A 45363-nucleotide genomic window follows, 5' to 3' on the forward strand; every position below is an offset into this window, starting at 1 on the left:
TCTTTTAGACCTTCCTGTAGCTTACTGACTTGCTCCGACGTTAAAAAGTTTTTAGCTGCTGGTGGCATAGTTGCTTTTAAACGACTTCCTCTTCTTATTATGCAACTTAAGTGCCGATTAGCTTACTACAAACTGCTGCGATTACATTACCGCAGCAGGTTGCAAGTACATTCAGTGAATTTGTTACCAAAACAAATTTACTTAGACCAGAGCCTGTTTAATGTTGTTGGCTCCCCAACCTACGCAGGTTAAGGGTTTTTATAGCTAACCCAAGCGTACTGCTTTCTGCTAAATATCGACTCAATCCCTTCTACTCCGCGCAAGCGCAATCAGAGTAGTGTCAAAGTATTGTAGCCGAGTCATGTTTCCACTGTTTTTATCTACGCTATAGACAGCATAAGGTGTTTCATACCTCATAGCTCCAAAGGCGAGGAGTTGACCTGTTGTAGTACAAACTAAGCTTTGTAAGCCATTATTCCATTTTCTATCATTAAATTTTAATTGTCCCAGTCTAATTGGTTTTTTTTGATTTGAGTCTAGCTGTACCAGAGTTGTATCACCATCCAATCCAAGTAAAGTCGTATAAAGTTTTCCGTCTGGGCACTGTGCTAGATTACCGCTCCGCTCATCTTGTGGAAATTTAAACTTATCAATAGAAGTTATCTCTGCCGTTTCAAGGTTAATATCTACCAATGTGATAGGTGGTGTACCGTTCTTTTTACCTACTAAACCGATGAGCCGCCCATCATTAGTGCCTAGCAAGCTCCCAAGCTGTTGATTCGGTTTAAGTCCTGAGACTATCAAAGTTTTTGCAGGTGTACCCAAAAATGTAATGTGAGTAGCCGTTGCCTGTCTTCTACTAGTCGTAATAGGAGTAACGGCTAAAACAAGTGTGCCATTACTTAAAGAAGTGAAACCACTCAATATCTGATTAGGCCCTAATAAAGGTGTACTTTTATCCCCAAGTACCTGAGCGTTTCCTGTAATTAAGGATTGCAAAACAAGTTCTACATTCATATCTTTGGGTACACCAATATCTGTGGATACACTGTTTGAGGCAGTATTATCTAGTTCAGTGGTGTTTACCTCTGGGATAGCTGTTTGGGAAGCGTTTATGATTGGGCCAGAACCTATACCTACAATATCTAAACTTGGTGTTTCCGCCAAGGATTTGTTGGCTAGATAGCTAAGTCCAGATACTACAGTTCCAGCAAGTACCAACTGGCCAAACTGTCGACGTGATACCTTGTAATTCATATTTTCCCTCTTAGAATTGATGACTTTTATTAAATAGCAGTGTGAACATAACCAGAAAAAGCTAAGAGGATATTTGAAAAGTTTTTAGTGATGGATCAAATCCTTTTAGATCCCCCTAAATTCCCCAATAAATTGGGGGACTTTGATCCGGTTTCCTCTTTTTAAGGGGAGCCAGAGAGGTTTTAGGGTCTCCCCAAGTGGAGCGACTGGCGTGGGTTAGGGGGGATCAACAAGTGCCTAAAATTACAACTAACTACTTTTCAAACAACCTCTAAGATACACGCCTCCAGGTTGCTACTGAGGGTGTTCCATTGTTGTCAGTAATAAAAATCATGTACCAGCCTGGTGGTGCGATGTTTCGATTGTTTGTTATCGTGACATTCAGAGAAGTAGCGTCTCTAAAATTAATTGGTACATCCACTAACCTTTGTTCAGCATCGCAGGAATGGGTAGTTGCCATTGGTCTAATCAGACTAACCCATTTAATATTCGCAGCCTGGGGTGTCTGAATTGTAAATTGTAGCCCGTAACTCAATGTTATTTGAGGAACGCTCTGAATAATTGGTCGTGGCCGAGACATATACGCAGGACTGTAAATTTCTAATCGCAGTTCATCGACCCTTCGTCTAGGGTTGCCCCCAGCTGTGACTACCCTACCATCTGGTAAGAGCAAGGCCACCGAGTGATATACACGGGGGACATTTTGTTTAGCTACCACTGTCCAAGTATTTGTAGCTGGATTGTAGATTTCTGCTGGCAGCATTGATTGTGTTGTGTCCTCATTTATTTTGCTACCATTACAAACAAAGACTGTGCGATCGGGCAACAAAACTGCGCTGTGATGCTTCCGGGCATAGTTTAAAGGCTTTGCTGCTACGTAAGTTGGGTTACTAGCTTTTAAATCTACAATATTTACCCTGTTTATTGCAGTATCACCGCCCCCACCGATAATCATGACCTTTTGATCTTGTGCAGGTGGTAAAAGAACACTGGCAGCTTGATCGCCGCCGAAACCTGGGTTTTGCAGCCCTGGCACTACTTTCTCTGTAATGGATTGTGTAAATGTCCCTGGCAGGGTTAATATCCTTGGTGTCACTCCAGTGCCACCCATCTGAGCACCTGAATAAAAGATGTCTCCATTACTTAGTAGAAACAAATGCAGGTATGCCGGTAAGGCACTAGTTGTTGGAAAAGCATTCCAACCATTTGGAAAGTTAACAGAATAAATTTCTGGTTGTCTATTGAGCTTGCCATCTTTATCCGGCCCAGACACTGCTAAGATCCGACCGCTGCCTAGTGTTAACACAGTAGGATACCAGCGCCCATTATTCATTGATGGTATCTTGACCCATTTTTCAGCAATGGGATCAAACATCAGAGCAGAGGGTGAACCATAAAATGGGTCATAGCGCAAAGTTCCACCTGCAACCAGCAACATACCATCAGGGCGGAAGGAGTGACCAGCGCAAAAAATGTCAATCGGTTGATTATTACTGTCCAATGGGGGTGCTTGACGGGTAAAGGTTCCCTTGTTTACATCCCAGACCACACTGTCATAGGGAGTATTTAACCGATTGGGATCATTACCTGAGCCACAAAAAAAGAATACTTTACCAGTACGGAGTAAGGCAGCATGTATAGGTAGGATTGGGGCACTGTAGGATAATACTTGCCATTTGTCTGTAGTAGTAGCCTGAGCTACAACAGTTCCTAAGTCCGTTTCCTGGAGAAGATCAGTCTTGTTATTAGATTGAGTCATTTAATTAAAAAATATCCCTACGTAAATGTTTACTTTTTATTCTTGCTTTCAGCCATTTGTTCCTCAGATTTATATCTATACTTTTTTAGGTCTGCTTAGTGTTAAGATGCGATGTTGTTATATGACAAATAATGTAAATTCAATTTTTCAATAGTAATTGCACGGTTATTTTTTATGTACTTAAGTATCCACTTTAACCATGTATTTGGTTTTTGAGATAAGACTAATTGATGTTGGTGTATCTGAAAACAATCCCTGACTACAAAATCAATGTTTTAGTAAAGTTTCACAAAGTTTCACTAGCAATATTCAAACTTTGTAAATCTTTAAATATTTTCTAAATACTGAATCAGTATTCTAGTATAATCGGTACTTACCAAGACTACCAGTGCCTGAACCTAATTTTAGCCGAATGTCTTTGAGAGCGTAGTAACTACTGTTGTAGCGCTTACTACTAGGAATTGAGGCGACGTAGCTGCTCATAGCCCCAGCCAGGGCAAACGCATCTAAATTACTCTTGATCACAACGAAGGTTAAGAACCAACGAAAAAATCAGGATTTCGAGCTTGATTATTTTTTAAGCCCCAAAGCGATCGCCTAAAACTTTCGCAATAAGCAAAACTTAATGACATTGATTTTAAATCTATTCTCAATAAAGTATGCTTATTGACATGATGCGGCCGCCCTGTAGCCCCAGCAATGTCGGAATAGGTGCTGCTAGATACAGGCTGAAATTTTAAGGTCGTCTGGAATACTCGATTTTTACTGTTATTTAACTGCGTGTACTTGTTTAGCAATTTAGAACGGCTTTTATGTGAGGCTTTTTTAATCAAATCTTTGACTACACCGTTTGTATTGCTAGATTCCAAACGGTATGAAAGTTCGTCGTTGGTTCCTTTAAAGTCACTCATCTTGTTCAGATAAGCATCCAAAAAATTACGGACAATATCTTGAGCGTCACTTGAACTAAGACCATTCTCTTTAGCTGCCAACAAAATAGAGACTGCCATCCGTTGCAAGTCCCAAACGTAGGGGCCAAGATAGCCTTCATCACAATCGGTAATGTCAAAAACGTTGTTGTCGTTGCTATCTCTCATCCCTCCAAGATTTTGCAGATGCATATCTCCCTCTAACCAGATGGCTGAGGTTGAAGAATTCACAAATCCTGAACTTGGCAAGGTCTGCATATCACGATAAAAAATGTGAGATGTTCCCCGATAAAAGGCGAAAGGACTAGCTTTCATTTTTTGCATTTTCGTTGCCAGTTCTTGAGGCAATTGAGCAGCAAAAGGATGATTGTATTGGTAAATTTCATCCTCTACCCAAGTTGAACGGAGAGTTGCAGATTGAACTGGAGATATAAACCCCAAAATCAAAATTAAGACAAATATAATTGTAAATATAGATATAGATATGAATTTGAGCATAACAGTCTCTTAAGGATAAAAAAATTGACTTTTGTTAGGCTTTTTGATAAAGGCAATCATCCAACAACAACTCTTTTAGCATCTGGAGCCATACTTAAGAAAGTGATCTAAAGCACAATGCAACAAGTATTAATAGTGAAGAATTCAAAAAGGTAAAATTATAAAGAACCGTCAGAATGTAATCATGTTAGCTATCCAAACAACTGTGGTTCTTGCCATGACGGCAGATGGAAAGATTAGTGCCGTAGATCCTAAAGCACCCCGTGATGCCGATCCAGATGATCAAGCCCATGTGGAGTATCAAGTTTCCCTTGCTGATTTAGTTTTGGTAGGAGCAGGGACGATCCGGGCTGAGGGGGTGACTTTTACAATTCGCAATCCTGAATTGTTGGCAGCGCGTGAAGTTCGGGGTCAGTCTCCCCAACCCATTACCTGCGTTGTCTCAGGTTCTCTTAACCTATCGCTGGACTTGCCTTTTTTAAGCCAGGACATTGAGCGATGGATTTTTACAACACGGACTGGTTTAGAACGCAGTTTTGATACAAAAACTTTGCAAAAACTGGCTGAATTAATTGATTTGGGAGATACAGACCTGGACTGGGATCGGGCTTACAGTCTAATGGCAGATAGAGATATTCATAAAATTGTTGTTTTGGGAGGCGGCTCTTTAACAGCTGCTCTAGTAAAGGCTGGGCGAATTGACGATTGGTGGTTGACAATTTGGCCGGTTATTTTTGGAGGAAAGCACGCTCCTAGCCCGGTAGAAGGAGAGGGTTTTCTTCCTAGTGCTGCTCCTCATCTTCAACTGGTCGAAACTCGTCAGATTGGAAGTGAGTTGTTTTTACACTATCGGACACTCAAGTGAAAATGCGCTGATAGATTAGGGATTTCCAAAAAATAAATTATCCAAATTATTTGTAGATTTGTAGGGGCGTATGTCTGTGCATTGGTGTCAACTTAAGTTAAAACTACTTTAAAATCCAATACGGTTCAGTTAAGAATAATTGTACGTTGGGTTGAACTTTAGTGTTACCCAACAAAGGCTTGAAAACGTTGGTTGTAATGACGCTCTTTAGGAAACGCTTCGCGTAGTTTGCTTCCCCGCAAAGAGATGCAGACTCACTCTAAGCGAAGCTATGAAAAGTAATCAGACAAAAATATTTACAGTCATTGCGAGCGTTCGCGGAGCGTCTCGTAAGAGTTGGACGCAAAGGACGCAAAGAGAAGAAAGAAATACTTAACCCAAGCGTATTGGTCAATGCGTTACTTCTTTACTAAAAAATATGCAGTAGCATATTCCGGCAATTGGCTGATATTCTGCCTAAATTCTTTTTGATTCTTAAAAATACCTGCCAAAAAATCGAGTTGATAAAGATTGGGTAAAAATGCCCCGCCTGTATCAGCCATAACCCCCATTTGCAGATGTTTACGACCACCTTTGGTATGCTCAATTACAATTACTTTACCTAAACCGATATTCAAAACATCTCCTGCGAAAGTGACTCCGGGTTTAATGGAGATTTTTGCATCTATTTTGTATCCATAGCCTTTAATGGCATCAACCTCTCTAAAATACCAATAACGCTTTTGTGCTGTTGCCTTCAATCCCCGAATATAAGACATTCCATTATTTCTATCTACATTAAAAAATCCTCTATAACCATCTGTAAAGTTAATTAGTATTGTTCCTTGCATTAAGGCTTCTTCTAAGCCGATTCTAGTTAGATAAGCAAGGCTTTTAACTTTTCCAAATTCTCTACCGCCTGGTTCAAAAATACCGGATAAAACATCTTGTTTTGTGTATTTAGTGTAGAATTTATCGTTATTAGAGTTATCTTTTAGGCTATAAATTGGGGTATTAAAAGTAGTGGTTTTCTTACGAGAACCAGAGTGAGTAAATACAGCATATTTTGTAATTCGTAATTGTTTTTGTTTCTTATCTTTTGGATTATAGGCAGTCCATTTGATAACTCGAAAATTGGAATTTATAAACTTAGGGTCTTGTAAACGAGTAGCTCGTTTATTAGCAATATCTTCCTTTAAGACAACAATCATGAAATCCAAAGTTTTAAGAACATCTGGCACAGTAACCCCTTGAGTAGTAAGCATTCCTGTACGCAGAATATCTGGGTCTTCTGAGGCGTAGTCTTGAAAGTATTTTCTAGTATTAACAAGAACCGTTAATAAATCTCTTTGATTGAAATTAACCTTACTACTTGGGAGTTTAGCTGGAGTAACAACTTGGCTACCATTAATGGTAAAATTATATTTTTTAAACTCATCAATAACCGGATAGGATGGAGATGCTGCTAACAAATTCTGGCTAGATGAAAAGGGGTATTGCTTTAGAATCTCATCAGATGTTTCTTGCGTGACAAAAAAACTTTCAACCTTCGAGGTAAGTGGATCAGAAAGGTTATTTGAGACAAAGGAAATTTGTGATTGAAGTAGGGCTAAATTATCTTGCTGAGTAAAAGTAAAAGATTGATCTTGTTGGGTTTGCTGTTTAGTTTTTAACTGAGTATATAGATGGCTACTGCTTAAACTGACAAAAAATAAAGCAGCACAACCTAATGTTAAACGGATTTTCTGATTAAATAAGATATTCATAATCTAAAGAATAAATTTTTATTGTCTCTTAGTATCTTCACTCCGTAACGCTGCGCGGAGCTTGCTTCGCTGTAAGGGTAGAATTTGGAATTTTTTAAGTTTCTATCACCTCACGCACTAATTGCGCCAACTTATCCGCACTATCAGGAACAGCGATCGCTTTTGCTTTTTGCCCCATTTTTGCTAATTCTTGCGGTGATTGCAGCAAATTCAACACATTACTTTGCAATATTTCACTCGTCAATTCTGATTGCTTCAACGTTAATGCCGCACCCGCTTTTGTAAATACGTCTGCATTGTAAGATTGATGGTCTTCTGCGGCAAAGGGGTAAGGAATCAGAATCGCTGGTACTCCACACACTGCTAATTCTGTCAAGCTACCTGCGCCAGAACGACTAATCGCAAGAGTTGCTCGTTGCAACAAGGCCGCCATATTGTTGTAAAAAGGTAAAGCTATGTACTGTGGATGTTTGAGACTATCTGCTTCTGGATCGCGATCGCCAGTTAAATGTACTACATAAGCACCAGCATCAAACCAAGCTTTTGCCGATTCGCGTACCAATTTATTTACTGCAACCGCGCCCTGGCTACCACCAAAGACGATAATTAAAGGAACACCATCAGGAATAGCTAAATCCAGAGGTGCATCAATTGCCCCATCGAGAAATTGCGCTCTTACCGGGGTACCAACACAGACATTTTTGGCACGGGGCAAATACTTAGCAGATACTTCAAATCCTAAAGCAACCGCACTACACCAAGGGCCAAAAAAGCGAGTTACTTTACCTGGTATTGCGTTAGATTCGTGGAAAACCACAGGTAAACCGAGGGAACGTGCCGCAATCACGGCTGGCCCGGCAATGTAACCCCCTGTGGTAAACACCCCTTGAAAATTTCCCTGTTTGAGAATTCGTCTAACTTCCACAATCGAAAGGGCAAGCCTACCCAAGATACGAATTGAGGAAAGTCCAAACCCTTGCTGAAACCCTTCAACTGCAATAGTATTCAAGGGATACTGTTTAGGGACAAGTTGAGTTTCTAGGCGATTGGGTACTCCCAGCCATTCTATTTGATAATCTGGAAGTTTTTGTGCCAGTGCGATCGCTGGAAACAAGTGACCACCAGTCCCACTGGCAGCTATTAATAATCGTATCGGTGCGTTTGCCATCAAACCTCTACCGTTTAGCGTCTAGCTTAACTAAGATAAAACAATTTCCTTACTTTCTCTCATCAAATCAGTAAATTCTTGCCAATGACTAATATTATTACCGCCTTAGTGAGACGACAACTCAGATTTCCAGCACATATCTGGCTGGTTTCGTTCCTACTGACTATTGGTTTAACAAGTGGTTGGCAACGTACTTCGGCGACGACACCACAACAATTAGTTCAAGTTGGTACACCCCAAAACGCACTAGCCAATCTGAAAAATCTGTTGACACAAGTTGATGCCGCCGCCAGCCGGGGAGATGTCAAAGGAGTGTTGCAATTTTATAGCCCCAATTTCACTCATGGGGATGGATTAAACCTCCAAACTCTGGAAAAGTCTTTAATTTCACTTTGGCAACGATATCCCAAATTGCAATACACTACAAAACTGCTATCTTCAAAATCTGAAGGCAATGGGATTATTGCTGAAACAGAAACGAATATAACTGGTTTACCCTCCGGTAACGCTAATAAATTGGCTCTCAATGCCACAATTAAATCGCGTCAGCGCATTGAAAACGGCAAAATCGCCCGCCAAGACATATTGTCAGAACGCACCTTGCTTACCTCTGGCAGCAAGCCGCCCCAAATTGATTTTAAATTACCACAGCAGGTGCTGGTTGGTCAGAAGTATAATTTTGATGCGATCGTCCAAGAGCCACTTGGTGACGATTTTCTATTAGGGACAGCGCTAGAAGAACCCATAAAACCAGATAAATTTCTCAACCCCACATCTGTAGATTTGCAATTACTAACATCTGGTGGACTGTTTAAAACGGGACAAGCACCTTCCACACCTGGTAGCCAATGGGTTTCTGCCGTCATCCTACGGGGTAATGGGATGACGATGGTAACTCAGCGCCTGCAAGTGGTGAAGAAGTAGTACAAACGCGTAGAGACGCAATTAATCGCATCTCTACAGGAGTTAGGAGTAATAGACAGACTGATGATAAATTATGAACGATGAAACTTGTGCTAATTCATAATTCATTAACTGTTAACTCCTCACTCCTAACTATCCTAATGACTTCCCTACAAAATCAAATCATTTTGATTACTGGTGCAAGTAGTGGTATTGGTACTGCTTGTGCAAGAATCTTCGCTGGTGCGGGTGCAAAACTTATTTTGGCAGCACGGCGTTTAGAACGTTTACAACAGCTAGCAGATACTCTCAGTAAAGATTTTAGTACTGAAACTCATTTATTAGAGCTAGATGTGCGCGATCGCAGCGCTGTTGAATCTGCCATTGCGACTCTACCTCCCGCTTGGTCTGATATCGATATTCTCATTAATAACGCTGGCTTAAGTCGTGGTTTAGACAAGTTGCACGAAGCCAGCTTTCAAGACTGGGAAGACATGATTGATACTAACGTTAAGGGTTTACTTTACGTCTCCCGCTATGTCGTTCCGGGAATGGTAAGTCGCGATCGCGGTCATCTGGTAAATTTAGGTTCCATTGCCGGACATCAAACCTATCCCGGTGGTAATGTCTACTGTGCAACCAAAGCTGCTGTGAGGGCAATTTCTGAAGGTTTAAAACAAGACTTGTTGGGGACACGGGTACGTGTAACTTCCGTTGATCCTGGTATGGTAGAAACGGAATTTAGCGAGGTGCGCTTTCACGGAAATACTGAACGCGCCAACAAAGTCTATCAGGGAGTTACACCCCTAACAGCAGATGATGTGGCTGATGTGATATTTTTTTGCGTGACGCGATCGCCCCATGTCAATATTAATGAAGTTGTGCTAATGCCTGTTGACCAAGCTAGCGCTACCCTAGTTAACCGACGAACATAAAAGTAGTCCATCTCATACCATTCTAAAAAAGCTTACCCTTTTCACTTACTCTACTGAAGAGAGAAAGGAAGCGCTTGTCCAGTCTTGAGCATACCAACGCAACATATCTGTTGGGGCCTGCTTGGCAACCTGAACAGTGGTTTTATGCGGCTGTTTAACTGGGTATTCCAGTGCGACGGCACAGTTCGATGTTGGCTAATATCTGTCGCCAAGCTTTTGAAAAACCTTCGAGGAAGTTGACAGTGATAGGCGCGATCACTACTTAGGTAAACTTGAAAAACCGCTTGTGATAAATCTAGGTTTATATAACAATCCTGAATCATCCATGAAAAACAAGAACCCCGACTTATTAAAAAAGTCGGGGTTCTGAGGGTTGCAAAGGTAGAACTACGGAGGATATGAGACGCGATCGCAAAGAAGAATCACTCGTTACACTAAAGGAACGCCCTGGATGAGATGCCAAAATTCCCAACATCAATCGCAATGTTATTCCAGAGTGATTCGGTTTAACCTTGAGCTAAAGCGCCCAACATTAGAATACGGTGAGAGATAGATTTATCACCAGATACCCAAATGCAACCCCGTAAAGTAAAAACAGCGAAAAGGGGCCGCTGAAAATAATTAACTTGTGAGAAAGGTTTTCGTGAGTTTCTACGGTTATAACAGAAGCCGGCATTAGGATACACTGGCTTTTGAATACACCGGAAATTCATCAGCGACTTAGTTTCTCCCTTCTAGTAACTTCCTTTCCAGCATCCTATTGCTTTTGGCTGTATGAAACTTACTCCAATCTACGGGAAGTTTCCCTCCAAAAGGTTTCTTAGCATCTAAAAAGACCCCACTGTTTTAAGGCTATAGTCTTAGAATATTTACAAGCTTTACTTACGAATTAGCTCTCTCTAGAAAAATTACCCTTTTTGCTGGGAAAGCTGAGATTCTATCTGTTTTATCCGGCTTTGTGTAGCTTATTAACAAATCAGCGGATTCATTAATATTAAGCCTGCTTTACTATTTAGTTTCTTACCCTGACCTATTAGACTCCCTAGTGTTCATTTCATTTTGTTCAATAGCTTTTAGCCCTTATCGCTCCCATGCTGACCCATCACCGCAAGCCCGTGTGCTTATCACTTATTTCCACTGACCTACCAATCTGGTCTGTTGTTGAAACTGCCGGAACATTGTATCAAAAAGACCCTGACCGATTCCACTTACTGCTGACTGCACCACCTCTAATTAGTTGCGAAGTAGAGAGTGTCCTAAGCCCAGAGGAGACACTTTCCCAAAGTAAGAGCAAACCTTACGCTCCTAGCAGTCCCAGGGTTTTGTGGCTGGAGATTTCTCCTTACCGAGTCATCATGACTATGCAAGGTAATGCTCAAGTGAGTTACCGTCACTTCTGGGAACAGGGCGTTTATGGCATTAGTCGTTATTGGTTGCCAACTGAGTCATTGCAACCAAATGATCCGATTCGTTTACGAAATTTTACTACTAGCCTAACTCTCAACGGACATCCCTTACCAGAACATTTACGTCTCGAATATGAATTGTGGGCAGAAAAAGTCCAATTGGGATCTTACATTCTGAATTTGGAAATTAAACATTGATAGTTATGGGGAGTAGGGAATGGGAGAAAAGAATAACTAATGCCCAATGCCCAATTCCCCATTATCAATTCCTCTTAACCAAAATAACTAGGTTGGTTTCCAGGTTTCCATTTAATATTGCAACCAACACTCGGCTTTTGCTCGCCTGTAACAGGTTTACCCGCTAGCACTGCTTCAATAGCTGCGCGTAAATCTGCGCCTGTTACGGGTTTACCATTACTGGGGCGGCTATCATCCAATTGTCCCCGATAAACAAGTTGGCGTTGGTCATCAAATACAAAAAAATCTGGTGTGCAAGCTGCTGTGTAAGCCTTTGCAGTTTCCTGGCTCTCATCGTAGCATAAGGTAAAATTCAACCCTTGTTCTGTTGCAAATGCTTGTAACGACTCTGGCGCATCATCCGGATAGTTTTTTGCATCGTTAGCACTAATGGCAACGATCGCTAAATCACTTGTAAAATAATCTTTTCCTAACTGCACTAATTCTTTTTGGATGTGCTTTACAAATGGGCAATGCCGACAAATAAACATTACCAAGAGTGCTTTTTTATCTGCAAAGGTAGAAAGTGAAGTTCCCTTTCCAGATACTACTTCCGGTAGATTAAAATCTGGTGCTTTTGTGCCTAGCGGCAACATCGTTGAAGCAGTTAAAGCCATAATTTACCTAATAACTTTATGCTGATAACTAACAGCTTTTGCTATCAGTATATTTTTACTCTAGCACTAAGTTTTCCATAAATTAAGAGACGGTAAATTTACCGTCTCTTAATATTTGTTGAGAATTAAGTTATAGAAAATAGAAATCAGTTTTTACAGACTCGCCAAAACACCAATAATACCGTGTCCTGTGAATACTTCTAATGCTATTAGAGAGACAAAACCAATCATTGCTAAACGACCATTGAGCATTTCTGCATAGGGAGTGAAACCAGTGCGATCACCTTGCTCATCTATATAAACCTTTGGCTCGATCGCAAAGTTGTTCAATTTACCTTGGTCGTCAATTATAGCAGTGTTTGTACGCATGGATTTTTCCCTGTCTTCTCTTTATGTAAATAACTGTAACAAACTTATTAATTTTTGTAAAGCATTTTAATCTGATTCAAGTAGAAGTCCAAGCCAGAGAAGAGATATGATGATGAATCGAGTTCAAAGCCATGTCTAAGCAACAGGCTCCGCTTTTCGTGCGTAAGCACTTTCAATCACATATCCATTCCCCAACAGCTAATGCATCGATTTCGAGTAGAGGTTATTGCCAAAACACCAAACCCGCAGCAGGTGATTTATGCCGCAATGCACCAGGACTATACAGATGGGTTTGTGTTTGATGAGCGCGACTCCTGGCCTTCGGAGTCACAAAGCGGCGAAGTTATTGTTAAGCGACTTTTAGCAGGTGAAAGGGGACATTATGGGCCTCTAGAGCATCCCCAAATTGTTTTCAACTGTGGCTACTTTCCCCACAGTGTCATGCAGCAGGCTCGTACTCATCGTGTTTCTGTATCATTTGATGTACAATCTTTTAGATATACAGGCAACCAATTTATTGATGTAGTAGAAGGTAAGAAAGACATAGAAGATGTTTTTTACCTACGTCCCGTTGGTTATTACACTGATAGACAAGGCAAAAAGTACCATTATTCACCAGAACAACGAGCAGCAGATTTAGAGTGGTGTCTAGAAGCAGCTAAACGATATAAAGCTGATTTTGAGGGTGGAATGTCTGAAGAACACGCAAGAGGTAAAGTACCTTTTGATTATCGCCAGCATTTTGTAGTTAGTTTCAATTTAAGGTCTTTCTTGCATTTTTGTGACCTGAGAAATAAGAAAGATGCTCAACTTGAAATTCAAAAGTTGTGTGAAATGATGTGGCCTCATTTTGAAGATTGGGCACCAGCGATCGCACAATGGTATGAAAAGCAGCGTCTAGGTAAAGCCAGATTAGCACCATAATCACATTTTGGGACAATTCATACTGAATTCTGACACCTCGGTGGAACGTCTCCGACTCCACTCCTGAGTTCTGAATTCTTCTTATAAAAAATTTGTAAAATGCTTTCATGCGTCGAGATTCAATATTTTACAAACTGTTTCAACAATCTCCCACTTTGCTATTTGAACTAGTGGCAAATCCTCCAACTAATGCAGATAGTTATCGTTTTGATTCAGTCGCCGTCAAAGAACCAAAATTTGAAATTGACGGAGTATTTCTACCACCTGAAAGCGATGGTGCTGGAGTTGTATATTTTTGCGAGGTACAGTTCCAGAAAGATGAACAACTCTATGAGAGAGTATGGGCTGAATCTTCGTTATATTTCTACCGCAACCGTGCCAGATTTAGCGACTGGCAAGCAGTGATAATTTACCCGTCACGCAGTGTTGAACAAAGTGATATTCATCCTCATCGCTCATTCCTTAACGGCGGACAAGTACATCGAGTGTATTTAGATGAATTAGGGGATATTCGTCAATTACCTATATGGGTGGCGCTGATGGTATTAACTACAGCGGATGAAGAACAAGCACCAGAAGAAGCAAGGTATTTGTTAACAAGAACTGCTCAAGAAATGCTATCACCATCAAGTCGCGCCATAATTGAATTAATAACGACGATCATGGTGTACAGATTTGAACAATTAACTCAAGCGGAGGTAGAGTCTATGTTAGGAATCACGCTTAAGGAAACGCGAGTTTACCGAGAAATTAAGGAAGAAGGACGTGAAGAAGGACGTGAGGAAGCAACAGCTAATCTTATTCTCCGGCAATTGACTAAGCGATTTGGGGAACTTTCTGAAGAAATACGCTCCTCAATTTCTGGTTTACCTTTGCCTGTTCTGGAAGATTTGAGTGAAGCACTGTTAGATTTTACTAGTTTGGCTGATTTACAGGTTTGGCTACAAGCGCGATGAATCCTTATATGCGAAAGCTGACAGAACTTGCAGTGGGATAAAGCAAGCGATCGCACTCCGATTTTTGGGTATGATTTAGAGCGATCGCACAATGGTATAGAAAGAGTGTCTAGGTAAGGCAAGATTAGCACCTTAACTTTTTTGGAGTATTAAAAGTTTCCAGTAAAAAGCTTTTCATCGTTTAGAACCTTGTATTTTTATTTTGCAAAAAAGATATATTTCTGAGGTAATTACGGTGATGATAAAAATAAAATATGCTACGCTGCAATCAATAAAACCTAGTGAATTAGATAAAAATTAGCTCACACATGAGTACATTAAGTGACCAAGATATCAAGCGAGAGTTGGGCAGGGATATACTAATATATCCTTTTAATGAAAGCAACCTTAAAGGAGCAAGTTACAATTTGACAGCAAGTAAGCTTGCGTGGAAAATCCAGGATGGAGAAAGTGCTTATGATAGTTCTGTAGAGAGAATTATTATCCCTAAAAATTCTACGGTTTTAATTCAAACTAATGAAGCTATTTGGGTTTCAAAAAGAATCACTGGAACATATCATTCTAAAGTTGGTTGGGTTTCTCAGGGCATAGGACATATTGGTACAACTTTGGATCCTGATTATATCGGTAATTCTTTAATAGCAGTTCATAACCATAGTGACAAATCTGTACATCTGAAGCCAGAAACAGATACTTTTGTCTCTCTGATGTTTTATTATGTTAAAACCAAATGATCGATTCCACATACCAATGATCCTGGTAGACCAGATATACTAAATGGCGTTCAGCGTAGTGAAGAGGAAAGACGCTGGCTTGATGAGCCTTTTAGAAAAAATGAAACACTTTTAAGAAAACAACTAAAAGAATCTGAAGTTTTCAAAAAGTTTAAAAAAAATTGGTTAGACAATTTGCTTTATATGCTCCCATATATAATTTTAATATTACTTACAATTTTAAGTTTATGCTTTTATCTTTATCTAGATGCTAATAGCATAGTTCTCTCACAAAAACATTGGTATAATACAGTAAGGTCTATTGCTGATCGAACGACATATCTAGCATTTGGTGCATTAATTGTATTAATTACAAATGATTTGCGTAGAAGCTAGAATATGGAACAAATGATATTTTGATATCAAAAAAGATGAAGCTGAAGATACGAAAATTACACCAATTAGCTATAGTTCCTAAATACGAACATTCAAATGATTCTGGACTAGATTTATTTTCCATAGAACAAATAAAAATTCCTTCTGGAGAAAGCAGGTTAATACACACTGGTATTTCAATAGAATTACCTCAAGGAACTGAAGCTCAAGTTCGTCCAAGGAGCGGCCTAGCTCTTAAATATCAAATTACAGTTCTTAATACTCCCGGTACAGTAGATGAAGGTTATCGAGGAGAAATAGGTGTAATTTTAATAAATCATGGCAAAAGTCTTTTTAAAGTTACGGAAGGAATGAAAATTGCCCAAATGGTCATCACACCAGTAATTCATGTTGAAGTGGAAGAAGTGGATAACCTCAGTCATACATCTAGAGGAACTGGTGGTTTTGGTTCAACGGGAATGACTGCAAAAATGTAAAATTGCATGCTACTTAGATTATACGCGAGCCAAAGTCACAATTTCATGCTGATCCTGATATTTACCCTGTCTTGCTTCATAACTAATAGCGCAGGGTTCGCCTTCTAAAAATAGTAGTTGCACCACGCCTTCGTTAGCGTAGATGCGACAGTCAGCGCTAGAAGAATTGGAAAATTCCAAGGTAAGATGACCCCGCCATGCAGCCTCAGCGGGCGTTAAATTTGCTATTATTCCACAACGGGCATAAGTACTTTTACCTATACAAATCACAGTAATATTCTCAGGAACCTCCAGTTTTTCTAAAGCAACCCCAAGTCCATAAGAATGAGCAGGTAAAATAAAGTAACTGCCACTCGCATCTGTATGCAGTGCTGTTGGCTCCAGATTCTGGGGATTAAAGTTTTTAGGATCAACTACAGTTCCGGGAATGTGGCGAAAAATGCGGAACTCAGCCGAGGAAAGGCGTATATCGTAGCCATAAGAAGATAAACCGTAGCTAATTACAGGTTGAACCGCTACAGACTCATCTTTTTGCACTTTTCGGATTAAACTTGGCTCAAAGGGCGAAATTAGACCCTGTTGAGCCATTTCAGTAATCCAGATATCGTTTTTAATCACAACTTTACAGCTAATTCAAACCGAATTACTAGGATATCCTGAATTGAGTATTTTGTTTAAGGTCGATAACTCCGACGGATCTCTGTAATTTGATCTGCTACATCCAAGAGAGATTTGGGCATCTCTGGCCCTGTGAGAATGATATCAACGTGGGGAGGGCGTTTTGCCAGAAACGCTAAAACTTCCGCTTCCGGAATTAAACCAAAGTTAATCGCTAAACTTAACTCATCTAAGACAACGAGAGAATACTTACTCTCACACACTACTTGTTGTGTATATTGCCATAGCTTTTGTAAGGCTTGATTTTCCGTATCGTCTAAATGTGGTGTATCTATACAACGAGGCAAATCACAGCGAATCCAATCTAAATTTTGTCCTAATTGGATGGGTCTATCCTGTCCTTGGCGAATACCTCCTTTGAGGAACTGCACTATTAATACTGCCGTTCCTTGTCCAGCTATTCTCAGTGATTGAGCCATCACGCTCGTAAAAAAGTTACGATGAGAGCTAGTGAAAACCTGCACTAGTCCTTCAACTGGATATGGTAAGGGAACGGTTGAATTGATACTTTGAGTTTCTAACTGGGCAACCATAAAGTTAAGTTCAAAAAGATACAATAAGATACGAATTATTACGACGGCAAATCATTACAAGTCTACCTGTATAATCAATCTGTTTTTCACAGGTGTGGTGGATTTGGCAAATTGCATTCTTAGTCAAACACTAGGTTTGTACTGAAGTCAATAGTGATTTTGATTTAAATTTTCGTTTTTTCTCGGGAATGAGTTGTAAAAATAAAAACATAAGAGTTACAGTTCCAATTATTTAAAAAAGCTAGGCAGAACGTCTGAAAATCCTTAAATGTTAGATTTGTCGGTTGTTTGGGCAAAACAGACTTAGCAAGTAGTGAATTTGACAGGATGAGGAGTAAATTGTTGTGAGATTGGTGATTCTGGGAGGTTCAGGATCGGGGAAAAGCACTCAAGCACAAAAGCTTTGCAGATACTTTGATATTCCTCTGATTTCTACAGGTGAGGTTTTACGGTCAGCAATATCTGGCGATCAGCCCCTGCCAGAATTTCGCTCGTTAGAAAGCGATCCCCGGACTTCTCTTTCGGTTTACGCTAGCCTGAGTGAACTAGGCTACCACGCACAGCCCTATATGCAAAAAGGGGATTTAGTTCCAGACGAAATGATCATTGAATTGATCCGAATACGCCTTAGACAACCAGATATTAACTGCGATTGGGTGTTAGAAGGCTATCCCCGTACTGCTTTCCAAGCTGAAGAATTAGATTTTTTATTGGATGATTTAGGGCAAAAGCTAGATTGGGCAATTTATCTCCAAGTCCCAGAAGCAGTAATGGTTAGCCGATCCTTGGGGCGATCGCTACCAGATGACCAACCAGAAATTGTGCAACGCCGTGTAGAATTATTCTACGATCGCACTATTCCCATCCTAGAATATTACGACCGTCGTCGCTGCTTATTGACCATCAACGGCGACCAATCACCAGAGATGGTGCAGCAAAATATTTTGACTCTGCTTTCAGTTCCTTAGATAAAGAAGCAGGGGAGGCAAGGGGAGAAGAAGCAATGTCCAATGCCTAATAACACTAAGGTAATCTTAAGGCAGTATTGTAAAACTTGAGGCAACTCCAATGGCTTGGCAGCGTCCTGACGGTCGTCTTCCTTACGAACTACGTCCGATCAGCTTTTACCCCAATTTTACCCGCTTTGCCCCCGGCTCTGTTCTTGCAAGATGCGGTAATACTCAGGTACTTTGTACTGTTAGCGTTAATAAGGGAGTTCCAAAGTTTCTCGAAGGAACTGGTAAAGGCTGGTTAACTGCTGAGTACCGGATGCTACCATCTGCTACCCAAAAACGCCAAGAAAGGGAATTATTGAAATTATCTGGACGGACGCAAGAAATTCAACGTCTAATTGGACGTAGCTTACGCGCAGCAGTGGATTTTGAGGCGCTGGGAGAACGCACGCTGACTGTGGATGCCGATGTGTTACAAGCAGACGCTGGAACTCGGACAACAGCGATTACAGGCTCATTTGTGGCCTTGGCTCATGCAATTTCTAAATTGTTACAGGAGGGCGTGCTGGAGCGATCGCCTTTGTCTGGACAGGTAGCAGCAGTTTCCGTAGGATTGCTGGAGGAAGAGCCATTTTTGGATCTAGACTATATCGAAGATGTGGCTGCAACAGTAGATTTTAACGTGGTGATGAATCAACATTTGGGAATCATTGAAGTTCAGGGAACAGCCGAAGAAGGCAGCTTTAGCCGCACTCAGTTGGATCAACTACTAGATGTCGCCCAAAAAGGAATTCAGGAATTGTTAACTGCCCAACGCGAAGCGATCGCAGACTGGGAAGCGTTGTTTGCGATTAATTAGTTTTATTAATTTTTAATAAGAATTAATAAATGTATCCTTTGTGGCGTTAATCAACCAAGTATCAAGTAACTGTGTGTAAATAAAAATAATCATTCAGAGTGGCTAGTAGTTAGTACGACTGACTACTGACAACTTACCGTTGAAGGTGATAAGGAACGTATACATTTTTCCAGCCTACTTAATCCACGATGTTAAATGTTTCAAAAGTTAAAAAGGAGGATTGTAATAAGTTCGGTATTGTATTGCCAGAAGCCAGCAATATGATGATGAAGCCATGAACAAAACTGTTGAAGTTCTACCGGATCAGCCAGCGCTGGTTGCACGAGCGCTAGAATTAATTCTGTCTAAGTTAAACAGTGCTATTGAGCAGCAGGGGCGGTTTACCATCGCCTTATCTGGCGGCAGTACACCTAAACCGTTATACGAAGCGATCGCTACTCAAAAACTGCCTTGGGATAAAATTCATATATTCTGGGGGGATGAGCGTTATGTACCACCAGATCACCCCGATAGCAATGAACTGATGACGCGTCGTGCGTGGCTAGATCGCATTGACATCCCAGCAGCTAACATTCACCCCGTACCAACTTTAGAAGCCAATCCAGAACTAGCTGCTGCGAAGTATGAACAACATCTAAAAGAATTTTTCAATTCTTCTGGGGTCGAGTTCCCCGCCTTGGATGTAGTATTACTAGGAATGGGTGATGACGCACATACTGCATCTTTGTTTCCCCACACAGAGGCTCTCAAAGTACGCGATCGCTTAGTTACCGTGGGTAACAAAGACGGAAACCCCAGGATCAGTTTCACATACCCCTTCATCAACTCTGCTCGCAGTGTGATTTTTCTAGTTGCTGGCGCTAACAAACGACCAGCTTTAGCGCAAGTCTTTGCACCTGTAGCCGATGACTTCACTTACCCGTCCCGCTTAATTCAGCCCCAAGGTGAACTTTGGTGGCTACTGGATGCAGCAGCAGGTTTGGAACTACAACATTGAGCAATGGGGTATTGGGCATGGGAAAGAGGACTTGGGGACAAGGAGAATTAGAGACAAGGGGAAACACTTGTTGCAAGTTCTGACTTAAGTCCCCTTGTTTCCCCTGCTTCCCCCGTATCCCCGTGTCCAATTCATTGTTCCATCAGCAGTAATTGCTAGAATCTAAAGCTAGGGCCGCCCTCTGCTTGCCAGTCCTACTAATTTGTCAAGTTAGTTTTGAGGGTTTCTAGTAAGCACTTTAGTGCTTAGAAAATAAGAACTAAAGTGCTTACTACAAACTTGCTTACCCATCAATTTAAACTTGACAGACTACTACTTATATCTATGATGATCTTGAACAAAGGCTAAATATCGATGATCGTCTGCCCTAATTGCAATCATCCCAACCCTGATGGCGCTGTCCAATGTGAAGCTTGCTATACACCCTTACCCGCAACTACTAATTGTCCCAGTTGTGGGGCAACTGTGCAGGCAGATGCTGCATTTTGCGGTCAATGTGGCTATAACCTTCACTCCGCAGGAGTTCCACACGTTCATAGCGCAGTAGCTACAACAGTAACTCCCGATGTTCCTGTGGAAGTGCCAGCGTTAGTTCCACCCGATCCACTATTAGAACTTTTACAACCAGATGCTTTGGGAATGAGTGAATCTACTCCCAGTTCATCTTTACCACCAACAGAGGTGGCAGTTCCTCCAGAACCAGTGTCACAGATACCTCCTACACCAAGCAGCTCCCCAGAACCAGCGCCAACCGTTGCAGCTCAACCTGTAGTCTCTATACAAAGTATTCCTACTCCACCACCTTTGGAACCAGCGCCAGTCTCTGAAGCTGAAGTACCTCCGCCAGCAGCGCCAGCACCAACTGTAACTGCTGCCAGAACGCAATTGCAGCAGGTTATAGCGCGGTTAATCCACGTTCAAACCGATCGCCTAATTGAATTGCCGCAAAATCTCTCTGTGATTCATATCGGCAAGCCCAATGACCGGATTCCCCCAGATATAGACGTTTCAGGATTTCCCAATTCAGAAGTTGTCTCGCGGATTCATGCAGATATTCGCGTCGAGGGAGATGCTCATTATGTAGAGGATGTAGGAAGTTCTAATGGCACTTATATTAATAATTTGCCGCTTTTACCAGGGAACCGTCATCGTTTGCGACCAGGCGATCGCATCAGCTTGGGTAAAGGAGACTTAATGACATTCCTTTTTCAACTTGCTTAACTGATTATCGCTCAATTGTGACATCAGTCTAAGTATTTTCTGCCTATCCTCCGGCATCCATTTTGGAGGATAAACAATTGAACCGTATCAGACAAGCGACGGATGGCTATGTTGTTCTTGATAGCGCCATAGTTTACAGCCGTCGCTTCGATGTGCGAATTGTTGCATCGTCCAGCAACCCTAATACTTCAATAATTACATTAGGATAGATGAAAATACACTGTCAATTTTGGATTTTAGATTGAAGGAATAATCTAAAATCCAAAATTGAATGCCCCACCAATTAATTAATTGGGGGGATAATCTTAATTCCAAAATCTAAAATCTAAAATTGAGTGACCTATGAGGGAACCAAGCAAAAATTTTGAACCCTTACTTACCAAAGAAGCCCCACCAGTTGTTGAACGCATGGGGCTAACTTGGCTAGTTGCAGCAGCGATCGCAACTGCTTTACTGTGGCAAGTACCAGGAGGGGATTATATCTTATACCCATTTACAATCCTGGCAACTTGGTTTCATGAAATGGGTCACGGCTTAATGGCGCTCCTATTAGGTGGACAGTTTCAGAAATTGCAGATTTTTAGCAATGGTTCCGGTGTTGCAACTTATGGCATTCGGTCGTCATTAGGGCCAATTGGCTTGGGAATAATTGCCGCAGCAGGGCCAATGGGGCCGCCTCTTGCCGGTGCAGCTTTAATTCTGGCTTCCCGCAGTTTTACAGCAGCAACCCTCTGTTTAAAAATATTAGGGAGTTTTTTGCTATTTTCCGCATTAATTTGGGTACGTTCCTCGTTTGGATTGGTAGCAATTCCCTTGTTGGGTTTAGTAATCTTGGGTATCGCCCTGAAAGCACCTCGCTGGGTACAGGGGTTTGTCATTCAATTACTGGGTGTACAAGCTTGTGTGAGTACGTACCATCAACTTGATTATCTATTTAGTCAGTCTGCTGGCCCGCTTGGAATCTCTGATACAGCGCAAATGCAGCGATATTTGCTTTTACCTTACTGGTTTTGGGGCGGGTTAATGGCGATCGCATCTCTGGTGATTTTAATCCAAAGTCTCCGCGTTGCCTATCGTTCGGAATAATGAGTAAGAGACACCATCAAAAGTAGAAACCTTTAGCTTAGGCAAAGCATTGCTATTTGTGCAAGCAATTCTAGAACTAAAGGAAAAATTTATCAGTATAATAGCCTGGATATTCTTAAAAAAATTCGCTGCTAATAACTTTTTCCTTAGCGTCCTTCGCGGTTCGATACCCTAACCATGTCCACCCAACCCATAATTCAAAGCATATACACCGATGGTGCTTGCACTGGTAATCCTGGCCCTGGTGGTTGGGGTGTAGTCGTCTACTTCAGCGATGGCTCAATCCACGAAATGGGCGATGCATCCCCTCATACCACTAATAATAAAATGGAGATGCAAGCTGCGATCGCTGCCCTGAAATTTTTGGAAACATCTCAACAAGCCCAACCCATAACCCTTCATACCGATAGTGAATACCTGATTAATTGCGTTACCAAATGGGTGAAAGCCTGGAAAAAGAAAAGCTGGAAAAAGTCAGATGGTAAACCCGTTCAAAACCAAGACCTTTTAGAAATTTTAGATGAACTCAATACTCAACAGGTAAAATGGCAACACGTCCGGGGACATTCTGGTAACATAGGTAACGAACGTTGTGATGTGATCGCTCGCACTTATGCCAGTGGCAAAACCCCTTCTTTACAACAATTATCTCTCACAAATTTTTACAAATCTTTACCTACTACAAATGAACTAAATGTAGCAAAAGTAGCTGATTATGAGAAAAACTTTAGAATAACTAACCAAAGTCCGCAAGAAATCAGTACTTCTGCACCAGAAATAACCGTTATGGAACCATCAACTGGGCCAACTGCGGCCGTAACCGATGAAAAACCGCCAGAAATGAGGGTTTCGCAACTCCGCAGCTTGGTCGAAACTCTGCGTATAGCTGACGAAATTTCTGAAAAAGGCTACTTAATCACCAGTTCTGAGTTAGCAGACTTGATGGATGTCCATGCTAGCGCTGTTACCAGTCGTGGAGATCAATGGCGCTGGCGAAACTGGATAGTGTCACGGGTACGCCGTGAAGGAAATCAAATTCTTTGGGAATTGGAACGCGGGGATCAAGTAGGGGGGGAAGAGGAGTAGAAAGTGAACAGGGGGAGCATGGGCAGAATCACTATTGGTTATTGACCAATGCCCCCTATGTATACTTGCGTCCTCGCCACTCGCGCGGGGTGCGGAACGCAGATAAGAAGATTCGCAGCACAGCTAAGGGATCAGCCAAAGGGGAAAGCCAGAACAACCAGCCGCCTTTAGCGTTTGTGCGATCATAAGAGGGTGCGATCGCTATCAGCATAGCAAAGCGAATTATCACCAGGAATAAATTCAGTCCCAGCAGCAGGAGTGAGGGAGTGGGCAAGTGCGAGAGTGGAGGAGAAATCAGCAAAAAAGTAAGGACAATTAAAAAGGGTAGACCTTGAACAGATGTGAGTAGCCATAAATCTCCCCACAACTGAGAACGAGAAGTTGCATCTTTGAGGTCAAGACTCCGCCCCCATTCCTTCCACGTATCCATCGCGCCTTCATACATCCGAACCTTCAGCACCTTTGCACCGTCTAAAAAGCCCACCTTATACCCTTGGATAGCAATATTCCGTGCCAAGGTGACATCATCACAAAAAGAACTCCTCGCACTGCTGTAACCACCCACGGCAGCTAAAACAGAGCGACGACACAAAAAACACTGCCCATTTGCCATCACCCGTTCTGGCTGCTCTGTATTGATCCCTGCTGGGTCAAATCGGTAAAGCAGAGTCATTAACAAAGCAGGTTGTAGCCAGCACTCTCCTGGATATTTGAGGATAAACTGGGGTGAAAGAGAAACGAGGTCATAGCCTTGTGCTTCGGCCGTCTTCACCAAACCAGCAACTAAACCAGGATGTGGTTGGATATCAGCATCCAGCCCCAGAAACCACTGACTAGCCTCTGAGCTATATAAAAAACCATTATGCAACGCCCAAGGACGACCCACCCAACCAGAGGGCAACGGATCATCTGTCATCAAGCGAAAGCGCGGATCTTTCTGCTGTGAGGCTTTTACCAAGTCGGGGGTACCATCACTAGACTTACTGTCTACAACCATAATTTCCCGAACTTCATAGCTTTGCTGACTTAAACCAGCCAACAAAGGGCTAATGCGAAGCGCCTCATTCAGTGTGGGAACTACGACACTCACCCTACCTAAAAGCTCTAGTGTAGGCTGTTGGGGTTCTATTGGAGGATGGCGTCTTGGCCCCTTTAACAAACGCGAAAACAGAATCGCCGTTGCTGGTACTTGTATAAGTAGCAATAAAAGGGAGATAGCGCTTTCTAGTATCAAAGCGTTGTCATTTGTCATTAGTCATTGGGCATTGGGAATTAATCGGGCATGGGGCACTGGGCATTGGGAATGAATTGGGCATGGGTTATTCTCCTTGTCTCCCAGTTCCCAGTCCCTAACTTATCAGCTTATTTCAAGGCAACTTCAACCTTTGCTACTGACACTTTTTTGCTTACTGGTTCAACAGCAACTTCAGCGGGTGTGGTTGAACTCTTTAACCACAGCACCACGGCAGGAGTCACACCTAGCAATAAGCCGAGTAACACAGGAATGGAAAACCCAGCGGCCAAGCTGAGTCCGGCGGCGAAGGCAAAGTTAGTTAAATAAACTACTAAGGGTAGATTGAGTTGCGATCGCTCTAATTTAATTGAGGTATTTCTCCACAATAATCCTGCCACACTCATAAACAGTGCGCTAGTACCAAACCAACCTGCATAGTTCTGGTAAGGTGTTCCAAAGAAAGCTCCTGGTTGTTCCCAATACCAAAAAGGCAGAGAAGTTTGGCTCATAGCCGGTTCAAGGGCAAAGTCCCAGCAAGTGAAGAGTAAAGCACCAATGGCTATAGCAGCAATATGGCGTCCCCAACTGGGTTTTTGAGCCACTTTCAAACCAGTTCTCGCAATTAAGTAAGACGACAGCCCAACATAAAACCACGATAAAGGAATTGTGAAAGGAACTAGCCCCGCAATCTTATACCCCAAGCCACTCAAGTAACTATAATCACCAAATGGAAAACCTGTACTAGTTCCCAGTAGTTCACTTCCCAAAGAGATAAACATAGCTGGCAACATAAATGCTAGCCAAGTTCCTAATCCTAACGTCCGGTAAGCATAAATAGAGACAGCTACTGTCCCCAAGATAATATCAACTACACCGCCACCAGCCATACTCAACTGTATGGCAGTTTCTCCAACCTGCGATAAGTTTAAAATTATTTGCGAATTAGGTACGACCAGTAGCATCCCTACCAGTCCAAAGGCTTTTGACACGATATGACCAATGAGGCATACGCGTTCAGCAATAACAAGTTGTCTCATGATAATTCCTTAACAATATGTGACACGCGGCTACTCGGCTGCTAATAGTTTACAAATGTTTAACAATATTATTAACTACTTTCTACCGCAATTCTTGACAAACTTGTTTGGCTTTCTTTGGAGGAGCATAATAGCCTATTGATTGAACCTATAAGAAATATGATGATAGACTTACCAGTCTAAGCCATATAGTCAAAATCTACATAATTTTATCGGCAAGAACTTTTAGTTTCTTGTTTCACTGATACCCACATGGTCAAAAGCCCCTTTTATCGCAATACTCATTCGAATGAGTATTGGTTATAGTAGCACATCTGTGCTAGCATATCCCGCCTTATGAGAATCTATGTTTATCTATGGTTAATTTTTTTAAGTATCTTACTTGTGCAATCAGACCTTGACCCTGTAATAAAAATATCAACCCATGTCAATTTTTAAAAGAGTTCCTTGGGTGTCTCTGGCACTAGTACTGCTTAGTTACAGTACTTTAGGCTGGGTAATATCTGAAACACGCGCTCCTCTATTTGTATGGGTGGCAACTGTAATTGCTATCTTGATTTTAATGGTAACGTTAACTGCTCCTTGGCCGAAAATGACATATTACTATAGTGTTTTGCTTCAATCAAATACGAGGTCTTTCGGTGTTGCCGTCTTAGCAGCTTTCTTGTTCTTTATTATGATTGCCTGGTTTCGGGTATTTCTTGATACCTTACTTATAGTTTGCGCGACTATATTAGTCAGGATAGATTTTCAAAGAGCTGGTCTTAGGGAAGGGTTAGCCTTTTATAGTACGTCTATATTTTCATTGGGAGGTTTAGCTTTGGGTGCGCTAATGTACAAGTTAATATATTCCCAAATTCCGATAACGTGATGAAGTAAGTATACGTGAAAAAGCTAGCGGTTCGCAGACTCGCTAATTTATGAACAGGATTAAATGCATAATATTTTTGGCGTTGCTATTAATACTGTCTTTCTCCGTGGTAAATCCGGCATTTGCATCTGTATGCCGCAATAACGATTACCACCAGATTTGCATTCTCAGCATCAACCGAAGTGCCAAAAATTATTGGGAATACAGGGCTGCCGTTAGTGTAGATGGAGTAAAAAGACCTACCGAGGTTTATAATTGTCGTGAACGAGTCAAGGTTCAAGAAGGTGGGACTATTTTGCCCTTTGAGCAAAAAGGCCCTGGTGAGATGATATGCAGCTTTTTTAATTCTTCTCGGCGGTAAACACGCGCCAGATAATGAAGGCAGTGAAACCTAGATAGGCAAAAACTGTTAGCCATTCTTGCCAGCTACCAAATGGATTGTTCATCAGCAAAAGCCGGAAAATTGATATTTTTCAATCCTACACGCTGACGCTACCAGTCGGTTGTTGTATTTTGAGAGACAAAGAAGGGCTACTCAAAAATTTTTAGCTAATTTTCCGGAATCGGTAACAACAGAGTCGTAGTAAATATCAGAGCATCGATATTATACTGAACTTCTATAACAAACCTTCGGGGAATATACCCCATTGTTTCCACTCAAAAACCCGGTCTTCATGACTGGGTTTTTGATTTTACTTCTATTTTTCGTTTCTTCAACTAGTTCAGTTCTTCATTTAGCCTTGTCATGGTTATGATTACAAAAAATTACAGGGAATTCTGAACACACAAAGTTAAATTGGGGATTGGAGAATAATTTATACCTCTTTCCAGAAACTTTTAAAAGATTTTATCGGTCTGGTTCTCCAAATTCTGCAAAAATTAAGCCGATGTCATCTTCTGCTCAAGGTATTCCCGGATTACCTGATTTAACGCATCCGATTGAGCTTGTTCAATTTGGAACCCAGGCGCTCAAAGCTTCACTCTTATTAGTATTTTTAATTGTAGCTTTAGGAGTTGCGATCGCACTAATCAGTTTTTCTCTCCGTCGCAGCCAGCCGGAACAAGTAATATTTATCGGCGAATGGGCTGTGCGTTATTCCCAACTATTGCGGGGATTACAGCATTTAACTTTAGTATTAATTTTGTTAGTACCAGGATTTTTTCTCTGTTCGACTTTAAGCAATCGCTACCACCACTGGGAACAAGCAAGGGTGGCTCAAGTGGCTGAAAGTGTTGCAGGTGAAAAACTTGAACAATTTGCGCCTCAAGTCCGCTACTCGATTCAAGAGCCATACTCTTATAACACCCAAGTTAATGGCAAAATTGTCAAAGTAAACGAGACACGACAAATCAACCGCTTCTTAACGTTGGCTGGTTCGCAAATTCAAGTCAAGCTTGACCAAAGCGTAGATGTTCCCGGCCGCAGTTCAATTTATCAGGTAAATTACAGTGCTGATTATAAAGTAGTTAACCAACTCAAAGATATTAATAATTTTTTCTTTGAAGCACCGTCACCTAACGGCTACACACTGCTTGCTAGCTATAAAGTTGAGCGTGACGGTACTAGGTTACAACAAACTAATCCGGGAGACTATAGCTTTCCCTTTCGGCTACAACCGGGTGAAGAAAATACCTTTCGAGTTACCTATCAGGCTCAAGGCGGGCCTCGCTGGGTTTATAGTGCAACGGGACAGTTGCTTTCTAATTTTCGCCTCACAGCAATTGCTAACTTTGCCCCGGCTGATTTTGCTAGTGGTGTTGTACCGAATGAGATTAAAGTTAACGGACGCAGTACTCAGTTTACTTGGATATTTGACGATAATGTTTCGGTCAAAAATCCCTTTGGAGTCTTTACCAACACCGAACCCATTCGTCACACGGGGATTATTCCGCGGCTTTTATTGCTAGCACCAGCAATATTTGTGTGGTGGATATTATTGTTATATTTGTCAGTGCCAATAAGTTTCAAAAATATTGCGATCGCTGCTAGTATTTTCTTTGCTTGTCTATTGAGTTTGACCTATCTAGCTCGCCTTATCGATGCTCAGTTGGCTTGGACTTTAATTTCCATCATTTTACTAATATTAACATGGGGATTGGGAGCCAGTCGCAGGGCTTCTCTGGCTGCGATCGTTGCTACGATTGCTGGAGCAGTGCTACCTATCTTCGGATTATTAGTACCGTTCACGGGATTAACCCTTAGTTTAGCGGGTTTGCTTTCAGCCGTTTGGCTAGCAGTTCGTCACTGGCATGGTTGGTACAGTTTGCACCCAGAAGACCAAAGATTGTAGAACTGTAGAAAAATGCCTGTAATAAGAAAATATCACCTTTTACCTTTGACTTTTTTCAGTGCCGCAAGTCGTACTTCTGTATTGAGCAAAAAGTCTAAAATTAAATTTACTTATCTGCTAAACCTACTTGTCCACCAATTAGCCCCAGAAATCCTGTTCCAGAATGCTGAATCTCCAAAAAACTTGCTTGCTCCGGTGAGGTTTTGTAAACTCGGAATGTTTTCATGATTCCCAAAGTAGCAGCACTTTCTAGAGGCCCAACAAAGCTGATATCCCGGTCAAGAAAATAACTTTGATTAGCCCAATGAGCCATCTGATTTGCATTCAAAAAATAGCAGCCTGCGTGAGGGTTCAAGGCACGACAAAAGGTAATTGGTGTATTCAGAATTGTACCCTTGAGTTCTTGTTGCTCCTGCACATTTTGAAAGGAAGCAGTTACTCGCAAAGCTAAATCCCCATCAATGTAAGCTTTATGAACCAAACCGTAAGGGGAAACTTCATAACGATTTGGCTGGAGCAAATTTAAATCACCAGCTTGTTGGGTAAACCAATTTAATTTTATAAAAAACCAAGGATCATGGATAATTAGGTCATCTTCGAGAAAGCAGTAGTAATCATACTGACCGAGACAACTTTGTAAAACAGCTTGACACTCAAACCCTAGAAGTAGAGGTTCTACATTAGTAGAGTAATGCTTATATAAATGAGATGGTAACGAAAGCTGATTCAGGAGATGATTATCTTGGGTTGTACAAATAACAATATCTATTTCGTGACACTGTGGCTGATTAACAGGGAAAGCTAGTCGTTGAGCAATGTTAATGATACTTTGAGATTTACCAAATAACTGGTGTAAGGCGGTAAGGCTTTTAATTAACGCTTGCAGCCGGGGTTGTGGGTCTTTGCGCTGAGAAGCATGGCGACCTTCATTGGTAGGTTTGAAAAAATGGGCAATGGTAAAAATAATTCGCATTTTAAATATTGCTCTTTTATTTCTTTGTCATTAGTCATTAGTCATCTGTCCTTTGTTGGTTGTAACTAATGACCAACTACTAATAACTAATGTCATCTAACTTCTAGCAAATCCTTTAGAATTTGGGCGCTTTTTCAAACTATCAGAAATTTTACCAGCGAACATCCATTGCAAATGCTGTGGTAAAAGTTTCGCTAAATCATAACGCTTCAAAATTGTCTCTCGCGCATTCGCACGAATTGCTTGCATTTCTTGAGGATGATTCAGCGCATCTTCAACCCTATCAGCAATATTCTGGGGAGAAAAGAAATCTACCAAAAGTCCATTTACTCCATCCTTTATGACCTCCAATACTGGCAAAGTGTTAGAAGCTACTAGCAAACATCCTGCTGACATTACTTCTAACATTGACCAGGATAAAACAAAAGGACGGGTTAAATAAATATGAGCAGACGAAGCTTGCAAAACTTGAAGATACTCATTGTAAGGAAGCCTATCTGTAAAATGCAGCCTTGATAAATCCAAAGATAATTTTTCCAACATTAATTGTTTATAAGTCTGACCATTAGGGAGATTCTTTCCATAAGCAACCCGATCTTCTCCTACAACTACCACATGACACTTAGGTCGTCGCTGCTGAAGTAGCGCCACTGTTTCCATAAACTGCGGAAAACCTCTGTAAGGTTCCATCCCGCGCCCCACATAAGTAACCAACTCTTCCACATGGGAAAGATCGAGATTTATTCTTGGTAAAACTAACTTTGCGCCTAGTTTGGGAACAAAATATTTGGTATCAACACCATCATGAATTACAGTGAGTTTGCTATGATATTCTTTGGGAAACTGGTGACGCTGCCAATTCGTCGGAGAAAGACCGCGATCGCAGCTATATAAATCAGTCAAAATCGGCGCATTTTTGACGCGGATACGGCATTCATCATCAGCATTCAATGGTTCATTAGGATCAAAATCTGCATCCGAACCGTGAGCATGATAAAACCACTCGAAATAACATAATAATTCTGCTTTGGGGAAAATATCTTTCATAAATAAAGTCGGCCCCCAACCAGAATGCCCATAAACTATATCGGGAACGAAACCTTCAGCTTTTAATTTTTCTGACACGCGATAGACAGCCTGTGCAGTGAGAACAGCATTTTCCAGGTTGCGAACGTAATGGTGGGTTTGGGGAGCAGCTTCACGAGAAGGAGTATAAATAGCTTTAAAAACGCCAGGGATTTCGCCTTCACGACGATTTGTCCCAAAGACGACTTGGTGATTAGGATCTTTACCTAAAACTATCGCTAAGTTGCGAAATTGTGAGGGAAAATTGGGATGTAAAAATAAAATTTTCATAGGAATAATCTTGATTAACTTATTGTCAGATAAAATAAATTAAGGCAAGCTGCTTAAGATTATAAGATTATTTCCCACGATTTTTAGCAAGTAAATTTAGGTAAATGGTTGCCCGAAAGTGCGAAAATAATCGCAAATTCGTGTTATGACCATGAAATTTATTGGCATTGATTTAGGCTGGAAATCACAACCAAGTGGACTATGCTCTTTAGAATGGATAGATGGCCAACTGCAACTACTTGATTTAGACCGCAAAGAAGCCATTGCAGACATACTAACCTGGATTGATCAAAGCGTACAACCAGATGAACCAGCCATCATCGCCGTAGATGCACCTACCCTCATACCCAACGCTACTGGCAGCCGTCTTCCCGACAAACTCAGCCACAAGTACTTTGGTAAATATCATGCAGGATGCTACCCAGCGAATCAAAATCTACCCTTTGCAGAACGCACCATCAACTTTGGTTTAGAGTTAGAATCACGCGGTTTTGCACATGCACCCACCATAGAACCGCAAAAACTCAGCAGATATCAAATAGAAGTCTTCCCACACCCAGCAATCGTTAACCTATTCAACTTAGAACGCATCCTCAAATACAAAAAAGGACGCCTCAGCGATCGCCGCCTAGAACTAATCAAACTCCAAAATTATCTTTTCAATATCCTCCCCTCTCTTTCTCCTCCTCTGCGCCCTCTGCGCCTCTGCGGTAGCCTACGGCAAGCCGCTGGTGCGTCTACGTTTCTTCTTGAAATCCCCACCACAGGCGCAGCCCTCAAAGCAACCGAAGATAAACTAGATAGCTTAATTTGCGCCTATGTTGCCGCTTATTGGTGGTATTGGGGAGAACAACGTAATTTAGTATTAGGCGATCGCACCACTGGCTACATTGTCATCCCTCAAAGAATGTTAGCCTAAAATTGTAATATGGTCAGATTTAGCTCAAGGAGGTTTTATGCAAGGAGTTAATTCTAACTTGAGTTTAAAACAGCTTTATGAAATTGATGATTATCTCTGGTTAGAGGAAACAATCAAACTATTGAAAGCTAACCATTTAGAAGAATTAGATTTTAAATCAGCATTATATCACCAGGTGTAGGGGCACGGCAATGCCGTGCCCCTACGAGTGTACTCTTCATGAGGCATTTGACGAGGCGTTCCGACTTTCTCTCCTGCATCAATTTTCTTCTCAAGCTCTTTAATAGAAATATTGTTCATAGATTTTTCTCTCCCGTCTCGTACTTTTCCAATAAGTAAATAAAAAGCGTTGCTGATTTTTTAGCAACGCCTAATCTTGAGTATTCAATAATTACTCACTACTCTTATTGTGCCCAAGCAATCAACCTTGGTTCATAAGGATTAGCTAAGTATTGATTTTTCGGCAATACACGCAAAGACAAGCCTTGCAAACCAGAAGCGGTATAAGTGATATTACCCGTGTAAATACTCAATTGCTGTCCATCCTCGCCTTGGTAATCCATCACCACTGGCACAGCATTGACAATATCACCATTGGCATCGATTGCACCTTGATATAACTCCACCTGCACATCATCATTCGTCAAAGTTGCTAAGTCAACCTTGGCTTTAACAGCAACGGTTTGGTTAACCTCAATGTCTGAAGCTGCCGATACGTCAATATCTTTGATTTTGATGTTGAACCAGTGTTTGCCCAGTTTTTCTTTCCAAGCAGCTAGTTCTTTGGCTGGGGCATAGTTATCAACAGTCAGGGTATGATAGCGATCGCTAGCCGGGAAATAAGCTCTTTGTGCATATTCTCCTACCATCCGCGCTGTATTAAAGAATGGACAATTCAATCGAATTGCATCCTTCATTTTGGCAACCCACGGACGAGGCAAGCCATCACTATCACGGTGTTCATAAAATAGCGGTACAACTTCCTTCTCTAACAATTCGTAGAGAGCATTTGCTTCTACTTCATCTTGATAGTTGGGATCGTCGTAATTCTCTCCATGTCCAATCGCCCAACCTGTGCGGACGTAATCAGCTTCATCCCACCAGCCATCTAGTACACTTAAATTTGGCAAGCCATTCATTGCGGCTTTCATGCCACTGGTACCAGAGGCTTCCCGTGGACGACGCGGTGTATTTAACCAAATATCGCAACCCGCAACCATCAACCGGGAGATGTGAATGTCGTAGTTGGGGACAAAAACGACCTGCTTTTCTAAGTTTTGTTCGCGGATAAAGTGATTAATCTCGCGGATCAGTTCTTTACCGGGAATATCCTTAGGATGTGCCTTACCAGCAATCACAAATTGCACTTTCCGGTGTTTATTAGCAAGCAAAAGCCGCTTAATGCGATCCAAATCACGCATCCAGAGGGTGGCGCGTTTGTAGGTGGCAAACCGACGGGCAAAGCCAATGGTGAAAGCGTAAGGATCTAAAACTTCTTGTGCCTGGATAATTTCGGAGGCGGAAGCGCCGCGATCGGTCAAATGCTTGACCAAATGCTCTCGCACATACAAAATCATATCTAAGCGGCAGCGTTCGTGATTGCGCCACAATTCTTCATCGGGTATGGCGTCCATCCGATCCCACAATGGGCTATCTGGTGGTGCTGATGACCAGTTGGGCCCGAGGTAGCGATCGTATAACTCTTGAGTAGATTTCGCAACACAACTCCGAGCGTGAACACCATTAGTAATTGCTGCGATCGGGACTTCCTCTACTGGCACATTTTGCCACAAGCCCTGGAACATTTGCCGCGACACCACACCATGCAGTTGGGCGACACCATTAGAAAATGTTGCCATCTTCAGCGCCAGCACCGCCATACTGAAAGGCCCAGATAAATCGCCTGTATTCTCGCGCCCCAGCCCTAAAAATTGCTCTTTCGGCAACCCAAATATCTCTGCATAGTACCCCAAGTAGTGCAGCATTTTGTCAGGAGCGAACAAGTCAATCCCTGCTGGTACTGGCGTGTGGGTAGTAAAGATATTACTAGAAGCCACCACCTGTTTAGCTTGGGGATAATTCAGTCCCTCTTCCTGAATCAGCAAGCGGATGCGTTCTAGGGCAGAGAAGGCGGCGTGGCCTTCATTCATGTGGTAAGCGGTGACTTTCAGCCCCAAAGCTTTAAGCATTTGCACACCACCGATCCCCAGCATAATTTCCTGGTGGATACGCATATCGATGTCGCCACCATACAACTGGTCTGTGATGTCGTGGTCGTAAGTATTGTTTGGTTCAATGTTGGTGTCCATCAAATACAGGGGAACCGTTCCTACCTGTACGCGCCAAACTCTGGCATACACCTTGCGCCCTGGATAATCCACCGCAATCCGCAGTTCTGAACCGTCGGCATTGCGCTCTAGATGCAAGGGCATATTGTAAAAATCGTTGAGCAGGTAGCGTTCTTGCTGCCAGCCATCGGCATTGAGATACTGGGCAAAGTAGCCTTGCTGATACAGTAAACCTACGCCCACAAGGGGTAGCCCCAAGTCACTGGCAGATTTGAGGTGATCCCCCGCCAGAACACCCAAGCCCCCAGAATAGACGGGCAAACAATCTACAAGTCCAAATTCCGCCGAAAAATAAGCGTAGCATTCCTTTGGTTTCTGCTCCCGCTGTTTCTGATACCAGGTGCGCTCTTGCAAATAATCGTCTAACTGTCGGTCAGCTCGATCCATTTGCGCTAGAAAGCCTTCATCCTCGACAACTTCCAGAAGCCGCGATTGAGAAATAGTACCCAACATTAACACTGGGTTATGATGGCTAGACTCCCACAGGTCAGAATCTAAGCGACGAAATAAATCTTTAGTGTCAACGTTCCAATCCCAGTGCAAGTTATATGCTAGCCGCCGTAGTGGTTCGAGCCGCGGCGGTAATGAAGGTGATACGTTAAACGTGCGAATTGGCTGCATAGGTTGGCAAAACTCCAAGTTTAGCTATGGTTATTGTTTACTCTCTTTACCAATGTTGCCAATTCTTTATACTGTATTTTGTGAAAAAGCGATGACTTTGTTAAGCATTGAGAATTTTTTTAACCTAGTTGCTAAAGTTTACACCAAGGCGTTTCTAATTCTATGCGTTACTCTCAGCCATGTACTTGGTATATTAAGATTTAATCATTTACTGGTATCTATCACTTAAAAAAATCTAGTTTTAAATAAATAATTTATATTTATTTTACTATTGCTTCCGGGGATCAATTCTAGAGTGTTGGCTGAGAGTGAAAATTCCTTATAGCTGCTTCTAGGAAAGTAAAATATTTAATTATTTTTTAAAAAAATTTCTCTATCAAAAAAGTAGGGTAGCACAGCTGTGTTACCCTACTCTGTGGTTAATTATTTTTTCTTTACCTTACCTGTACGTAAACCGCTATATGTAATTCTTCGGTTAAGACTGGTTTAAGGTTAGGCAGAGGCGTAGCCTCTCATAGACATTGCCTAAAATTGGATCGTCTAAAAACTGTACCAAGCAGTTAACCAGGAAAAGCAATGCCTGCGGCGGGCTACACCTACGCTAACTGCTTGGTATTAAATATTAGCGCTAAACCAGGAAAATAACTGAGCAACGTATTATTTTATGCACCTAGTGAAGGCTGATCTTTAGTATTTTTGGTCATCGACAGAGCTACAGCTGCTGCATACGCAATCTCCGCTGCCATTTGATAAGCAAGTTTGATACTTGATGAAGTGTCCTTGGCTTTAGGAGATAGAGAAGCTTTTTTTCGGCGCGACTCTTGTTTGACATCACCAGCTGCAATAGCTCGCTGTAAAATGATCCAGGCATCTAGGTCTTCTGAGTCATAATTACTTTGAAGCTGCGATCGCACTTTATCTTCTGCTACAACACTTAGATAGCCGCTAGTTAGAGCTTCTTGCACAATATCTTTAATTAAAGCCATAATTTGAACCAAGTGTGTGAGTTAAAACCGATACCTCAATTTGGGGAATTTAATGCTGTTTTGTGGACTTCTCCTAGAAACTAAGCTAAGTTTTAGCTTTCTCTACAATAAAATTTATAACGAGTAGTACCAAGCACGCATCACCCGCTTGGCTCACCCGAATGGGTGATATACAAATTTTCAGTAATACGGAAGAGGAAAATTTTTAGATTTTTCAAGAATAGGGTGTCATCAGTATAGTAGATATCATTCTGAATTTCACACAAGATCATAAAATTACTTGGGCAAGCAACGCTAGAAATATAAACAAAAATGCCAATGCCAAGTAACTGACGACAGCATTTTTTTCTCCTCGCCCTTAAAGGATTTTGTCTAAGTGTATAAACTTATTATAAAGTAGCGATTGCTCTAGGAAAAAAACTAACTTATTTCCATCATTCTCATCAACAAGCGACCTGACGATCTACTTATTTCATGAGAATGTTCCACTAAAAATAAAATGTGTTATCGTTGAAAACAATTGTTATTAAAAGTTATTCATGTAATTAAAAACGTGAATTGGTTAGTTTGTAAATCATCCGTGTGCAACATGATTGGAGCAGCATACTCTAGAAATTCGTTGCAAGAAAGCCGTCATAGCAGTCGGGGAAGCGCTTACTTATTTGCACCGATGGTTAACTTCAATGTGATGGCTGATGTGGGAGATAATCCACCCTAATTGGATTTGTTAGGCACAAATACCCAGAAAAATCTAACAATAATTACATTGTCATACTAGGCATAAATTTTATCTAAATTTTGAATATAGTCTAGTTAAATGTATTTTTTGTTGCAAAATAGTTTGTGAAACTGAGTTGTTTCAAGAGAATAAAGCTGCTTGTAAATAAGTGGCTTTAAGGTAAACAAGTCTATTCCTAGTTGAATAACAAGCTTTTCAAATTTGCCAGATAACCAAAACAGTAGCCAATCTAAATCAGCAAATTTCCCCATTAGACAATTTAATAGTCTGAGATTTGACCCTCTAATGCACTGAAATTGTTCCGTTAATTGCTTGCTTTGGTGAAAAATAAGCCAAACTTTTATGAATATATAGTACAAAAGTTCTAGTACAATGTAGTGGAAGTTTGCCAACCTTTAAGCAGTTGAACAACTTGTTATTAAAATGGTAGTTGGATTTACGACGTACTGTACTAGCCACTTCAAGCAATTAATTGTGCATATCAATTGAGCGATTCTACACATCTCAGTTCCAGATCGTTCACATAATCAAACTCTGGTTTTTCAAATATTGGAAAACATCTCAGAAATATGGGGAAGTTTCAGTGACACAGTTAATTTTACTTCTGTGTCAGCGGATACTGATTGATACTTTTGGTATTGCTCAGAAGATTAGGATACAGCCAAAACAACTGCCAACAATAATTGATTGAAGAGATATATAGCCATGCATAACAAGCAATACCTTTCAAAATTGCAGCGCATGCAAGAACTTTTAGTAACAACAGTGTTAGGAGATATCCCGACACTTATGCTAGGGTCAAAGTTGCGTAATTTGGGATATCGTAGTATTTTCGCCCACATAGGCAGCCAAGTATATATTCAAAATGGTGTTGAATTTAACGGTAGTTCTTGTATTGAGATAGGCAGTGGAGTCTATATTTTCAAGGGTGTGCGGATGGATGCTAGAGGACATAAAAATAATAAAATTCATCTAGGAAATAAAGTTGCTATTGAGCGTAACGTTGATATAGGGTGTTTGGAAAATACATCAATATCTATTGATGAACACACCTTTATTGCTCCCAATGTGTGTATTGAGGGACCAGGAGACATTAAAATTGGTAAATACTGCTTGATTGCTGCAAACTCAGGGATATATGCCAATAATCATAATTTTGCCGATCCGATAGAGCCGATTAAATATCAAGGTGTTACTCGCAAGGGAATTGTAATTGAAGATGATTGTTGGCTAGGGCATGGAGTAACAGTATTAGATGGCGTTACTATTGGCAAAGGCAGTGTTATTGGTGCGGGAGCAGTTGTCAATAAAGATATTCCTCCTTTCTCCGTTGCTGTAGGCATACCTGCACGAGTAATTAAAAACCGAATTAGCAAAGACTTAAGCATTACTTCAAGCTGAAAAATAAGAGATTGGCGACACTTCTCTTTGAGAGGCTGCACGTAGCTTGCTTCCACGTTCGCGTAGCGTCCCGTAGGGAAGTGGTACGACATGGTTCGACTACGCTCACCAGCCGCGGTAGTTGAGCGCAGTCGAAACTTAGTGCAGACGCTCGTGCCTCGCTAACGCTGCGCTATCGCTGGGGATTGGGGACAAGGAGAATTATTTCCTGTAACCGATACCCTCTAACCTCTACCCTTTTTTTAAGAAACTTTTGCCGTTAGTGAACGTCACAAGAGTAAACAATCTCTGAGTTATTTCTTGGGGTCATCTGAAAGTCAGACAGCTGACATCTTGCACCATTTTCAATAACCGTAAGGTAGACACTGCTAGTACCTAATCCTAAGTCCCCACTCCCAAATCCCCAGAGTCCTCTAAAAAGGGACGAGATTTGGGTAATATAAAGTAGCTATCTTTTCTGCATAGCAGATCCTGAAAGAAAAGCTCTCTTTGTTTTACCCAGTTGGAGATATTTCTATGCTGACTTTAAAAATCGCTGTTTATATTGTTGTTGCCTTCTTTGTAGCTATCTTCATCTTCGGATTTTTGTCGAACGATCCCGCTCGTAACCCCGGTCGCCGGGACTTAGAGTAAAAGGCCGATAAATCATCCGCGACTTTGGAAGACGGAAAATACTAAACGCCATAGAAACTTACTAACTTTCGCTTAGTAAGTTTCTTCCTCCAGGTAGCTTGCTCTAGGTAGCAGAAGGCAACAGTCGGAAGGCAGAATGTATGTTTTATCCTTCCCTTCGTTATTTGGCTGTTTGTTAGCCCGATTTTGCTCAAATATGCTTCATCCAGTTCTGCCACCCGATCCGCCTCCTATCGTCGAATCTTTACAAACTGTAAATCCCGCCTCATCTGCTAGTCATACTAATTTTCTTTCAGGTGTAGATACTGGAATACATGAAAAGACAGACAAATCCAAGCAGCCCAAGGTTTTGGCTCAGTTGCCAATTGCAGGTAACATCAAGAGTGATCCGCAATTGTCAACTCCCCTCAACTCAACTCAGGATGACTTGGTAGTAGCCGAAACTTCCTCTGTACCTCATTCCCCAGAAACCTTTCCACCAGAAACTTCCCCACTCGCCAATTCTGGAAGTGCTGCGCTTTTGGGGCAGTCGCTAGTCGTTGGTTATCCTACGCAGGAGGCTACAACCTCTAATCGCCAAGATAAAGAAGACACAAAGACAAGTTCGAGCGTCGGTGTACAGCGCTCGGAAATTCTCTTAATGTCGGCGTTGCGTAAACAAAAGGCTCAAAGGGAAGCTACTGCGTTGCCAATAAAAGTTGCAGCGGAGGTTTCCGACCTAGACGCAAAAAGTGAACCTGCTCAAAAACTCGCTCAGCGAGGTCTAACGACAAGCCGCTTTGCGTCTACGCTAGATCCAAACTCTAGTAATGCAGAAAAACAAACCTTTTTGGATAGTAACTTTAGCTATAGAGTTTCCCCAAATCCCCTTGTCACCAAATCTCCGCTTCCTCTTCAAATTGCCCCAAGTGTCACAAACCAGGACAAGTTAGTCGAGTCCAAGGGGGAAATTTTAGCTGAGAAGTTAATCCAACAAAAACAGCAGCCTGATATTCCTGCACAACAGTCTCCACAAGAAAAAAATATCTCTGTATCTGCTGCTGATCTAACACCTAATTCTCAATCAGTACAAAATTTTATAAAATTCAAGTCTCGTAACCCCGCAAACCAACTCTCAACGCCCATCACTGTAGAATTTAAGTCCCAAGTCCAACAACAAAGCCAAGTACCAACGCCTACACCAGAGGCTAACACCACTAATCAGCCACAAAGTCAACCTGGTACAACTGCGCCCGCTAGACCAAGAATTGTAGAAGTAACTTCCGATCGGCAAGAGTATGACGAGAAACAGCGAATTATTACAGCTGTAGGTAATGTAATTGTGCGATTTGATGGGGCGGTGGTGGATGCCGATCGCCTGCAAGTCAATTTGGACAACTTGATTGCTGCCGGGGAAGGCAACGTAACTTTAACACGGGGCGATCAGATACTGCGTGGACAACGCTTTACCTATAACTTTGTTCAAGATAGTGGGGAACTGGAAAATGGTAGAGGAGAAATTTACGTCCCTTCAACACAAACAGATTTTGCTTTCTCACAGACTGATGTAACTGCTGGTGGAGTTCCAAGACGGCCGCCAAGCGATCGCATTAGAGCCAATCAGCCCCTTTCCGGTGTCAGCAGTCCTGGAGGAATTGATTTTGCATTTGGTGGTCAGTCAGATGCGAGCAACATCGCGCCACCGAAAACAGGGGGTGTAGTCAATCGGCTCAGGTTTGAAGCTGAAAACATTGACTTCTATCCGCAAGGCTGGCAAGCAAGAGATGTCCGCATCACCAATGATCCTTTTTCGCCCCCAGAACTAGAGTTGCGTGCAGATACAGTAACTCTGACGCGAGAATCACCCTTGGTAGACCGCATCAGGACACAGAACCAGCGTTTGGTATTGGATCAAAGAATCTCCTTACCAATTCCGGTGAATGAGCGGACTATTGACCGTCGGGAGCGGGATGTTACACCTGCAATTGTCTCCCCTGGCTATGATGGAGAAGATCGGGGTGGTTTGTATATTGAGCGTGGCTTTCCAGTGATCGATACAGAGCAGACACGCTGGACGATTACGCCCCAGTTGCTAGTACAGAGAGCTGTGCAAGAAGGCACGAGTGACTTAGGCGCACTGTTTGCTGCCAAGACAAAGATAAATTCTGTTTTGAGTCCACGAGCAGTAGTTGAGGGGAGTGGGGAGTTAACTAGTTTTAACTTGGACAAGGTGGAAGATAATTTGCGGGCGAGGTTAGGATTGCGCCAGATATTAGGCGATTCCCTTCCCCACATATTAAATCTGGAGTATGGCTACCGCGATCGTTTTTATAACGGTACTCTCGGCTTTCAAACTGTCCAAAGCAGTCTTGGCGGCATTGTTACCTCTCCTGTAATTCCTTTAGGCAGGAGTGGCATCAATCTCACTTATCAGGCAAGCGCTCGATATATCAATGCCAACACCGACCGCCAAGACTTATTAGAACCATTGCGGGAAAACGATCGCATCTCACTAGGGCGTTTACAAAGCAGCGCTATCCTCAGTACTGGGGTGTTCCTATGGCAGGGAAAACCATTACCAGCCACTGCCACAGAGGGATTACGATACACGGCTAACCCTGTAGTTCCTTACTTGCAAGCAGTCGCTAGCCTCACAGGTACTAGCAGTTATTACACCAATGGTGATAACCAAAGTACTATAACTGGTACAATTGGCTTACTAGGGCAAATTGGTCATTTTTCTCGACCTTTTTTCGACTATACCGCCTTTAATATTAGTTTCTCTCAAGGCTTAAATAGCGGGTTATCACCTTTTTTGTTTGACCGCTCCGTTGATAACAAAGTGTTGACTGCGGGAATATCACAGCAAATCTATGGCCCTTTTCGCTTAGGCTTTCAGACGTCTATTAACTTGGATACTGGTATAGAAACTAGCACAGATTACATTTTGGAATATAGCCGTCGCACCTATGGCATCACCTTGCGTTACAATCCAGTGTTGGAGTTAGGCGGCATCAGCTTCCGAATTAGTGATTTTAACTGGGGTGGTGGCACTGATCCATTTTCGGAAGTTAAGCCAGTAGTAGGAGGCGTGCAACAGGATTATTAATTAGTTAATGGAATCACTCTCGCGCCGGGGAAACTTTATCGCCCTAACTTCCGAATAAGTTGATGCATTACTAGGTATTCTCAGCTTGGCATAGTCGCCGCTGAGTTGAACACATGAGGGTGGTTGGTGTAGGGTTGTACAGCACCTTTGAACTGCGGCTTGGTACTCTCGCCATTGCTTGCGGATTGAAATACTTGTTGCATTATCACCTAAATCAGAAAATTTTAGTCCCGCTCGAATCAGCCAAGATTCTACATCAGTTGTTTCACCAAGTATTTGTGAAATCTGATTAATCTTTTCCATAAGTAATCTCTTAATACGTGTATTCACAATTGCTCATTTCACTCTAAGAGAAACTTTGAATACTAACCAATATAATTTTTTCTCAAAATCATAAACAAAAATGATTAAAAAAAAGAGTTCATCTCTGAGCATGAATACTCAGAGATGACGAATGAATTAGATTACAGCTGGCAAACATCATTGCTTTAGCTTCCGATTAAGCCGTTTTCTAGCTTGTAATCACTAGAAGCGATAGCCTAATCCTGCTTGGAAGCTTACAGCGTCAGCATCACTATTTCTGTAAGCATCAATGCCCCATTTGGTATCGCCGTAGGCAATGATATTGTTGCTAACTTCTGATTCAATGCCAAGGGTGACTACAGGTGCATTCTGATTGCCTAATGGAGTTTTTTGACCTTCGTCAGTTACAAAGGAATAACCACCACCGAAGTAAACATTAGTATTTCTGGCGATGGGTGCATCGTAAGTAACTATAGGCATAATTGCAGCAGCATCACCACCATACAGCACAGAACCCCGCACTGAAAGAGGTGTTGTCGGAACGGCGTAACGTCCTTGGATATTGCCACCAAGTTGTGCTTCATCGTTTCCTTGTCCGCCACTGGTTGCACCAACCGCAATACCAGCACCGATGTAGTTACCGTTAGTACCTGCTGTTTGAGCAGATGCAATGCTGGCTGAGAGGACAATGGAAGCAACAGCAAGTGCAGAGGCAGCTAATTTTGTAAGTTTCATAGGATTCGTTCTCACTAGAATTAGGTAAAATCAATGTTCTCTAGTACTAGAATCTCTTTTTTTACAAAATGTAACCTCGCACACTTGGCTCACCCAAATGGCTGAATTATTTCTCACCCACTTGGATGTACGATATTGCTGAATCGAGCAAGAGAAAAAAAGCAAATGAATCAACGTCTAAATATTCAATAAATTGCCATTGCGATCGCAGCAAAACAACACAATCCGACAATATTAACTCCAGATTTTCTATTATTAGTCAGCAACTTCGGTGTATTCAAAAATTAAAATACTAGTTATTTCTTCAAAAAGCGTTGACGTAAACGAGATACAAAAATATTCACCTCTGGTATTTTCAGCCACGAAGCGATCGCAGCAAACACCGCAATCCCCACGAAGCCAGATACACACAACTGCAACACCAGAATCAGTAAACCCGTTTTACCTAGCAACTGCTGACAACCAACCAGTGTGCCATAGCTTGCTACCCCTGCGACTACGCTACCAGCAGTCAAACCCAAAATCGGCAAACCCCACTCACGCCAAGGTAAACCATTGAGTTTGCGATCGAGCAACCATAACAGCATCAACATTGAGCTACAATTTACACCCACTGTTGCCAACACCAAACCGGGAGCGCCAAAAGGTTTCACGAAAAACCAATCTAATACGATGTTGAGCAAGATGTTAAAAATACTGATGCGAAAAGGTGTCTGTCCATCGCCTAAAGCATAGAAAACCCGCACCAAAACATCACGCCCTAAATAGACAAACATCCCAATTCCATAAGCTACTAACAATGATGAAACTAGCTGTGTGGCTTCTGGTTTGAAAGCACCGCGCTCATATACCACCTGCACAATTGGTACAGATAGCGCTACCATCAGCGCCCCTAACGGTAGCATGGTGGAGGCAGTGAGTAAAAGCCCTTGGCGAATGCGTAATTTTAAATCTGGCCAATTTTCGGGGCCAGCAAGTTTGGCAAATATCGGTAATAGAGGCAGCAAAATGATATTAGAAATAATCCCCAAGGGAGTTTGGACTAATAAATTGGCATAGTTAAATCCTGCCGCTGCACCAGCGATTGGACTAGCAAAATAAAGGTCAGTGGCAACATTAATTGGCATCATTCCAGAGGAAATCGTTGCCGGAGTCATGATTTTGATGACTTCTTGAACGCCTGGGGATTTAAAATCAAACCGCAGACGTAATGTGCCCAATCCTAACCGCCACTGGACAATTAGTTGCACTAACCACTGGAGAATTGCTCCTGCCAAAGTTCCCCAAGCTAGCACCATTCCACCGATTAAAGCGTACTCTGGTTTAATAATGTCCTTGCCCAGTTGCATAGCCAAGATCCCAAGACCGGCGACAACGGTAATGCTGGATAATAAAGGACTAATGGAAAGTAACCAATATTGATTGGCTGCATTAAGAGTACCAAAGCCAATGCCAATTAAACCGGCAAATAAAGCCATCGGTGCCATAATGCGGAGTTGCTGAATAGCGATCGCTCTGGTTGTCGCTTCCAAACCATGACCGACTAAATCAACGATCGCATCCGCAAATAAAACTTGAGCAACTGTCACCAGTAACAGCAATCCAGCCACCAGCGTTGTCACGCTTTCCACTAAGGGAGCCGCTTCTTCTCGCCGCCGTTTGGCTAAAACGCTGATGATCGCACTGTGTAATGGCCCGTTTACACCACCGAGTAAGATCAATAGAAAGCCAGGGATAATATAGGCATAACTATAGGCAGTGGCAGCAGCACCAACACCAAATGCGGCAGCGATCGCTTGCTGCCGCACTAAACCGAAGACTTTACTAATTAATGTGGCTGCGGCAACAATGCCAGCAATTCCAGCGAAAGAACGAGAAGGTTTTTGGTCTTGTTGTGTCACGAATAATATCCAACAACTCTTGCAGAGTGCATACTTTAAAACATTTAACCCGAAATTCCGCAGTCTGTCAGGTAAATTTTGGCAAGTTATTTATTTTAAATGATTTCGTCCTACAGCCCTTTGGGCATCCAACGGCGGGCATTGGTAAAGCGATGCCTAGGTTGGGCTACACTTATGCTCAAAATTAAATTCCTGAGATTGCTATGATACAGCGAATTGCAAGTTAGTTAAATAACAATTCAAAAGGGCAGGACTTACGCAACTGGCACAATGCGAGCGCCAATTACTAGTACATAAGTATTATTTGAATCTGATTCCGAATGCCTTGTATTTGTAATAAAAGCTGGTGTATTGGAAGCAA

Annotated in this window: 44 protein-coding genes and 1 pseudogene; 25 read left to right on the forward strand and 20 right to left on the reverse strand. The window is 41.9% G+C overall.

All coding sequences use genetic code 11. The features are described 5' to 3' along the window. Positions 1-252: hypothetical protein (locus H6G97_RS51810; RefSeq protein WP_206759125.1), on the forward strand; the 252-nt coding region annotated here is incomplete at its 5' end. Positions 253-300: 48 nt separating this feature from the next. Here H6G97_RS51810 and H6G97_RS23040 read toward each other — a convergent pair. From H6G97_RS23040 to H6G97_RS23055, 4 genes are all read right to left on the reverse strand, one after another. Then, positions 301-1257 (reverse strand): hypothetical protein, encoded by a 957-nt coding sequence (locus H6G97_RS23040; protein WP_190942969.1) that lies wholly within the window; start codon positions 1255-1257, stop codon positions 301-303. Between the two features lie 271 nt (positions 1258-1528). After that, entirely contained in the window at positions 1529-3016 is a 1488-nt protein-coding gene (locus tag H6G97_RS23045; protein WP_190942970.1) for a galactose oxidase-like domain-containing protein, read from the reverse strand. Positions 3017-3373: 357 nt separating this feature from the next. After that, positions 3374-3541: a DUF2252 family protein gene (locus tag H6G97_RS23050; protein ID WP_338421830.1), complete on the reverse strand. Its 168-nt coding sequence runs from the start codon at positions 3539-3541 to the stop codon at positions 3374-3376. 8 nt (positions 3542-3549) lie between these two features. Continuing rightward, positions 3550-4443 carry a DUF2252 family protein gene (locus tag H6G97_RS23055; RefSeq protein ID WP_242055134.1) on the reverse strand — a complete coding sequence of 298 codons (894 nt, stop codon included), beginning with the start codon at positions 4441-4443 and terminating at the stop codon, positions 3550-3552. 184 nt (positions 4444-4627) lie between these two features. Between H6G97_RS23055 and H6G97_RS23060 the strand changes: the two genes are divergently transcribed. Further along, positions 4628-5308, forward strand: a complete 681-nt coding sequence (locus H6G97_RS23060; protein WP_190942971.1) for a RibD family protein — start codon at positions 4628-4630, stop codon at positions 5306-5308. A 398-nt stretch (positions 5309-5706) separates the two neighbouring features. Here the strand turns inward: H6G97_RS23060 and H6G97_RS23065 are convergent, their stop codons facing one another. Together H6G97_RS23065 and murG are read right to left on the reverse strand one after the other, a co-directional pair. Continuing rightward, positions 5707-7053 carry a hypothetical protein gene (locus H6G97_RS23065; RefSeq protein WP_190942972.1) on the reverse strand — a complete coding sequence of 449 codons (1347 nt, stop codon included), beginning with the start codon at positions 7051-7053 and terminating at the stop codon, positions 5707-5709. A 94-nt stretch (positions 7054-7147) separates the two neighbouring features. After that, the gene (gene murG, locus H6G97_RS23070) at positions 7148-8221 is read right to left on the reverse strand and encodes an undecaprenyldiphospho-muramoylpentapeptide beta-N-acetylglucosaminyltransferase (protein ID WP_190942973.1); all 1074 of its coding nucleotides are present in this window, start codon (positions 8219-8221) and stop codon (positions 7148-7150) included. Between the two features lie 84 nt (positions 8222-8305). On the opposite strand from murG, the gene H6G97_RS23075 reads away from it, so the two are divergent. Both H6G97_RS23075 and H6G97_RS23080 read left to right on the forward strand, forming a co-directional pair. After that, positions 8306-9145 (forward strand): nuclear transport factor 2 family protein, encoded by an 840-nt coding sequence (locus H6G97_RS23075; protein WP_190942974.1) that lies wholly within the window; start codon positions 8306-8308, stop codon positions 9143-9145. A 140-nt stretch (positions 9146-9285) separates the two neighbouring features. Next, on the forward strand, positions 9286-10059 hold the full coding sequence (locus tag H6G97_RS23080) for an SDR family oxidoreductase (RefSeq protein WP_190942975.1): 774 nt from the start codon (positions 9286-9288) through the stop codon (positions 10057-10059). A gap of 373 nt (positions 10060-10432) precedes the next feature. Here the strand turns inward: H6G97_RS23080 and H6G97_RS23085 are convergent. Beyond that, positions 10433-10735, reverse strand: a pseudogene (locus tag H6G97_RS23085) (3-phosphoshikimate 1-carboxyvinyltransferase); the annotation flags it as partial. 415 nt (positions 10736-11150) lie between these two features. On the opposite strand from H6G97_RS23085, the gene H6G97_RS23090 reads away from it, so the two are divergent. Further along, entirely contained in the window at positions 11151-11663 is a 513-nt protein-coding gene (locus tag H6G97_RS23090) for a hypothetical protein (protein ID WP_190942976.1), read from the forward strand. Positions 11664-11737: 74 nt separating this feature from the next. On the opposite strand, the gene H6G97_RS23095 is transcribed toward H6G97_RS23090, so the two are convergent. Further along, a complete protein-coding gene (locus tag H6G97_RS23095) occupies positions 11738-12319 on the reverse strand; it encodes a thioredoxin family protein (protein WP_190942977.1) in 582 nt (193 codons plus the stop codon). Between the two features lie 153 nt (positions 12320-12472). Then, on the reverse strand, positions 12473-12688 hold the full coding sequence (locus H6G97_RS23100) for a chlorophyll a/b-binding protein (protein WP_190912609.1): 216 nt from the start codon (positions 12686-12688) through the stop codon (positions 12473-12475). A gap of 201 nt (positions 12689-12889) precedes the next feature. Between H6G97_RS23100 and thyX the strand changes: the two genes are divergently transcribed. The 4 genes from thyX to dut all read left to right on the forward strand — a co-directional run bounded on the left by thyX (position 12890) and on the right by dut (position 16153). Continuing rightward, a complete protein-coding gene (thyX, locus tag H6G97_RS23105) occupies positions 12890-13612 on the forward strand; it encodes an FAD-dependent thymidylate synthase (protein ID WP_190942978.1) in 723 nt (240 codons plus the stop codon). 107 nt (positions 13613-13719) lie between these two features. Further along, complete coding sequence (locus tag H6G97_RS23110) at positions 13720-14568, forward strand: Rpn family recombination-promoting nuclease/putative transposase (RefSeq protein ID WP_190942979.1); 849 nt, start codon at positions 13720-13722, stop codon at positions 14566-14568. Between the two features lie 308 nt (positions 14569-14876). Continuing rightward, positions 14877-15302: a dCTP deaminase domain-containing protein gene (locus H6G97_RS23115; protein WP_190942980.1), complete on the forward strand. Its 426-nt coding sequence runs from the start codon at positions 14877-14879 to the stop codon at positions 15300-15302. A gap of 395 nt (positions 15303-15697) precedes the next feature. Beyond that, a complete protein-coding gene (gene dut / locus H6G97_RS23120) occupies positions 15698-16153 on the forward strand; it encodes a dUTP diphosphatase (protein WP_242055137.1) in 456 nt (151 codons plus the stop codon). A gap of 18 nt (positions 16154-16171) precedes the next feature. Here dut and dcd read toward each other — a convergent pair whose 3' ends face one another. Both dcd and H6G97_RS23130 read right to left on the reverse strand, forming a co-directional pair. After that, on the reverse strand, positions 16172-16741 hold the full coding sequence (gene dcd / locus H6G97_RS23125) for a dCTP deaminase (RefSeq protein ID WP_199349566.1): 570 nt from the start codon (positions 16739-16741) through the stop codon (positions 16172-16174). Between the two features lie 86 nt (positions 16742-16827). Beyond that, positions 16828-17364 (reverse strand): P-loop NTPase family protein, encoded by a 537-nt coding sequence (locus H6G97_RS23130; RefSeq protein WP_190942982.1) that lies wholly within the window; start codon positions 17362-17364, stop codon positions 16828-16830. 344 nt (positions 17365-17708) lie between these two features. Here H6G97_RS23130 and H6G97_RS23135 point away from each other — a divergent pair, with 344 nt between their 5' ends. The 7 genes from H6G97_RS23135 (at position 17709) to rnhA (ending at position 23566) form a co-directional block, all read left to right on the forward strand. Then, positions 17709-18332 carry a nucleoside monophosphate kinase gene (locus H6G97_RS23135; RefSeq protein ID WP_190942983.1) on the forward strand — a complete coding sequence of 208 codons (624 nt, stop codon included), beginning with the start codon at positions 17709-17711 and terminating at the stop codon, positions 18330-18332. A 100-nt stretch (positions 18333-18432) separates the two neighbouring features. After that, on the forward strand, positions 18433-19176 hold the full coding sequence (gene rph, locus H6G97_RS23140; RefSeq protein ID WP_190942984.1) for a ribonuclease PH: 744 nt from the start codon (positions 18433-18435) through the stop codon (positions 19174-19176). A gap of 274 nt (positions 19177-19450) precedes the next feature. Next, positions 19451-20173, forward strand: a complete 723-nt coding sequence (pgl, locus tag H6G97_RS23145) for a 6-phosphogluconolactonase (protein ID WP_190942985.1) — start codon at positions 19451-19453, stop codon at positions 20171-20173. A 354-nt stretch (positions 20174-20527) separates the two neighbouring features. After that, complete coding sequence (locus tag H6G97_RS23150) at positions 20528-21394, forward strand: FHA domain-containing protein (protein WP_190942986.1); 867 nt, start codon at positions 20528-20530, stop codon at positions 21392-21394. A gap of 77 nt (positions 21395-21471) precedes the next feature. Beyond that, positions 21472-21603 carry a hypothetical protein gene (locus H6G97_RS54850; RefSeq protein ID WP_277883321.1) on the forward strand — a complete coding sequence of 44 codons (132 nt, stop codon included), beginning with the start codon at positions 21472-21474 and terminating at the stop codon, positions 21601-21603. Between the two features lie 133 nt (positions 21604-21736). Next, positions 21737-22480: a M50 family metallopeptidase gene (locus H6G97_RS23155; protein WP_190942987.1), complete on the forward strand. Its 744-nt coding sequence runs from the start codon at positions 21737-21739 to the stop codon at positions 22478-22480. A 177-nt stretch (positions 22481-22657) separates the two neighbouring features. After that, positions 22658-23566, forward strand: coding sequence for a ribonuclease HI (gene rnhA / locus H6G97_RS23160; protein ID WP_190942988.1), 909 nt, complete (start codon positions 22658-22660; stop codon positions 23564-23566). Between the two features lie 55 nt (positions 23567-23621). Here the strand turns inward: rnhA and cruG are convergent, their stop codons facing one another. Then, on the reverse strand, positions 23622-24818 hold the full coding sequence (cruG, locus tag H6G97_RS23165; protein WP_190942989.1) for a 2'-O-glycosyltransferase CruG: 1197 nt from the start codon (positions 24816-24818) through the stop codon (positions 23622-23624). A gap of 110 nt (positions 24819-24928) precedes the next feature. Next, positions 24929-25837 carry a gamma-carotene 1'-hydroxylase CruF gene (gene cruF / locus H6G97_RS23170; RefSeq protein ID WP_190942990.1) on the reverse strand — a complete coding sequence of 303 codons (909 nt, stop codon included), beginning with the start codon at positions 25835-25837 and terminating at the stop codon, positions 24929-24931. A gap of 424 nt (positions 25838-26261) precedes the next feature. Here cruF and H6G97_RS23175 point away from each other — a divergent pair, with 424 nt between their 5' ends. The 3 genes from H6G97_RS23175 to H6G97_RS23180 all read left to right on the forward strand — a co-directional run bounded on the left by H6G97_RS23175 (position 26262) and on the right by H6G97_RS23180 (position 28999). Beyond that, positions 26262-26708 (forward strand): hypothetical protein, encoded by a 447-nt coding sequence (locus H6G97_RS23175; RefSeq protein ID WP_190942991.1) that lies wholly within the window; start codon positions 26262-26264, stop codon positions 26706-26708. Positions 26709-26757: 49 nt separating this feature from the next. Continuing rightward, entirely contained in the window at positions 26758-27069 is a 312-nt protein-coding gene (locus tag H6G97_RS51815) for a hypothetical protein (RefSeq protein ID WP_206759126.1), read from the forward strand. 526 nt (positions 27070-27595) lie between these two features. Beyond that, a complete protein-coding gene (locus H6G97_RS23180; protein ID WP_190942992.1) occupies positions 27596-28999 on the forward strand; it encodes a hypothetical protein in 1404 nt (467 codons plus the stop codon). 106 nt (positions 29000-29105) lie between these two features. Here the strand turns inward: H6G97_RS23180 and H6G97_RS23185 are convergent, their stop codons facing one another. Together H6G97_RS23185 and H6G97_RS23190 are read right to left on the reverse strand one after the other, a co-directional pair. Continuing rightward, positions 29106-29972: a calcium-binding protein gene (locus tag H6G97_RS23185; RefSeq protein WP_190942993.1), complete on the reverse strand. Its 867-nt coding sequence runs from the start codon at positions 29970-29972 to the stop codon at positions 29106-29108. Between the two features lie 96 nt (positions 29973-30068). Further along, positions 30069-31328: a glycosyltransferase family 4 protein gene (locus H6G97_RS23190; protein ID WP_190942994.1), complete on the reverse strand. Its 1260-nt coding sequence runs from the start codon at positions 31326-31328 to the stop codon at positions 30069-30071. A gap of 151 nt (positions 31329-31479) precedes the next feature. Between H6G97_RS23190 and H6G97_RS23195 the strand changes: the two genes are divergently transcribed. Together H6G97_RS23195 and H6G97_RS23200 are read left to right on the forward strand one after the other, a co-directional pair. After that, complete coding sequence (locus H6G97_RS23195) at positions 31480-32247, forward strand: DUF429 domain-containing protein (RefSeq protein ID WP_190943004.1); 768 nt, start codon at positions 31480-31482, stop codon at positions 32245-32247. Positions 32248-32284: 37 nt separating this feature from the next. Continuing rightward, positions 32285-32428: a DUF29 family protein gene (locus tag H6G97_RS23200; protein WP_190942995.1), complete on the forward strand. Its 144-nt coding sequence runs from the start codon at positions 32285-32287 to the stop codon at positions 32426-32428. Between the two features lie 223 nt (positions 32429-32651). Here the strand turns inward: H6G97_RS23200 and glgP are convergent, their stop codons facing one another. Both glgP and H6G97_RS23210 read right to left on the reverse strand, forming a co-directional pair. Next, positions 32652-35216, reverse strand: a complete 2565-nt coding sequence (gene glgP / locus H6G97_RS23205) for an alpha-glucan family phosphorylase (protein WP_190942996.1) — start codon at positions 35214-35216, stop codon at positions 32652-32654. A 662-nt stretch (positions 35217-35878) separates the two neighbouring features. Beyond that, positions 35879-36202, reverse strand: coding sequence for a hypothetical protein (locus H6G97_RS23210; protein WP_190942997.1), 324 nt, complete (start codon positions 36200-36202; stop codon positions 35879-35881). A gap of 553 nt (positions 36203-36755) precedes the next feature. Between H6G97_RS23210 and H6G97_RS23215 the strand changes: the two genes are divergently transcribed. The 4 genes from H6G97_RS23215 to H6G97_RS23230 all read left to right on the forward strand — a co-directional run bounded on the left by H6G97_RS23215 (position 36756) and on the right by H6G97_RS23230 (position 42063). Further along, on the forward strand, positions 36756-36920 hold the full coding sequence (locus H6G97_RS23215; RefSeq protein ID WP_179063512.1) for a hypothetical protein: 165 nt from the start codon (positions 36756-36758) through the stop codon (positions 36918-36920). A 726-nt stretch (positions 36921-37646) separates the two neighbouring features. Continuing rightward, entirely contained in the window at positions 37647-38342 is a 696-nt protein-coding gene (locus H6G97_RS23220; RefSeq protein ID WP_190942998.1) for an acyltransferase, read from the forward strand. Between the two features lie 516 nt (positions 38343-38858). Then, a complete protein-coding gene (locus tag H6G97_RS23225) occupies positions 38859-38975 on the forward strand; it encodes a photosystem II reaction center protein I (protein WP_190943005.1) in 117 nt (38 codons plus the stop codon). Positions 38976-39111: 136 nt separating this feature from the next. Next, on the forward strand, positions 39112-42063 hold the full coding sequence (locus H6G97_RS23230) for a DUF3769 domain-containing protein (protein WP_190942999.1): 2952 nt from the start codon (positions 39112-39114) through the stop codon (positions 42061-42063). Here H6G97_RS23230 and H6G97_RS23235 read toward each other — a convergent pair whose 3' ends face one another. The 3 genes from H6G97_RS23235 to murJ form a co-directional block, all read right to left on the reverse strand. Further along, complete coding sequence (locus tag H6G97_RS23235; RefSeq protein ID WP_190943000.1) at positions 42064-42366, reverse strand: hypothetical protein; 303 nt, start codon at positions 42364-42366, stop codon at positions 42064-42066. Positions 42367-42588: 222 nt separating this feature from the next. Continuing rightward, complete coding sequence (locus H6G97_RS23240) at positions 42589-43101, reverse strand: outer membrane beta-barrel protein (RefSeq protein WP_190943001.1); 513 nt, start codon at positions 43099-43101, stop codon at positions 42589-42591. Positions 43102-43397: 296 nt separating this feature from the next. Beyond that, complete coding sequence (murJ, locus tag H6G97_RS23245; protein ID WP_190943002.1) at positions 43398-45002, reverse strand: murein biosynthesis integral membrane protein MurJ; 1605 nt, start codon at positions 45000-45002, stop codon at positions 43398-43400. Between the last annotated feature and the right edge of the window lie 361 nt (positions 45003-45363).

It is taken from the genome of Nostoc flagelliforme FACHB-838, assembly GCF_014698065.1.
Lineage (GTDB): Bacteria > Cyanobacteriota > Cyanobacteriia > Cyanobacteriales > Nostocaceae > Nostoc > Nostoc flagelliforme_B.

What these genes read in the sequence shown, in the direction of transcription:
- H6G97_RS23155 (WP_190942987.1), top strand. Translation starts at nt 21,737, where the DNA reads ATGAGGGAACCAAGCAAAAATTTTGAACCCTTACTTACCAAAGAAGCC.
- H6G97_RS23095 (WP_190942977.1), bottom strand. Translation starts at nt 12,319, where the DNA reads ATGGCTTTAACTGCTTCAACGATGTTGCCGCTAGGCACAAAAGCACCA.
- H6G97_RS23130 (WP_190942982.1), bottom strand. Translation starts at nt 17,364, where the DNA reads ATGGTTGCCCAGTTAGAAACTCAAAGTATCAATTCAACCGTTCCCTTA.
- H6G97_RS23060 (WP_190942971.1), top strand. Translation starts at nt 4,628, where the DNA reads ATGTTAGCTATCCAAACAACTGTGGTTCTTGCCATGACGGCAGATGGA.
- cruG (WP_190942989.1), bottom strand. Translation starts at nt 24,818, where the DNA reads ATGACAAATGACAACGCTTTGATACTAGAAAGCGCTATCTCCCTTTTA.
- H6G97_RS23055 (WP_242055134.1), bottom strand. Translation starts at nt 4,443, where the DNA reads ATGCTCAAATTCATATCTATATCTATATTTACAATTATATTTGTCTTA.
- H6G97_RS23110 (WP_190942979.1), top strand. Translation starts at nt 13,720, where the DNA reads ATGCGTCGAGATTCAATATTTTACAAACTGTTTCAACAATCTCCCACT.
- H6G97_RS23190 (WP_190942994.1), bottom strand. Translation starts at nt 31,328, where the DNA reads ATGAAAATTTTATTTTTACATCCCAATTTTCCCTCACAATTTCGCAAC.
- H6G97_RS23040 (WP_190942969.1), bottom strand. Translation starts at nt 1,257, where the DNA reads ATGAATTACAAGGTATCACGTCGACAGTTTGGCCAGTTGGTACTTGCT.
- H6G97_RS23065 (WP_190942972.1), bottom strand. Translation starts at nt 7,053, where the DNA reads ATGAATATCTTATTTAATCAGAAAATCCGTTTAACATTAGGTTGTGCT.
- rph (WP_190942984.1), top strand. Translation starts at nt 18,433, where the DNA reads ATGGCTTGGCAGCGTCCTGACGGTCGTCTTCCTTACGAACTACGTCCG.
- H6G97_RS23200 (WP_190942995.1), top strand. Translation starts at nt 32,285, where the DNA reads ATGCAAGGAGTTAATTCTAACTTGAGTTTAAAACAGCTTTATGAAATT.
- H6G97_RS23045 (WP_190942970.1), bottom strand. Translation starts at nt 3,016, where the DNA reads ATGACTCAATCTAATAACAAGACTGATCTTCTCCAGGAAACGGACTTA.
- H6G97_RS23210 (WP_190942997.1), bottom strand. Translation starts at nt 36,202, where the DNA reads ATGGCTTTAATTAAAGATATTGTGCAAGAAGCTCTAACTAGCGGCTAT.
- H6G97_RS23150 (WP_190942986.1), top strand. Translation starts at nt 20,528, where the DNA reads ATGATCGTCTGCCCTAATTGCAATCATCCCAACCCTGATGGCGCTGTC.
- dcd (WP_199349566.1), bottom strand. Translation starts at nt 16,741, where the DNA reads ATGGCTCAACAGGGTCTAATTTCGCCCTTTGAGCCAAGTTTAATCCGA.
- pgl (WP_190942985.1), top strand. Translation starts at nt 19,451, where the DNA reads ATGAACAAAACTGTTGAAGTTCTACCGGATCAGCCAGCGCTGGTTGCA.
- H6G97_RS23075 (WP_190942974.1), top strand. Translation starts at nt 8,306, where the DNA reads ATGACTAATATTATTACCGCCTTAGTGAGACGACAACTCAGATTTCCA.
- H6G97_RS23195 (WP_190943004.1), top strand. Translation starts at nt 31,480, where the DNA reads ATGAAATTTATTGGCATTGATTTAGGCTGGAAATCACAACCAAGTGGA.
- H6G97_RS23080 (WP_190942975.1), top strand. Translation starts at nt 9,286, where the DNA reads ATGACTTCCCTACAAAATCAAATCATTTTGATTACTGGTGCAAGTAGT.
- H6G97_RS23090 (WP_190942976.1), top strand. Translation starts at nt 11,151, where the DNA reads ATGCTGACCCATCACCGCAAGCCCGTGTGCTTATCACTTATTTCCACT.
- H6G97_RS23225 (WP_190943005.1), top strand. Translation starts at nt 38,859, where the DNA reads ATGCTGACTTTAAAAATCGCTGTTTATATTGTTGTTGCCTTCTTTGTA.
- H6G97_RS23115 (WP_190942980.1), top strand. Translation starts at nt 14,877, where the DNA reads ATGAGTACATTAAGTGACCAAGATATCAAGCGAGAGTTGGGCAGGGAT.
- H6G97_RS23175 (WP_190942991.1), top strand. Translation starts at nt 26,262, where the DNA reads ATGTCAATTTTTAAAAGAGTTCCTTGGGTGTCTCTGGCACTAGTACTG.
- H6G97_RS23220 (WP_190942998.1), top strand. Translation starts at nt 37,647, where the DNA reads ATGCATAACAAGCAATACCTTTCAAAATTGCAGCGCATGCAAGAACTT.
- glgP (WP_190942996.1), bottom strand. Translation starts at nt 35,216, where the DNA reads ATGCAGCCAATTCGCACGTTTAACGTATCACCTTCATTACCGCCGCGG.
- H6G97_RS23240 (WP_190943001.1), bottom strand. Translation starts at nt 43,101, where the DNA reads ATGAAACTTACAAAATTAGCTGCCTCTGCACTTGCTGTTGCTTCCATT.
- cruF (WP_190942990.1), bottom strand. Translation starts at nt 25,837, where the DNA reads ATGAGACAACTTGTTATTGCTGAACGCGTATGCCTCATTGGTCATATC.
- H6G97_RS23230 (WP_190942999.1), top strand. Translation starts at nt 39,112, where the DNA reads ATGTATGTTTTATCCTTCCCTTCGTTATTTGGCTGTTTGTTAGCCCGA.
- murG (WP_190942973.1), bottom strand. Translation starts at nt 8,221, where the DNA reads ATGGCAAACGCACCGATACGATTATTAATAGCTGCCAGTGGGACTGGT.
- H6G97_RS23235 (WP_190943000.1), bottom strand. Translation starts at nt 42,366, where the DNA reads ATGGAAAAGATTAATCAGATTTCACAAATACTTGGTGAAACAACTGAT.
- thyX (WP_190942978.1), top strand. Translation starts at nt 12,890, where the DNA reads ATGCATCGATTTCGAGTAGAGGTTATTGCCAAAACACCAAACCCGCAG.
- H6G97_RS23185 (WP_190942993.1), bottom strand. Translation starts at nt 29,972, where the DNA reads ATGCGAATTATTTTTACCATTGCCCATTTTTTCAAACCTACCAATGAA.
- H6G97_RS51815 (WP_206759126.1), top strand. Translation starts at nt 26,758, where the DNA reads ATGAACAGGATTAAATGCATAATATTTTTGGCGTTGCTATTAATACTG.
- rnhA (WP_190942988.1), top strand. Translation starts at nt 22,658, where the DNA reads ATGTCCACCCAACCCATAATTCAAAGCATATACACCGATGGTGCTTGC.
- H6G97_RS23100 (WP_190912609.1), bottom strand. Translation starts at nt 12,688, where the DNA reads ATGCGTACAAACACTGCTATAATTGACGACCAAGGTAAATTGAACAAC.
- H6G97_RS23180 (WP_190942992.1), top strand. Translation starts at nt 27,596, where the DNA reads ATGTCATCTTCTGCTCAAGGTATTCCCGGATTACCTGATTTAACGCAT.